The sequence below is a fragment of the Longivirga aurantiaca genome (genome assembly GCF_042660085.1).
GTDB classification, from domain to species: domain Bacteria; phylum Actinomycetota; class Actinomycetes; order S36-B12; family CAIYMF01; genus Longivirga; species Longivirga aurantiaca.
On record NZ_JBHSTI010000008.1, the window covers coordinates 1,262,915 to 1,319,658 of the forward strand.

52 protein-coding genes and 1 pseudogene (2 of these 53 running past the window's edge) are annotated in these 56,744 nt (G+C 71.1%); 27 read left to right on the plus strand and 26 right to left on the minus strand.

Going from position 1 to position 56,744, the window contains the following annotated elements:
• Window positions 1-234, minus strand: the 5' portion of a protein-coding gene (locus ACFQGU_RS09825; RefSeq protein WP_386766158.1) for a helix-turn-helix domain-containing protein. The gene continues 516 nt to the left of window position 1, outside the view; only the first 234 of its 750 coding nucleotides appear in the window; it begins with the start codon at window positions 232-234; its stop codon lies off the left edge, out of view.
• A gap of 280 nt (window positions 235-514) precedes the next feature.
• Between ACFQGU_RS09825 and ACFQGU_RS09830 the strand changes: the two genes are divergently transcribed.
• Both ACFQGU_RS09830 and ACFQGU_RS09835 read left to right on the plus strand, forming a co-directional pair.
• Window positions 515-1,219, plus strand: coding sequence for an SDR family oxidoreductase (locus ACFQGU_RS09830; RefSeq protein WP_386766160.1), 705 nt, complete (start codon window positions 515-517; stop codon window positions 1,217-1,219).
• A complete protein-coding gene (locus tag ACFQGU_RS09835; protein ID WP_386766162.1) occupies window positions 1,219-2,124 on the plus strand; it encodes a cupin domain-containing protein in 906 nt (301 codons plus the stop codon). Before ACFQGU_RS09830 ends, ACFQGU_RS09835 begins: the two co-directional genes overlap by 1 nt.
• A gap of 69 nt (window positions 2,125-2,193) precedes the next feature.
• On the opposite strand, the gene ACFQGU_RS09840 is transcribed toward ACFQGU_RS09835, so the two are convergent.
• Complete coding sequence (locus tag ACFQGU_RS09840) at window positions 2,194-3,666, minus strand: amidohydrolase family protein (RefSeq protein ID WP_386766165.1); 1,473 nt, start codon at window positions 3,664-3,666, stop codon at window positions 2,194-2,196.
• 288 nt (window positions 3,667-3,954) lie between these two features.
• On the opposite strand from ACFQGU_RS09840, the gene ACFQGU_RS09845 reads away from it, so the two are divergent.
• The 5 genes from ACFQGU_RS09845 to ACFQGU_RS09865 all read left to right on the plus strand — a co-directional run bounded on the left by ACFQGU_RS09845 (window position 3,955) and on the right by ACFQGU_RS09865 (window position 8,593).
• Window positions 3,955-4,149, plus strand: coding sequence for a hypothetical protein (locus ACFQGU_RS09845; protein ID WP_386766167.1), 195 nt, complete (start codon window positions 3,955-3,957; stop codon window positions 4,147-4,149).
• A 72-nt stretch (window positions 4,150-4,221) separates the two neighbouring features.
• Entirely contained in the window at window positions 4,222-4,890 is a 669-nt protein-coding gene (locus tag ACFQGU_RS09850; RefSeq protein WP_386768221.1) for a lysophospholipid acyltransferase family protein, read from the plus strand.
• 184 nt (window positions 4,891-5,074) lie between these two features.
• Window positions 5,075-6,631, plus strand: coding sequence for a TolB family protein (locus ACFQGU_RS09855; protein ID WP_386766169.1), 1,557 nt, complete (start codon window positions 5,075-5,077; stop codon window positions 6,629-6,631).
• A 13-nt stretch (window positions 6,632-6,644) separates the two neighbouring features.
• Entirely contained in the window at window positions 6,645-8,048 is a 1,404-nt protein-coding gene (locus ACFQGU_RS09860) for a tetratricopeptide repeat protein (RefSeq protein WP_386766171.1), read from the plus strand.
• Window positions 8,049-8,461: 413 nt separating this feature from the next.
• Window positions 8,462-8,593, plus strand: a complete 132-nt coding sequence (locus ACFQGU_RS09865) for a hypothetical protein (RefSeq protein ID WP_386766173.1) — start codon at window positions 8,462-8,464, stop codon at window positions 8,591-8,593.
• A gap of 10 nt (window positions 8,594-8,603) precedes the next feature.
• Here ACFQGU_RS09865 and ACFQGU_RS09870 read toward each other — a convergent pair whose 3' ends face one another.
• Genes ACFQGU_RS09870 through ACFQGU_RS09880 form a run of 3 tightly spaced genes read right to left on the minus strand, consistent with a single transcriptional unit; the run spans window position 8,604 to window position 12,051 of the window.
• Window positions 8,604-9,461 (minus strand): alpha/beta fold hydrolase, encoded by an 858-nt coding sequence (locus ACFQGU_RS09870; RefSeq protein WP_386766175.1) that lies wholly within the window; start codon window positions 9,459-9,461, stop codon window positions 8,604-8,606.
• Window positions 9,458-10,408, minus strand: a complete 951-nt coding sequence (locus ACFQGU_RS09875) for a Gfo/Idh/MocA family protein (protein WP_386766177.1) — start codon at window positions 10,406-10,408, stop codon at window positions 9,458-9,460. Before ACFQGU_RS09875 ends, ACFQGU_RS09870 begins: the two co-directional genes overlap by 4 nt.
• Window positions 10,405-12,051, minus strand: coding sequence for a Gfo/Idh/MocA family protein (locus tag ACFQGU_RS09880; RefSeq protein ID WP_386766179.1), 1,647 nt, complete (start codon window positions 12,049-12,051; stop codon window positions 10,405-10,407). Before ACFQGU_RS09880 ends, ACFQGU_RS09875 begins: the two co-directional genes overlap by 4 nt.
• Window positions 12,052-12,146: 95 nt before the next feature.
• On the opposite strand from ACFQGU_RS09880, the gene ACFQGU_RS09885 reads away from it, so the two are divergent.
• The 3 genes from ACFQGU_RS09885 (at window position 12,147) to ACFQGU_RS09895 (ending at window position 15,079) form a co-directional block, all read left to right on the plus strand.
• On the plus strand, window positions 12,147-13,292 hold the full coding sequence (locus tag ACFQGU_RS09885) for a glutamate--cysteine ligase (RefSeq protein ID WP_386766181.1): 1,146 nt from the start codon (window positions 12,147-12,149) through the stop codon (window positions 13,290-13,292).
• Window positions 13,293-13,553: 261 nt separating this feature from the next.
• Window positions 13,554-14,276 (plus strand): demethylmenaquinone methyltransferase, encoded by a 723-nt coding sequence (locus ACFQGU_RS09890; RefSeq protein WP_386768223.1) that lies wholly within the window; start codon window positions 13,554-13,556, stop codon window positions 14,274-14,276.
• Window positions 14,277-14,452: 176 nt separating this feature from the next.
• Complete coding sequence (locus tag ACFQGU_RS09895) at window positions 14,453-15,079, plus strand: GNAT family N-acetyltransferase (protein WP_386766183.1); 627 nt, start codon at window positions 14,453-14,455, stop codon at window positions 15,077-15,079.
• A gap of 279 nt (window positions 15,080-15,358) precedes the next feature.
• Here ACFQGU_RS09895 and ACFQGU_RS09900 read toward each other — a convergent pair whose 3' ends face one another.
• Window positions 15,359-16,921, minus strand: coding sequence for a DUF222 domain-containing protein (locus tag ACFQGU_RS09900; RefSeq protein ID WP_386766185.1), 1,563 nt, complete (start codon window positions 16,919-16,921; stop codon window positions 15,359-15,361).
• Between the two features lie 262 nt (window positions 16,922-17,183).
• Between ACFQGU_RS09900 and ACFQGU_RS09905 the strand changes: the two genes are divergently transcribed.
• Window positions 17,184-18,053, plus strand: a complete 870-nt coding sequence (locus tag ACFQGU_RS09905) for a universal stress protein (protein WP_386766187.1) — start codon at window positions 17,184-17,186, stop codon at window positions 18,051-18,053.
• Between the two features lie 7 nt (window positions 18,054-18,060).
• Here the strand turns inward: ACFQGU_RS09905 and ACFQGU_RS09910 are convergent, their stop codons facing one another.
• Both ACFQGU_RS09910 and ACFQGU_RS09915 read right to left on the minus strand, forming a co-directional pair.
• Window positions 18,061-18,840, minus strand: a complete 780-nt coding sequence (locus ACFQGU_RS09910) for a class I SAM-dependent methyltransferase (protein ID WP_386766189.1) — start codon at window positions 18,838-18,840, stop codon at window positions 18,061-18,063.
• A 9-nt stretch (window positions 18,841-18,849) separates the two neighbouring features.
• Complete coding sequence (locus ACFQGU_RS09915) at window positions 18,850-20,925, minus strand: oxidoreductase (RefSeq protein WP_386766191.1); 2,076 nt, start codon at window positions 20,923-20,925, stop codon at window positions 18,850-18,852.
• A 101-nt stretch (window positions 20,926-21,026) separates the two neighbouring features.
• Between ACFQGU_RS09915 and ACFQGU_RS09920 the strand changes: the two genes are divergently transcribed.
• From ACFQGU_RS09920 to ACFQGU_RS09935, 4 genes are all read left to right on the plus strand, one after another.
• Window positions 21,027-23,783, plus strand: coding sequence for an MGH1-like glycoside hydrolase domain-containing protein (locus tag ACFQGU_RS09920; protein WP_386766193.1), 2,757 nt, complete (start codon window positions 21,027-21,029; stop codon window positions 23,781-23,783).
• A 38-nt stretch (window positions 23,784-23,821) separates the two neighbouring features.
• Window positions 23,822-24,145, plus strand: coding sequence for a hypothetical protein (locus tag ACFQGU_RS09925; protein WP_386766195.1), 324 nt, complete (start codon window positions 23,822-23,824; stop codon window positions 24,143-24,145).
• Window positions 24,146-24,419: 274 nt separating this feature from the next.
• Window positions 24,420-25,004: a hypothetical protein gene (locus tag ACFQGU_RS09930; RefSeq protein WP_386766197.1), complete on the plus strand. Its 585-nt coding sequence runs from the start codon at window positions 24,420-24,422 to the stop codon at window positions 25,002-25,004.
• Window positions 25,005-25,348: 344 nt separating this feature from the next.
• Window positions 25,349-26,050: a hypothetical protein gene (locus tag ACFQGU_RS09935; RefSeq protein ID WP_386766199.1), complete on the plus strand. Its 702-nt coding sequence runs from the start codon at window positions 25,349-25,351 to the stop codon at window positions 26,048-26,050.
• A gap of 369 nt (window positions 26,051-26,419) precedes the next feature.
• Here ACFQGU_RS09935 and ACFQGU_RS09940 read toward each other — a convergent pair whose 3' ends face one another.
• The 5 genes from ACFQGU_RS09940 to ACFQGU_RS09960 all read right to left on the minus strand — a co-directional run bounded on the left by ACFQGU_RS09940 (window position 26,420) and on the right by ACFQGU_RS09960 (window position 29,261).
• On the minus strand, window positions 26,420-26,764 hold the full coding sequence (locus ACFQGU_RS09940) for a hypothetical protein (protein WP_386766201.1): 345 nt from the start codon (window positions 26,762-26,764) through the stop codon (window positions 26,420-26,422).
• Between the two features lie 407 nt (window positions 26,765-27,171).
• A complete protein-coding gene (locus tag ACFQGU_RS09945) occupies window positions 27,172-27,813 on the minus strand; it encodes a transcriptional regulator (protein WP_386766203.1) in 642 nt (213 codons plus the stop codon).
• A 107-nt stretch (window positions 27,814-27,920) separates the two neighbouring features.
• Window positions 27,921-28,313, minus strand: coding sequence for a hypothetical protein (locus ACFQGU_RS09950; protein WP_386766205.1), 393 nt, complete (start codon window positions 28,311-28,313; stop codon window positions 27,921-27,923).
• Between the two features lie 59 nt (window positions 28,314-28,372).
• Complete coding sequence (locus tag ACFQGU_RS09955; RefSeq protein WP_386766207.1) at window positions 28,373-28,609, minus strand: hypothetical protein; 237 nt, start codon at window positions 28,607-28,609, stop codon at window positions 28,373-28,375.
• Window positions 28,610-28,778: 169 nt separating this feature from the next.
• Window positions 28,779-29,261 carry a DUF456 domain-containing protein gene (locus ACFQGU_RS09960; RefSeq protein WP_386766209.1) on the minus strand — a complete coding sequence of 161 codons (483 nt, stop codon included), beginning with the start codon at window positions 29,259-29,261 and terminating at the stop codon, window positions 28,779-28,781.
• Between the two features lie 338 nt (window positions 29,262-29,599).
• Here ACFQGU_RS09960 and ACFQGU_RS09965 point away from each other — a divergent pair, with 338 nt between their 5' ends.
• Entirely contained in the window at window positions 29,600-35,137 is a 5,538-nt protein-coding gene (locus ACFQGU_RS09965; protein WP_386766211.1) for a SpaA isopeptide-forming pilin-related protein, read from the plus strand.
• A 90-nt stretch (window positions 35,138-35,227) separates the two neighbouring features.
• Window positions 35,228-36,205, plus strand: a pseudogene (locus ACFQGU_RS09970) (aldo/keto reductase).
• A 58-nt stretch (window positions 36,206-36,263) separates the two neighbouring features.
• Here ACFQGU_RS09970 and ACFQGU_RS09975 read toward each other — a convergent pair.
• On the minus strand, window positions 36,264-36,491 hold the full coding sequence (locus ACFQGU_RS09975; RefSeq protein WP_386766213.1) for a DUF7455 domain-containing protein: 228 nt from the start codon (window positions 36,489-36,491) through the stop codon (window positions 36,264-36,266).
• 363 nt (window positions 36,492-36,854) lie between these two features.
• On the opposite strand from ACFQGU_RS09975, the gene ACFQGU_RS09980 reads away from it, so the two are divergent.
• Window positions 36,855-38,951 carry a DNA gyrase/topoisomerase IV subunit B gene (locus tag ACFQGU_RS09980; RefSeq protein WP_386766215.1) on the plus strand — a complete coding sequence of 699 codons (2,097 nt, stop codon included), beginning with the start codon at window positions 36,855-36,857 and terminating at the stop codon, window positions 38,949-38,951.
• Between the two features lie 40 nt (window positions 38,952-38,991).
• Here ACFQGU_RS09980 and ACFQGU_RS09985 read toward each other — a convergent pair whose 3' ends face one another.
• From ACFQGU_RS09985 to ACFQGU_RS10040, 12 genes are all read right to left on the minus strand, one after another.
• Window positions 38,992-39,861 (minus strand): ABC transporter permease subunit, encoded by an 870-nt coding sequence (locus ACFQGU_RS09985; protein ID WP_386766217.1) that lies wholly within the window; start codon window positions 39,859-39,861, stop codon window positions 38,992-38,994.
• On the minus strand, window positions 39,848-40,756 hold the full coding sequence (locus ACFQGU_RS09990) for an ABC transporter ATP-binding protein (RefSeq protein WP_386766219.1): 909 nt from the start codon (window positions 40,754-40,756) through the stop codon (window positions 39,848-39,850). Before ACFQGU_RS09990 ends, ACFQGU_RS09985 begins: the two co-directional genes overlap by 14 nt.
• A gap of 45 nt (window positions 40,757-40,801) precedes the next feature.
• Entirely contained in the window at window positions 40,802-41,833 is a 1,032-nt protein-coding gene (locus ACFQGU_RS09995) for an LLM class flavin-dependent oxidoreductase (RefSeq protein WP_386766221.1), read from the minus strand.
• Window positions 41,834-41,920: 87 nt separating this feature from the next.
• A complete protein-coding gene (locus ACFQGU_RS10000) occupies window positions 41,921-42,550 on the minus strand; it encodes an HAD-IA family hydrolase (RefSeq protein ID WP_386766223.1) in 630 nt (209 codons plus the stop codon).
• A 64-nt stretch (window positions 42,551-42,614) separates the two neighbouring features.
• On the minus strand, window positions 42,615-42,983 hold the full coding sequence (locus ACFQGU_RS10005) for a Rieske (2Fe-2S) protein (protein WP_386766225.1): 369 nt from the start codon (window positions 42,981-42,983) through the stop codon (window positions 42,615-42,617).
• A 69-nt stretch (window positions 42,984-43,052) separates the two neighbouring features.
• Window positions 43,053-43,277, minus strand: coding sequence for a 2-hydroxymuconate tautomerase (locus tag ACFQGU_RS10010; RefSeq protein WP_386766227.1), 225 nt, complete (start codon window positions 43,275-43,277; stop codon window positions 43,053-43,055).
• A gap of 10 nt (window positions 43,278-43,287) precedes the next feature.
• Window positions 43,288-44,064, minus strand: coding sequence for a 2-keto-4-pentenoate hydratase (locus ACFQGU_RS10015; protein WP_386766229.1), 777 nt, complete (start codon window positions 44,062-44,064; stop codon window positions 43,288-43,290).
• The gene (gene dmpG / locus ACFQGU_RS10020) at window positions 44,061-45,131 is read right to left on the minus strand and encodes a 4-hydroxy-2-oxovalerate aldolase (protein ID WP_386766231.1); all 1,071 of its coding nucleotides are present in this window, start codon (window positions 45,129-45,131) and stop codon (window positions 44,061-44,063) included. The genes ACFQGU_RS10015 and dmpG overlap by 4 nt, the downstream gene beginning before the upstream one ends.
• Window positions 45,128-46,036, minus strand: coding sequence for an acetaldehyde dehydrogenase (acetylating) (locus ACFQGU_RS10025; RefSeq protein ID WP_386768225.1), 909 nt, complete (start codon window positions 46,034-46,036; stop codon window positions 45,128-45,130). The genes dmpG and ACFQGU_RS10025 overlap by 4 nt, the downstream gene beginning before the upstream one ends.
• Window positions 46,037-46,043: 7 nt before the next feature.
• A complete protein-coding gene (locus ACFQGU_RS10030) occupies window positions 46,044-46,832 on the minus strand; it encodes a 2-keto-4-pentenoate hydratase (protein WP_386766233.1) in 789 nt (262 codons plus the stop codon).
• Entirely contained in the window at window positions 46,829-47,647 is an 819-nt protein-coding gene (locus tag ACFQGU_RS10035) for an IclR family transcriptional regulator (RefSeq protein ID WP_386766235.1), read from the minus strand. The genes ACFQGU_RS10030 and ACFQGU_RS10035 overlap by 4 nt, the downstream gene beginning before the upstream one ends.
• A 1-nt stretch (window position 47,648) precedes the next feature.
• Entirely contained in the window at window positions 47,649-48,332 is a 684-nt protein-coding gene (locus ACFQGU_RS10040) for a hypothetical protein (protein WP_386766237.1), read from the minus strand.
• Between the two features lie 82 nt (window positions 48,333-48,414).
• Here ACFQGU_RS10040 and ACFQGU_RS10045 point away from each other — a divergent pair, with 82 nt between their 5' ends.
• The 9 genes from ACFQGU_RS10045 to ACFQGU_RS10085 all read left to right on the plus strand — a co-directional run.
• Entirely contained in the window at window positions 48,415-49,323 is a 909-nt protein-coding gene (locus ACFQGU_RS10045) for a catechol 2,3-dioxygenase (RefSeq protein WP_386766239.1), read from the plus strand.
• Window positions 49,323-50,234, plus strand: coding sequence for a catechol 2,3-dioxygenase (locus ACFQGU_RS10050; RefSeq protein ID WP_386766241.1), 912 nt, complete (start codon window positions 49,323-49,325; stop codon window positions 50,232-50,234). Before ACFQGU_RS10045 ends, ACFQGU_RS10050 begins: the two co-directional genes overlap by 1 nt.
• Window positions 50,231-51,316 carry a histidine phosphatase family protein gene (locus ACFQGU_RS10055; RefSeq protein WP_386766243.1) on the plus strand — a complete coding sequence of 362 codons (1,086 nt, stop codon included), beginning with the start codon at window positions 50,231-50,233 and terminating at the stop codon, window positions 51,314-51,316. Before ACFQGU_RS10050 ends, ACFQGU_RS10055 begins: the two co-directional genes overlap by 4 nt.
• A complete protein-coding gene (locus ACFQGU_RS10060; protein WP_386766245.1) occupies window positions 51,316-52,407 on the plus strand; it encodes a PEP/pyruvate-binding domain-containing protein in 1,092 nt (363 codons plus the stop codon). Before ACFQGU_RS10055 ends, ACFQGU_RS10060 begins: the two co-directional genes overlap by 1 nt.
• 96 nt (window positions 52,408-52,503) lie before the next feature.
• Window positions 52,504-54,315, plus strand: a complete 1,812-nt coding sequence (locus ACFQGU_RS10065; protein WP_386766247.1) for a PEP-utilizing enzyme — start codon at window positions 52,504-52,506, stop codon at window positions 54,313-54,315.
• 109 nt (window positions 54,316-54,424) lie between these two features.
• Window positions 54,425-55,678 (plus strand): Rieske 2Fe-2S domain-containing protein, encoded by a 1,254-nt coding sequence (locus ACFQGU_RS10070; RefSeq protein WP_386766249.1) that lies wholly within the window; start codon window positions 54,425-54,427, stop codon window positions 55,676-55,678.
• Window positions 55,671-55,967, plus strand: coding sequence for a hypothetical protein (locus ACFQGU_RS10075; protein WP_386766251.1), 297 nt, complete (start codon window positions 55,671-55,673; stop codon window positions 55,965-55,967). Before ACFQGU_RS10070 ends, ACFQGU_RS10075 begins: the two co-directional genes overlap by 8 nt.
• Before the next feature lie 14 nt (window positions 55,968-55,981).
• A complete protein-coding gene (locus tag ACFQGU_RS10080) occupies window positions 55,982-56,734 on the plus strand; it encodes a 2-keto-4-pentenoate hydratase (RefSeq protein ID WP_386766253.1) in 753 nt (250 codons plus the stop codon).
• Window positions 56,731-56,744, plus strand: the start of a protein-coding gene (locus tag ACFQGU_RS10085) for an HAD family hydrolase (RefSeq protein WP_386766255.1). Its footprint extends 631 nt past the window's final position; the window shows 14 of its 645 coding nt (coding positions 1-14); it begins with the start codon at window positions 56,731-56,733; the stop codon falls past the right edge of the window. The genes ACFQGU_RS10080 and ACFQGU_RS10085 overlap by 4 nt, the downstream gene beginning before the upstream one ends.

Here is a 56,744-nt window from a genome sequence, read left to right on the forward strand (position 1 = left end):
CGACGTGACCGACGCGGCGGGGGGATCGCCGGCCGGGTTCTCGAACAGGTCGTCGAGGGTGAGGCCGAGCTCGTTGACGAGCTTGTACAGGGTGGCCACCGAGGCTCGGCAGCGGTCGTTCTCGACCTGGGAGAGCATGCTCGCCGACACCCCGACGCGGCTGCCGAGCTCGCGCAGCGAGAGCCCGAGCTCGCGTCGGCGCGCCCGAAGACGCGGCCCTGCGGCTGCCTGCATGGCTCCTGCCCCCTCGCGGGTCGTCCCGGGGGCGCGCCGCGCCCCGACGTTCATCGGCACTGTACTGCACGGGCGCTGGCGACGGCGGGGTCCGACCCGCGTGATCACGCTCAACGGCACGCCCGAGGCCCCGGCGGTGAGCCTCGGGGAGCCCGTCGCGCAGGCTCCTCCCAGAACATTGCTGAACACTTGTAAAGAAATACTTGACGCTCTCGGACCGCCTCCTTAGTCTCGCGGGGACGCCGCCCTCTGTCGGAGGGCGCTGCAGCAGGAGGATCCCGTGGGAGAGCACACCAGGCAGGGCACCGCCGTCATCCTCGGCGGGACGTCGGGCATCGGGCGCGAGCTCGCCGCACGGCTCGCGGCGGACGGGATGTCGGTCGTCATCTCGGGGCGCGACGCCGACCGCGCGCAGTCGGTCGCCGCGGAGATCGGACCCACCGTCCGCGGCATCGCCCTCGACCTCGCGGAGCCGGCCTCCATCGCCGCCGCCCTGTCGGACGTCGAGAGCGTCGACCACCTCGTGGTGGCCGCCATCGAGCGCGACGCCAACGGCATCAAGGAGTACGACGTCGCCCGCGCGACGCGCCTCGTCACGCTCAAGCTGGTCGGGTACGCCGAGGCCGTCCACGTCCTGCACGACCGCTTCACCCCGAGCGCCTCGATCGTGCTGTTCGGCGGCCTCGCGATGCTGCGCCCCTACCCGGGCTCGACCACGGTCACCACCGTCAACGGCGGCATCAGCTCGATGGTGCGCACGCTCGCCAGCGAGCTCGCACCCGTACGCGTCAACGCGCTCCACCCGGGCATCGTCGGAGACAGCCCGGAGTGGAAGGAGAAGAGCCTCGACCTCGTGGTCTCGCGCACGCCCATCGGCCGGACCGTGACGATGGACGAGATCGTCGGTGCCACGCTCTTCCTTCTCGACAACGGAGGCGTCAACGCGGTCAACCTCATGGTCGACGGCGGGACCATGGTTCGCTGATGTACCACGTCACGCGGATCGACGAGACGCAGAACGTGCTGCCGGCGGCGTACGCCGACCGCTCGAAGGGCTTCTCGCGCCAGCAGCTCGTCGGCAAGTCCGAGGGCTCGCCGCACATGGGCCTGTACGTCTGCGCCCTCGAGCCGGCGGGGCACGTCGAGGCGGTGGTGCACTCGTTCGAGGTCAGCATGTACGTGCTGTCCGGCGAGCTCGTCGTCACGATGCTCGGCGCGTCGACCACGCTCGGCGCCGACGACTGCATCGCGGTGCCCGTCGGCGTCACGTACTCCGTGCGCGCAGGCCGTGGCCCGGTGTCGTGGCTGCTCATGAGTGCGCCGGCGCCGTTCGAGGACACGCGTCGTACCGACACGTTCTTCACCGGCGAGCAGCTCGAGGCCGCGGCCTCGCCCGCCACCGATGTGCGGGACCCGCGCAACCAGAGCGCGTTCCGCTTCGACCCCGCGTCGATGGACCTCGACAACCTCGCCGTCGGCTCCCAGGTGGACGCGCCCCAGGTGTCGGCCAGCATGGCGACGGCGCTGCTCGCCTACAGCGGCATCGGCGTGCGGATGCTCGTCGACCAGCGGCTGCGCGCGCAGCTGCACACGATGTTCATGGTGCAGTACCAGCCCACCGCCATCGCCCACCCGCACGACCACCCCTTCGAGGAGGCGTACGTGATGGTCCAGGGCGAGGTGCACGCGCTCGTCGAGGGCGACGAGCTCGTCCTGCGGCCCGGCGACGTGCTCTGGGCCGGCGTGGGTGCCGACCACGGGTTCCACAACCGCGGGAGCGGCCTGGTGCGCTGGATCGAGACGCAGGCGCCGCAGCCTCCGGCCCAGCACTCCTACCGGTTCAACAGGGACTGGGAGTACCTCGCGCAGGTGATCGAGAGCGGCGGCTGAATCCTCAGGAGCAGCACGACGGAGGCCGGCGAGCAGGTGCTCGCCGGCCTCCGTGATCGCTCGGGCGATCTACTCGTCGTGCGCCTCGGCGGCGCCGATCTCGTGGTCGCTGTACTGGTAGGGGTTGTCGAAGAGCTCGTCGGGCGCGAGCTCGGGGTTCATGCCGTTGACCCACTTCTCGTCGCCGAGGGCCTGCATCAGGTGGTCGACGGTCTGCCCGACGACCTCGCGGGCCTTGGCGACCTTGTCGGCCGCACCGACGAGCCGGCCGTCGTGCTTGAGGACCTTGCCCTTGACGAGGACGGAGTGCACGTCGCCGCGGGTGGCCTGGTAGACCACGTGGCCGTACGGGTTGAGCACCGGGAACATCGCCGGCGACGCGTCGTTCTTGATCAGCACCACGTCGGCCTGCTTGCCGACCTCGAGGCTGCCGACCTTGTCACCGAGCCCGAGCGCGCGGGCACCGCCGATGGTCGCCCACTCCACGACCGTCTCCGCACGCAGCGGGTGGTTGACGACCGTCTCGCCCTTCTCGTGGGCGGCCATGTGCACGCGCACCCGATCGGCGTTGAGGGTGCCGCGCATGGCCGAGAACAGGTCGGCGCTCCACCACACGCTCGTGTCCATCGACAGCGACACGGGGACGCCGTACTTGCGGAGCTGCCAGGTGGGCGGGTAGCCCTGCCCCGCGCTGCACTCGCTCTCGGTCGACACCGACGCGTGGCCGCCGGACGCCGCGATGCGGTGGTAGGAGTCCGCCGACAGCGTGGTCGAGTGGACGTAGATCTGGCCCGGCGTCATGAAGCCGTTGTCGTGCATGAGCTGGATGCTCTCGTCCTTGGTGATCGCCCAGACGCCGGCGTGCGTCGTGACCGGGACGCCGAGCTCGCGGGCGGCCTCGAAGGCCGCCTTCTCCGGGAACGTCGGGTCGCCCGTGACGTCGAAGGCGAGCTGGAAGCCGAGCATGTCGTTCGACGGGTCGATGCGACGTCGTACGAAGTCGCGGAACTCGGGGGAGTTCGACCACTCCCAGGGGCCCTGCTGGATGTTGCCGTAGGCGAGCACGAACCGGCCCGGCACCTCCTCGAGGGCGTCGAGCGCGGCGTCGGCGTGCTCGGTGCTCTGCAGACCGTGCGACCAGTCGACCGACGTCGTGACGCCGGCGTCGACGGCCTCGACGGCGCTGAGCAGGTTGCCGGCGTACACGTCCTCGGGGCGGAAGGACTTGCCCCACTCGAGGTAGTACCAGACGAAGTACTGCGTGAGGGTCCAGTCGGCGCCGTAGCCGCGCATGGCGGTCTGCCACATGTGGCGGTGCGTATCGATCATGCCCGGCATGACGATGCCGCCGGAGGCGTCGATCTCGACGGTGCCCTCGGGCACGGCGAGGTTCGGCCCGATCGCCGCGATGGTCTCGCCGACGACGAGCACATCGGCACCTGCGAGAACCGTCTTGCTGTCGTTCATCGTGAGCACGGTGCCGCCGCGCAGGACCACCGCAGGGGCGGCCGCGAACGTACCGGGGTCGGGGGTCGAGGTCATCGCTCTCCTTCGAGAGGGCGCCGCGTCGCGGCGTGCTGGGGGTGGCCCGGCGAGGTGCGGACCCTCGACGGCTTGGAGCAAACATGAGGGGGGCTGAACGCACTGTCAAGGGATTCTGTGCAGTATTTCTGAACTTCCTGGGGGTATGGCGCGGGCCGTCACCGCGGCCGGCAGGGCGTGCGTCCAGTACGGATTCACAGCGGCGGTACGACCCAGGACGCGATTCGGGCGCGGCACCCGCCGTTCCTCACGTTCCCCCCGACCTCGGCCGGGCAGTAGCGTCTCGGCATGGCCAAGACCAAGAACGACGCACGCGAGGAGTGGGCCGCGGCCGAGGAGGAGTACCGCAAGGTCATCGAGCCCTACGCCACCGGCTTCGGTGCCGAGCCGATCGACCGCGCCACCCTCGTCGTCATCGCCAAGGCGCGCAGCAAGGCCGAGCGCTGCCTGGACGCCTACGTGCGGCGCGTCCTCGGCACCTGATCGGCACCCGGTGCCGGTGCTGGGAGACCACCTGGGAGGCTTGTGCCCTCGGGGATCGGCCGGAAGGTGAGCATGCTGTACGAGGTCGCGCACGCGATCGTGCCGCCGGTGGCCAAGGTGGTGTGGCGTCCGCACGTCGAGGGCCTCGCCAGCATCCCGGAGTCCGGGCCCGTCATCGTCGCGAGCAACCACCTGTCGTTCGCCGACAGCATGGTGATCCCGATTGTCTCGCCGCGGAAGGTCGTGTTCCTCGCCAAGGAGTCCTACTTCACCGGCACGGGCGTCAAGGGCGCGCTGATGCGCGGCTGGTTCGAGGGCATCGGCATGATCCCCGTCGACCGCGACGACACCAAGGCGGCGCTGGCCTCGCTCGACATCGCCCTCGAGGTGCTCGGCCGGGGCGAGGCCTTCGGCATCTACCCCGAGGGCACCCGTTCGCTCGACGGCCGGCTCTACCGGGGGCGGACGGGCGTGGCGCACCTGGCGCTCACCTCGGGCGCCCCGATCGTGCCCGTCGGGCTCATCGGTACCGAGAAGCTGCAGCCGGTGGGTGCCAAGGCACCCCGGCTCGCGCGCGTCACCGTGCGGTTCGGGACCCCGATCCGGGTGGGGAAGCGGTTCGAGGGCATGCCCAGCGGCGCCGCACGGCGCGCCCTCACCGACGAGGTGATGGCCGCGATCCAGGCGCTGTCGGGGCAGCCGCGCGCCGACGGCTACAACGAGCGGCCTCCGACCGTCTGACCAGAGCTGGCGGCGGAGAGTGACCACTGCGTCACTATTCGACAGCACTGCGTGACAATCCCCTGCGGCAGAGGCGATCCCGGCAGTTTCCGTCGCTGCTAGCGCACCCATCCGGGGCCGTGCGTCGCTACCGTCGTGCCGGGCGGTCCGCCCGTCCGTCCGTCGACCCTGGGTGGGGGATCTCATGCGTCGTGCCGCGCTCGTCCTGGTGCCGCTGCTCGTCGTGACCGGGCTCGTGGCCGCCGCACCGGCGGCCGTGGCCCAGCACCCCGGTGCGAACGGCGTGATCACGAACATCGAGGGCTTCGTCTGGTCGGGCACGTTCGCGCCCGACGGCACCGAGCGTGCGTGCTGCGGCGTCCAGGGGGATCCCGAGTCCGCCCTGCCCTCGATCGCCCCTGAGGAGGCGATCTGGGGCCCCGACGGCCGCACCGTCGCGGTCGTCGGCGAATGGGTGAACGACCCGACCAACGCCGGTCTCGAGATCCTCGTCTACGACGTGGTGGACGACGAGATCAGGTCGATCGGCACGGCCGACGACAGCCGGCCCGATTTCAGCCCCGACGGCTCCCAGCTCGTGATCAGCCGCGGTGGGGACCTCATGATCGTGGACGTCGCGAGCGGCGCTCCGGTGCGCCAGCTGACCTCGACACCAGGTGTCGACGAGGTGGACCCCTCCTGGAGCCCCGACGGCGGCAGCATCGCCTTCGCCACGGCAGCGGGCGTCTCGGTTCTGCCCGCCGCTGGCGGGCCGAGCGCTCCGCTGGTGGATGCGGCAGCCGAACCTCAGTACTCCGGCGACGGCGCCCATCTGGCGTACCTCGTGGGTACCCAGCTCTGGGTCTCGGACGCGGACGGGACGAGTGCGGTCGACACCGGGATCCGGGCCACGGAGTACACCTGGTCGCCCGACTCGACGCGATTCGCGGTCGTCATCGACAGCGCCGAGATGGGCGAGGAATGGCAGAGCGCCGAGACGTGGGTGACGTCGATCGACGGACAGCCCTTGTCTGCCAGCCCGGCCAACGGAAGCGCGAGCGCGAGCAGCTGGTCGTGGCAGCCGGTGCAGGCGCCGGAGCCCGGTGTCGTCGCGCCGACCTCGGGCGTGTCGGGCGCCGCCTCGGCGTTCTCCCGCTCGTCGACCCTCACGGTGCGCTGGACGGCGTCCGACCTCGTGTCGCCCGTGACGAGCACCGATGTCAGGTACCGCCGCGCGAGCGCGCTCGGTGGCCCGTACACGAGCTACCGCTGGTGGATCAACCGGACCACGACGCGCCTCGCGACGCTCGACGCCGTGCCGGGCTACCGGTACTGCTTCTCGAGCCGGGCCCGCAACGAGGCCGGGGCGGTGAGCGCGTGGTCGGAGGAGAAGTGCACGACGGTGCCCTTCGACGACCGCCAGCTCACCGCGCGCGGCGACTGGGTCCGCGTGTCGCGCGAGGGCTTCCTGCGCGGGACCGCGTCGCGCACCACGGACCAGTGGGCCTCGCTCTCGACCGCACCGGGCTACGTGCGCGAGGTGGGCGTGATCGCCTCGACCGGCCCGAACGGCGGCCGGGTCGCGGTGCTGGTCGGGTCGCACCGGATCGGCACGATCTCGCTCTACTCCGCCACGGCGAAGGACCGCACGGTCCTCATGCTTCCGCGTCTGGCGAAGGGCAGGTACGGCTCGGTGCGTCTCGTCGTCCTCACCTCGGGCAGGACCGTGCGCATCGACGGCCTCGCCACCTCGGCCCGGTAGGGCGAGGGCGAGCATGAGCATCGACCAGCACGGCAACGTCCTCACCGACGCCGATCCTGCGGCCGTAGCGGCGTACGACGATGCGGTGGACCACCTGCTGCACTTCCGGTCAGAGGTCGGCGACTCGCTCTCGACCGCGCTCACCATCGAGCCCGGTCTGGCGATGGGCCGGGTGATGGAGGCCTACCTCGGCGTCCTCGGCACCGAGCCCGATGACGTGGCCGCGGCGAAGGAGTCGCTCACGTCGTACATCGCGACCACCGACGCCTCGGGGCTGCAGCCGCGCGAGCGCCAGCACCTCGCGGCGGCCGACGCGCTCGTGCGCGGCGACCTCGTGAGCGGAGGAAGGCTGCTGCGCGCGCTCGTCGTCGAGCACCCGCGCGACGCGCTCGCCCTTGCGGTGGGCCACCAGGTCGACTTCTTCACGGCGGATGCGCCGGCCCTCCGCGACCGCGTGGGCGGCGCGCTCTCCGCCTGGACCGAGGACGACCCGCACCTCGGGCAGCTGCTCGGCATGCACGCGTTCGGCCTCGAGGAGTGCGGGCTCTACGGACGCTCGGAGGACGTCGGGCTCCGGGCGCTCGAGCTCGACCGGTCGGACGTGTGGGCGCTGCACGCCGTCGCGCACACCTTCGAGATGCAGGGCCGGTTCGCCGAGGGCCGCGCCTTCCTCGACGAGCGCGCGGGCGACTGGCAGCAGGGCAACTTCCTCAACGTCCACAACTGGTGGCACTACTGCCTCTACCTGCTCGAGGCCGGCGACACCCGGCGTCCGCTGGAGATCTACGACGCCGTCCTGCACCACGCGGAGTCCGCCGGTCTCGCGATGGAGATGCTGGATGCGTCTGCGCTGCTGTGGCGGCTGCTGCTCGAGGGCGAGGACACGGGGTCGCGGTGGACGGCTCTCGCCGAGGCGTGGGACGCGAAGGTCGCGGTGCCTCTCTACTCGTTCAACGACATGCACGCCGTGATGGCGTACATCGGTGCCGGCCGCCTGCGCGACGCCGAGCGGCTGGTCGAGAGCCGGACCCAGTGGCTCGCGGGCGACGTCGACCCGGCGGTCACCAACGTGACGATGACGCGCGAGGTCGGTCTGCCCGTCGCACGGGCGCTCGTGGCCTTCGCGCGCGAGGACTACGCCACCGCGGTCGAACTGCTGGCGCCCATCAGGAGCCGCGTGCAGCTGTTCGGCGGCAGCCACGCGCAGCGGGACGCCGTGCAGCGCACGCTGCTCGAGGCGGCCATCCGTGCGGGCCGGCTCGATCTCGCGCGGACGCTGGTCTCGGAGAGGCTCGGGATCAACCCGTGCAGCCCCTACTCCTGGCTCAAGCGCGCGACCGTGGTGCAGGCGCTCGGCGACGAGGTCGGCGCCGACCTCGCGCGCGCGGAGGCCGAGGCGCTCCGCACCGCTCGCTGAGCTGTCGGCCGGTGGAGGACCCCGTTCCGCGACCGGCCGACGCCCCGGCGTCGACCCGCTCGATGCACCTCGGCCGAGCACTCGGTGCACGTCGGAGGAACCGGATGCGCGTCGGGGGAGGCGTGGCGACACTCGACCTCCGCGGCCGTCGCCGGGCGGCCGGACAGCGCGAGGGAGCGGACATGGCTCTCGAGGACATCGTCGGTCAGGCGAAGGAGATGCTCAGCAGCAGCGAGGTGGAGCAGGGCGCCCAGGCGCTCAAGGACCGGGTCTAGGCACCGAACGGCTCTGCACGGGTGGGTGGCGCGGTCGACGCGCCGCCCACCCGTGGCCGTTCCGGCAGCGTGCGCGACGAAGGGGCGTACTGTCCGGAGTCACGGAGCCGTTCAGGCTTCCCGGCTCGAGGAGCCACCATGGCCGACAAGTCCCCGCGACAGCACCTGCAGAAGAAGACGGCCGGGAAGTCCCTCAAGGAGAAGCGCCTCGACAAGAAGGCCAAGGCGGGCACCTCGCACGAGATCATCCCGTCGACCAAGAAGCACTGACCGCGGGTCGTCAGGGGCGGGCTCGCACCTCGAGTGCGAGCAGGTCGGCCGTGCACCGGTCCGGCTGCTGAGCGTGCAGGTCGTGGTGCGCACCGACGTACCACTGCACCTCGGCGTCGGGGATGCGGTCAAGAGCCTCGGTGACGGGCGTCGACCCGAGGGGGACGGCGTCGACCGCAGCCATGAGGAGCGTCGGCACCTGCACCCGCGGGTAGAGCGGGCGCGGATCGTCCTGCCACAGCGAGTGCACGATGCTGCGGTGATGCTCGCGTGCGAGGTGCGGCCGCACGGTGCCGTCGGGCAGGTCGCCGAAGTTCGCCAGCGCTCCGAGCCGACCCTCCTCCGGCCAGTCGCTGTTCCAGCTGCGGGCGCGCTCCTCGAGCGACGCGCGCGTCCAGCCGTCGAAGACCGGCGGGGCCAGCTGCTCCCAGCACTCGTCGAAGGTCGGGAACCGGTCCGACAGGTGGATCCACCCGCCGTCGACCAGAGCGATCGCGCCGACGCCGCGGTGCTCGGCCGCGAGCGTGAGCACGACGTTGCCGCCCCACGACTGGCCTGCGACGACCGGCGCGCGATCGCCGGTCCATCCGAGGGCCGCGATCAGATCGCTCAGATCGCATGCGGCCGTGGAGGTGTCGTAGCCGTCCACGGTCTCCTCCGACCGGCCGTGGCCGCGCTGGTCGACGGCGACCACCTCGTGACCGGCCGCGGCGAGCCTGCGCGCAACCCCGTCCCACAGCCGTGCGTTCGAGGCGAGGCCGTGCACGAGCAGGAAGGGACGCCGCTCGCCCGGGGCACGACGCAGCGCCATCCGGAAGCCGGGCAGGGCGATGTCGTCGTCGACGAGGCCGGGGAGCACGTCGCTCATGATGCCCCAGCCACCCGGGCGATCTCGTCGACGGTGCGCGCGACGGCGAGCGACTCCGAGAGCGGGAGCACCCACGCGTCCTCGCCGAGGACCAGCGAGGAGGCGGCCTCGACCATGAGCCGGTAGGCGTCGCACTCGGCGAACTCCTCGACCTGCTCGACTCCGTCGCGCACGATCCGCAGGGTCGACGGCTCGCGCCAGGACGTGAACGCCGGGTGCGGCAGCTCGAGGGCGAATCCGGGTGCGGTCACCGTCCACCCCTGCGACTCGGGCCGGACGAACGAGCCCAGCACCGAGGCCCGGCCGCGGTCCGATGCCAGCGTCGCGGTGGTCGTGAGGTCGACACCGGTCGGGCCGAGGTCGTGCGCCGCGTCCACGACCGTCGGCTCGTGCCCGAGGGCGACCATCGCCGCGGCGGTCGCGTACACGCCGACGTCGAGGAGGGCGCCGCCGCCGCGCGACGGGTCGAGCCGGTAGTTGTCGTCGGGCACGCCGGCGAAGGTGAACCAGGTGCGGATGTCGAGCTCGCCGGGCACCTCGGCCAGGAGCTCCTCCACGCGACGGGTCCGCGGGTGCCAGCGGTTCCAGGCGGCCTCGACGAGGTGCACGCCGTTGCGCTGCGCCGCCGCCGTCATCTCGGCCACCTCGTCGGCGTGCAGCGCGAGCGGCTTCTCGCACAGCACGTGCTTGCCGGCCGCCAGAGCCGCAGTGACCCACGGGAGGTGGGCGTCGTTGGGGAGCGAGATGTAGACGGCGTCGACGTCGTCGGCCGCCAGCACCTCGTCGTACGACGAGACCGCGCGCACCGGCTCGAGCGACCGCGCCCGGTCGAGGTCCCGTGCACCCACCACCTGGAGCACGGCGTTCTCCGCCTGGTGCACCACAGGGCCGACACCGCGGGTGGCGATGAAGCCTGCGCCGAGGAAGCCCCAGCGCACCTGCGTCATCGCGGGACCACCGGCCGGCCCGAGTCCTCCGCCGAGGCACGCGCCGCCTCCATGACGGCGAGCACCCGGCGCGACTGCGCACCCGTCACCGACATCGGCAGCCCGAGGTGCAGGCGCTCGGCCAGCTCGCGGTGGAACGAGTACGGCGCGGCCGCAGGGGTGGCGAGGCGGGTGACGCTGCCGTCGCCCGCGTGCAGGTCGAGGAGCGGGGGGGAGTCGGCGGGGGCGAGCACGTCCTCGGCGAGGGTGCCGATGTCGTTGCGCGACACGATCCTCTCGGTGCGCCACGTGCCGACGATCGCCCCCTCGGTGCCGAGCACGTACCACCGCGGCTTGAGCACCGCGGCGAGGTCCGAGTGGATGAACTCCGCCTCGACGCCGTCGGTGAAGCGCACCGTGACGCGCGAGTGGTCGGCGTTCGTGACGTCGTGCCAGCGGCGCTTGTGGGCGGCGGCCGTCACGTACTCGACGTCCGTGGGGACGAGGTCGAGGATCTGGTCGAGCACGTGCGAGCCCCAGTCGTAGAACGCGCCGCCCGACACGCCCTCGTCGGAGTGCCAGAGGTTGCAGGGGTGCCCGTAGCCGCCGACGAACGTCTCCAGGTGGAAGACGTCGCCGAGCGCGCCGGAGCGCACAGCTCGGCGTACGGCCAGATGGTCGGGGTCGAAGCGCCGGTTCTGGTAGACGACGGCGAGCAGCCCTGCCGCGTCGGCCTCGGCCAGGACGGCGTCCGCCTCCTCGGTGCGGATCGCGAACGGCTTCTCGACCACCACGTGCTTGCCCGCGCGGATCGCACGCAGCGCCCAGTCGGCGTGGGTGCTCGGAGGCGTGGAGACCACGACGAGATCGACGTCGTCGCGGGCGATCAGGGCGTCGGCGTCGGACAGCGTCGCGATGCCGGGGGCGGCCTGGGCTGCGGCGTCGCGGCGGGCGGGCGAGGTGTCGCACACGGCCGAGAGCGCGAGGCCGTCGACGGCGCGCACCGCGCGGCTGTGCTCGTGCCCGATCGCGCCGTAGCCGAGCAGCCCGACCCGGACGTCCGCGGGGGTGCTGCGGCCGGTGACGTGCCCGAGGAGACCGACCAGAGCGCGCACGGTGGCCCGCTCGGCTGCCGCGGCGCCGGTGGTGCCGAGGGTCCAGGTGGCCACGCCGGTGCTCGGGCGCCAGGTCATGACGGGGTGCTCGACGAGGCCGACGGCCGCCACGCGCAGCACCTCGACGTCGTCGGTCACCTTGTCGGCAAGCATCACGCGGTCGGTGACGTGGTCGTGCGGGCCGTTGTGGTCGCCCTCGGCGTGCGTGTGACCCGACGTCGGCAGCAGGGCGCCGTCGCGCCCGACGCGCACGCGGACGTCGTGGACCGGCGTCGCCCGGCTCACGCGGAAGCCGGCGGCCTCGGCGAGGCGCGACTCGGTGTCGCCGCGTCCGAGGGTGGGCCCGGCGAGGATCACGGGGCGGGGGTCGGCGACGACGGACGCGAGCTCCCCGGCCGGCAAGGGGCGGTCGGCCCACACGAGGACGACGTCGGCGGAGTCGTGCGTCGACTCGGCGTGCCCGGCTGCGGAGAGCGTGTGCCGCAGGGCGTCGACCGCCGCGCGCAGCGGGTCGTCGTCGAGCTGCACGATCCAGGCGATACGGGTCATCCGACGACACTAGGCCCGACGGCAGCGCAGGGCGACCGGGATGGGTGACCGTTCGGTGACGTCCTGCCGCCGCCGCCGGTGCCAGACTTGCGGACGTGCAGCTGGACTTCCACGGGTCACCCGAGCCGACCCTCGGTGTGGAGTGGGAGCTGGCCTTCGTCGACCGGGCCACTGGCGACCTGGTGCCGATCGCCGACGAGGTGCTCGCCGCCCTGCCGCCGCCGGAGGAGGGGCATCCCGCGCGGGTGCACAAGGAGCTGCTGCTCAACACCGTCGAGCTCGTGACCGGCATCTGCCGCACGGTGCCGGAGGCCGTCGCCGACCTGAAGCAGAGCCTCGACCTGGTGCGCGCGGTGACCGACGCGCGCGGGGTCGACCTGTTCTCGGCCGGCTCGCACCCCTTCGCCGACGCGACCGAGCAGCTCGTCACCGAGGGGGAGCTCTACTCCACGCTGATCGACCGCACCCAGTGGTGGGGCCGGCAGATGCTCATCTACGGGGTCCACGTGCACGTGGGGGTGCCGAGCGGTGATCGTGCGATCGCGGTGCTCAACGGGCTGCTGCCGTACTACCCGCACCTGCAGGTGCTGTCGGCGTCGTCGCCGTACTGGGGAGGGGTCGACACGGCCTACGCGAGCAACCGCGCGCTGATGTTCCAGCAGCTGCCGACCGCCGGGCTGCCGTTCCAGTTCGGGTCGTGGGCGGAGTTCGAGTCGTACGTCGGGGACATGTTCGAGACCGGTGTCGTCGACGAGTACCGGGAGATCCGCTGGGACCTGCGACCGTCGCCGTCGCTCGGCACGCTCGAGGTGCGCGTGTGCGACGGGCTGCCCACCCTGCTGGAGGTCGGTGCGGTCGCGGCGCTGACGCACTGCCTCGTCGTCGACCTGGGGCGCCGTCTCGACGACGGCGAGACGCTGCCCGTCCTGCCCCCATGGCACGTGCAGGAGAACAAGTGGCGCGTCGCGCGCTACGGCACCGAGGCGATCGTGATCCTCGACTCCGCGAACCACGAGCGGCTCGTGACCGACGACGTGCGCGACCTCGTCGAGCGGCTCCTGCCGCTCGCGCGCGAGCTGGGCTGCGAGAAGCAGCTGCTCGACGTCCTCGTGATCCTCGCGGCGGGCAGCAGCGCCGACCGGCAGCGCGCCGTCGCCGCCCGCCACGGTGGCGACCTCGCAGCCGTCGTCGCCTCGCTCGTCGCCGAGCTCGACGCCGGTCGGCCGCTGCCCGCGATCTGAGGCTGCCGTTTCGCCGGCGGCGCGCGGGGCGGGGAAGGACTCGACCCGCGGGGCTGCGAAGGCTGGGAGCGATGGCAGGCACGGGCGAGCTCCACAAGCGCGCTGCCTACCCCCGGGGGGTGTGTGTCCTACGAGACAGGTGTCGCGGGCCAGAAGCGCTGCGCCGAGGTCGATGAACTTTCTACGATCGAGACACGAGAACGACGGACGGCTCTTGAGGAGCAGAAGATGTCCAACCTGGCCGAGACACTGGTCCCGCTCATGCACGCCGAGCCCCGCAAGGACGCGACCTGGCGGCGGGCGACCCTCAGCCGTGATCCCGACGAGGTCGCCGGCATGTTCGACGGCGTCGCCTCGCGGTACGACGTCTGCAACGAGGTGCTCGCGCTCGGTCAGACCCGCGTGTGGCGCAAGGCGCTCGTGAACTCCGTCGATCCGCGTCCGGGCGAGGTCATCCTCGATCTGGCCGCAGGCACCGGCACCTCCAGCCTCCCGATCGCCGAGCGCGGCGCGACCGTGATCCCGTGCGACTTCAGCCAGGGCATGCTCATGGTCGGCCACGACCGTTGCCCGACCCTGCCCTTCACCGCCGGCGACGCCCTGCACCTGCCCTTCGGCGACGGCGCGTTCGACGGCGCAACCATCAGCTTTGGCCTGCGCAACGTGCAGGACGCCCGCGCAGCCCTGCGCGAGCTCTACCGCGTGGTGCGTCCCGGCGGACGCCTCGTGGTCTGCGAGTTCAGCCACCCGAAGCACAAGGTGCTCAACACCATCTACTCCGAGTACCTCATGGGCGCGATCCCGTCGCTGGCGCGCGCCGTCGCGAGCAACCCGGAGGCCTACGTCTACCTCGCCGAGTCGATCCAGGCCTGGCCCGACCAGCGCACCCTCGCCGGTCACCTGTCCGAGGCCGGCTGGCGCGACGTCGAGTGGATGAACATCCACGGCGGCATCGTGGCGCTGCACCGCGGCTTCCGCGCCTGACCGCTCGCTCCTCCTCGGGCGGGGTCCGCTGCTGGGATCCGTCGGGGAAGTCGCCGGCGTCCATGCCTGACCCCGTGACGCGAGGCTGGAGCTTCGGCGGTTCACCGCGACCGCGCGTGAAGTATCCGGCAACAGGCGGGGCTGCGTCGGGCATGATCGCCGCATGGACTGCCCCTATGGATGACAACTCGACGGTCGCGCCGTTGGACCGATCGATGCTGGACACGGCCAACGACACGCTCGTGACGGCCTTCATGGACGATTCGATGGTCGGGTGGGTGTTCCCCGATCCAGCTACCCGGGCACGCCGCCTGCGCCGACTCAACCGGGTCCCCCTCGAATACGGGATTCGCTACGGCTATGTCCAGCAGTCCGGGGAGGGCCGGTGCGTCGCGATCTGGATCCCTCCCGGGCAGGCGATGTCCCCGTGGCGGATGCTCCGATCGGGGATGCTCGCCGTGCCGTTGCAGACGGGGCTGGGGCCCTTGGCCCGGTTCGGGGGCGCGGGTGGAGTCATGGACAAGATCCACAAACGGCACATGGACGGGCCCCATTGGGAGTTGCTGATCGTCGGCGTGGACCCCGCCCTGCAGGGTCAGGGGCGCGGCAGCGCCCTCGTGCGCGATGGGCTGGCTCAGGCCGACGCGGCGGGACTGCCCTGCTACCTCAACACGAACACGCCCGCCAACCTGCCGTTCTACGAGCGGCTCGGGTTCGCCGTGCTCGAGGAAGCAGTTCTCGGCAAGGGCGGGCCACCGGCGTGGGCGATGCGGCGGGACCCGATCCCTCAGACCCCGGCCTGACAGCCTGTTGCGGGTGCAGGTAGGGCGCGCATCGCGGAGTCAGAGGAAGTCTCCGCGAGCAGTGGACGACGGACGTCGCGGTGCCCCAACGCCGACGCTCTCACGCGAACTCGGCTGAGGCCCATCTCCCTGTCTCTCGCCGGGACTCCACGAACAGAATCCACGGCAGCGATCGAGCCGATGTGCTGATCGAATCCGGGTCGTCGGCCGGTCTGGGGGCAGGCCGAAGGGCGGTCACCCGGTGGGGGTAAGGCTTCTCGGCGTTCTCGGTGTTCAGGGCTAGAACGGCGGGATGTCGTCGGCTGGGTCGGGTGGTGGTTGCCAGCCGGTGTAGGGGCGTGGGGGTATGTGGATGCGTTGGCCGAGGAGGGTGATGAGGGTGACCGATCCGTCGGCGTGGCCTTCGTCGAGGGTGACGTAGCCGGCGGTCTTGAGCTGGTGGCAGCGGGTGGACAGGGCGCCGGTGTTGGCGGGGTCCGACGGGCCGTCGGGGTAGCGCAGGGCGTGGTCCATCTGCAGGGCGGTGATGCGTCGGCATCCGCAGCCGGGGATGCGGCAGCCGCCGTCGCGGTGCAGGACGTGGTCGCGCAGCGGTGCGGGGAGGTACTGCTCGCGGCCGTAGTCGAGCAGGTGCCCGGTGACGGGGTCGGTGACGATGCGGCGGAACGCCGTCGCGTAGCCGGCGATATCGCGGGCCATGGAGGCTGGGATGGGGCAGCCGTGCAGCAGGGCGGGGTTGTCGCGCTCGCCGCGCAGGGTCTCCAGATCGATGACCAGCTGGACGTGCACGACGGTCTGGGCGGCGGGGTCGAACACGACCGACCCGTCCTGGGCCGTGGTGCCCAGGATGATCGCGGCCGCGGCGTCCGCGGCGCAGGCGTGCATCGAGGCGTCGGTGTCCCCGGCCCGCACCGCAGCGGCGCCGCCGCGGGCGGCGTGCAGGTCCTTCGCGGCGGCGCGGATGCGGTCGTGCATGGCGGCGACGGTGGCGGCGTCGGTCTTGATGCCGAGCATGGCCATGCCGTCGGGCAGCCGGCACGTCCACACGTCGCGGTTCTCGATGGCCTTCGTGCGGCGGGCGGGGGCGTCGGGGTCGAACCGCAGGATCACCTGCTCCAACGCGTCGGTGAACCGGGGCGGGGTCAGGGTGAGCGCGAGGGGCAGGGCCTGCTCCCCGATCAAGACCAGGGTGGCGGCATCGGCGATGACGCGGGTGCGCTCGAGCAGGACCCGCACGTGCTTGTCCGACACCCGCCCTGCGGCCAGCGCCTCCTGCATGCCGGGGAACACCATCCGGTTGGCGCGGGCGGCGTCGATCATCTGCCGCGCTGCCCGGAACGAGGACCGGCACGCCTGGGCGAGCTCCACCTCCCAGTGCGCCTCGACGAGGTAGTCGTGGTCGTGGGGGAGCACCGGCACCAGCGACAGCACCGCGTCGTAGCGGCGGGCTGCGACGGCGGCCTCGACCCGGTTCAGCACCTTCACGTACGCGATCCGGGCCAACGGGTCGTCCAACGACGCCGGATCGGTGGCCTCCAGCAACGCCAGATCCTCAGCACCGCACCCCTGCGGCCGGTCGGCGGCAGCCAGGATCGCCTCAGGCGCCCACGCGGGAGGGGCGAGCGGCGCGTCACCTTCCGGACCGTGGTCGGACACCTCGACGCGGTCGAAGCCGTCGAGGTCGTCGCCGTGCTCACCGAGGTCGTCGGCGTAGATCACCCGGTCGTCGTCGCTGGGGTAGAGCCGGGCGAGCTCGGCGGCGAACGCGACCTCCTCCGGCGACAGGACCGACACCAGAGACGGGTCGTCGAGCGCGAGGAGCGCGGTGTGCGTGCCCGTCATGGTGCCTCCTTCCCCGGCCGATGAACGATGGAGCCATTATCGAACATACGTCTGACAGCGGGCAAGACCCTGCGCGGACGTATCCCGGGGAACCGTTGCGCTGCACGCGAACACGCGCTTCGGGGAAAGCAGCGGTCAGGCCTGGCGTGCGTCGCCGGAACCAGCAGCAGCCGGACGGTTCGCCGCGCATCCGCGTCGGCGAAGGAGTGGGATGGAGCAAGCACCACCACGTGCTCCACGAGGGGTGCTGCGGGAGGGCGTCATGGACATCCGGACCATCGTCGTCGGGGTCGACGGATCCCCTGCGTCGGACACCGCCGTCGACTGGGGCGCTGCGGAAGCCGAGCGCCGAGGGGTGCCGCTCGAGGTGCTCCACACCCTGGCAGCGCACTCGCTCGCGGCCGCGCCGGCGGGAGGCGCGCCCCCGCTGATCGACGACGACGAGCACGAGGACGTGCTCGACGCCGCAGCGGCTCGCGCGCGCAGGTCGTTCCCGGGGATCTCGGTCATCGCCCGCAGCGAGACGCGTGACCCGGCATCCGCCCTCATCGACCGCAGCACCGGTGCCGAGCTGGTCGTGGTGGGCTCGCACGGCAAGGGGCTGCTCGCGCGGTTCCTGCTCGGCTCGGTGAGCCACCGCGTCTCGTCCCACGCCCTGTGCCCGGCCGTCGTCGTGCACCGCAACGTCGGCGCAGCAGGGCTGCCGGTCGCCGTCGGCGTCGACGGCTCTCCCGGGTCCCGGGCCGCCGTGCTGCTGGCGGTCGAGGAGGCGCAGATGCGGAAGGTGCCGCTCGTCGTGGTGCACGGTTGGCAGCCGGCCCCGGTCAGCGGGTTCGACGCCCTCCCGGTGCCGCAGGAGGTCATCGACGCGCAGCACGATGTCGCCCTCAGCGTCGTCGACGATGCCATCGCCGTTGCACGCGCGGCGGCTCCAGGGCTCGAGGTCACGTCCGTCGTGGCACCGATGGGACCCGTCCTCGCGCTCGACTCCGAGTCCGAGAACGTCCAGCTCCTCGTGGTCGGAGCGCACGGTCACCGGGGCCTGTCCGGTGCCGCCTTCGGCTCGGTGACGAGCGCTGTCGTCGACGGCGCGCAGTGCCCCGTGATGGTCGCGCCGGCACCTGCCGGGTGACGGACGGTCAGACGTCCCACCAGAGGGTGGCCGTCCGTCGCGGGGCGGGCGGACCGGCTGCCTGCAGCGCCGCGACCACCTCGGGCTCCCGGTCGGCGGGAAGGCAGAGCCGCACGCGCAGGTAGTGCGCGCGCTGCGCTGGCGTGAGGGTCGTGCGCTGCTCGAACGGCTCGTCGTCCCAGACGTCGAGGGTGGCGTCGATGCCGGCCTCCCGCGCCACGGCGAGGCAGTCCTCCGCCGTGGGCCTCGTCGGCCGCTCCAGGCCCCAGAACTGCCGCCAGAGCGGGCTCATGTGGGTGAGCGGGTGCGTGACGGGCAGCTCGAGCACGACGCGCCGCACCGCACGGTCGGCCAGCGCCAGCAGGAAGGGCGGAAGGTCGGGCACGTTGTAGACGACGTGGTGGCACACCACGACGTCCGCCGCCGGTACGCCGTCCACCGACTCGGGCCAGGTGCCGAGCATCTCCGCGTGCGCCACGCCGCGTTCGTCGGCGGCCGCGGCGTACTGCGCGAGCATGCGCGCGCTCGAGTCGACGCCGGTGACCACGCCGGCGCGGGGGAGGAGCGCCAGGGACGCCCGGCCGCCGCCGCACCCCACGTCGAGGACGCTCCCGCCCTCGGGCAGGGCCTCGCGGGCGCGCGCGTGCGAGGGCGAGTCCGGCACCTCGCCCGAGACCGTGAACATCTCGACCGGGTGGATCCACGGGTCCTCGGGCGCAGCGTCGAGGATCTCGGGCGGGATGGCCCACGTGGCCAGGTCGGCGCGCCATTGCTCGGCTGCGGTCATGCGTCGAACCTAGCGCGGCACCGAGAACCGCTCGCGTCGGAAGGGGACGGCGTCGCGGTCGACGGCCTCCCCGTGCTCGCGGGCCGCGAGGTGGCCGGCGAACACGGCCTGGGCGATCAGGTTCGGCGCGTCGGCGTCGCCGATGAGCCGCAGCGAGTCGAGGCGCCCGTCCTCGAGCGCGGGCAGCAGCGCGTCGTGCAGGTCGTGCACCGGTGCCCTGTCCGCGACCATCACGACGACGTCGCGCGGCAGCACCGTCTCCGCGCCGTCCACGACGGACGCGAGCACCACCGAGGACCCGTCCACGCGCGGCATCGTCCGGCGTACGACGACATCGACCCCGAGCGCCCGCAGCCGCAACTCGATCCGCTCCTGCTCGAGGGTGAACTGCGTCCAGTACGAGAGCAGCGGCGCCGGCGTGACCAGCGTGACGTTGTTGCCGCGCACGGCCAGGAGCTCGGCGAGCAGCCCGCCCATGACGTAGTGGTCGTCGTCGTAGACGACGACGCGGCCGTCCGGCACCGACCAGGTGCCGGCGACGAGGTCGTCGAGGATGTCGTCCGGTGTCAGGATCGAGCCGGAGTCCCAGCCGTCGACGGCGTGGCCGAGCGAGCGGCCGCGGCCGTCGCGCCGCCACGTGGCACCGGTGGCCACGATCACGTGGCGCGCATCCGAGGCGAGCACGTCGTCGGCCGTCATCGGGCTCTCGGGGTAGACCGACACCTCGGGCATCGCCTCGATGCGCCCGAGCCGCCAGTCGACGACGCGCCGCCAGGCGGCGAGGCCGGGAAGCAGGGCCTCGCGGTCGACGCGCCCTCCGAGTCGGCGGCGGGCGTCGAGCAGGTCGACCCGGTGCCCGCGCTGCCCCAGTGCGCGCGCGGCCTCCAGCCCGGCGGGGCCTGCCCCGACCACCATGACCGCGGAGTCGTTGCGCCGCCAAGGGATCCGCTCGGGGTGCCACGACCGGCGCCACTCCTCGCCCATCGTCGGGTTCTGGGTGCAGCGGATCGGCAGCGACTTCGGGTCGGTGGCGACGCAGATGTTGCAGCCGATGCACTCGCGGATCTCCTCGAGCCGGCCCTCCCGGATCTTGCGCGGCAGGTGCGGATCGGCGATCGACGGGCGCGCGGCGCCGATGAGGTCGAGGACGCCGCGCCTCACTGCCGACACCATCGAGTCCGGCGACGTGTAGCGCCCGACCCCGACCACAGGCTTGGTGGTCAGGCCCTTCACGAACGCGATGTACGGCTCCTGGTGCCCCTCCGCGGCGAACCGGGAGGTGGCCGAGTCGTTGCTCCAGTCGGAGATGTTGACGTCCCAGAGGTCGGGCAGCTCGGCGAGCATCGCGACGATCTCCGCGGCCTCGCCGTCGTGGGTGATGCCCTGCTCGCCGACGAGCTCGTCCACTGCGAGCCGCACGGCGACGGCGCAGTCGTGACCGACGGCGTCCTTGGTGTCCTCGATGATCTCGCGCAGGAAGCGCACGCGGTTCTCGAGCGAGCCGCCGTACTCGTCCGTGCGGTCGTTGTGGCGTCGTGACAGCAGCTGCATCGGCAGCGTGAGCCCGTGCGCCGCATAGCAGTAGACGATGTCGAAGCCGGCGTCCCGCGCCCGGACGGCGGCGGCGCGGTGCCAGCGGCGTACGTCGGCGAAGTCCCTGCGCGTCATGGCGCGGGTCTGCGCGGGCTCGAAGCCGCCGCCGCCCAGCACGCCTTCCGACCTCGGGCCGATGGGCGTCATCCGCGAGTAGTGGTTCGCGGCGTCGAGCCCTGCATGGGTGAGCTCGATGCCGGCCAGGGACCCGTGCTCGTGCACCGCCTCGGTCATGAGCCGCAGGCCGGCGATGTCGTCGTCGTCCCAGAGCCGGCCCTCGACGTACGGCGCGAGGTCGCTCGTCGGGTGGATCTCGACCTCCTCGGTGCACACCACGCCCCAGCCGCCCTCGGCCTTGATGCCGCGCATCGCTGCGAGCGACGTCGGGCGCGCGTGCCCGAGCCCGTTGCAGTGCGGCACCTGGTAGAAGCGGTTCGGCGCCACCTTCGGCCCGATGCGGACCGGCTCGAACAGCACGTCGTAGTCACCCATGCGGCGATCCTGGCAGGGCGGCGGCTGTCCGCACGTGAACTCCTCGTGACGCGGCGGCGGCGCCCGGCATGCGCGCCTAAGGTGACGGCGGGGAGGCCGACATGGAGCTCACGGTCGAGGAGCAGCGTCTGCGGGAGGCCCGTGAGGGCGTGCCCTGGCGGCAGTGGGGTCCGTACCTCGCCGAGCGCCAGTGGGGCACGGTCCGCGAGGACTACAGCGACGACGGCAACGCGTGGGACTACTTCACCCACGACCAGTCCCGCTCCCGTGCCTACCGCTGGGGCGAGGACGGCATCGCCGCGGTCTGCGACGACCACAGCCAGCTCTGCCTCGCGCTCGCCCTGTGGAACGGCGCCGACCCGATCCTGAAGGAGAGGCTGTTCGGCCTCACCAACAGCGAGGGCAACCACGGCGAGGACGTGAAGGAGCTCTACTTCTACGTCGACTCGACCCCGACCCACTCGTGGATGCGCTACCGCTACCGCTACCCGCAGCGCACGTTCCCGTACGAGGACCTCGTGCGCACCAACGCGGAGCGTGGGTACGACGACGACGAGTACGAGCTGCTCGACACCGGGGTCTTCGACGACGGCCGGTACTTCGACGTCGACGTCGACTACGCCAAGGACGGCCCGCAGGCGATGGTCATGCGCGTCACCGTCCACAACCGCGGGCCCGAGGCCGCCCCGGTCGACGTCCTCCCGACCCTGTGGTTCCGCAACACGTGGCAGTGGGACGCCGAGCACGCGAAGCCCGGCCTCGAACGCGTCGAGGCAGCCGGCGGCGTGCACGTGCGCGCCACGCACCACCGGCTCGGCGAGCGCTGGCTGCACGTGCCGGCCGGTGCCCAGCTGCTCTTCTGCGAGAACGAGACCAACAGCGAGCGGCTCTGGGGGACGCCGAACGCCGCCGCCTACGTGAAGGACGGCATCGATCGCGCCGTCGTCCACGGCGAGGCTGACGCGGTCGGCGGCGAGCGCGGAACGAAGGTCGCCGTCCGATTCACCGCGGTGGTGCCGGCCGGGGGAGAGGTCTCGTTCGTCGTCCGGCTCGACGACGTCGCACCGTCGGAGTCGGCCCTCGTCGGCGCCGACGTCGTGCTCGCCGCGCGGCAGGCCGAGGCCGACGAGTTCTACGCGTCCATCACCCCGCCATCGCTGGACGCCGACCGCGCGCATGTGCTGCGCACGGCCCTCGCCGGGATGCTCTGGAGCAAGCAGCACTACTTCTTCGACCTCGACCGCTGGCTGCAGGAGCACGGCGGTCACCCGCTGCGCGCACCGCGTCGGCAGGGTGTGCGCAACGCCGGCTGGGCGCACATGTACAACGACGACGTCATCTCGATGCCCGACACCTGGGAGTACCCCTGGTACGCCGCGTGGGACCTCGCGTTCCACACGATGGCGCTCGCGATGGTCGACCCCGACTTCGCCAAGGGGCAGCTCGAGCTCATGCTGTCGTCGGCCTACCTCCACCCCACCGGCCAGATCCCGGCGTACGAGTGGAACTTCAGCGACGTCAACCCTCCGGTGCATGCGTGGGCGGTCGCGCTGACGTACGGCCTCGGGCGAATGCTCGCCGACGAGCCGGGCGAGCTCGCCGCCGGGGCCGACGACGTGGGCTTCCTCGAGGACGCCTTCAGCCGGCTGCTGGTCAACTTCACCTGGTGGGTGAACCGCAAGGACCCGAGCGGCAACAACGTCTTCGAGGGCGGCTTCCTCGGGATGGACAACGTCGGCGTGTTCGACCGATCCAAGCCGCTGCCGACGGGCGGCCACCTCGAGCAGGCGGACGGCACCGCGTGGATGGCGTTCTACAGCCAGAGCATGATCGAGCTGGCCGTGCTGCTGTCGGACCACGAGCCGGCGTACGAGGGCTTCATCGTGAAGTTCGTCCAGCACTGGATGCAGATCGCCATGGCGATGGACCCGATGGGCGACCACCCGGACGAGATGTGGGACGAGGAGGACGGCTTCTTCTACGACGTGCTGCGGCTGCCGGACGGCACGGGCCGTCGGCTGGAGGTGCGGTCGATGGTGGGGCTCCTGCCCCTCTGCGCGACCGCCGTGGTGCCGGGCCACGTCGTGGAGCGGTTCCCGAGGGTCGCCGCCGAGCTGCGCTACTACGTCGAGCGCAACGCCGACCTGCTCACGGGCATCCCCGATCCGCGGGTGCCCGGCGTGGACGGGCGCCGACTGCTGGCGCTGGTCGACGAGACCAAGCTGCGCCGGATCCTGGCGCGCATGCTCGACGAGGAGAGGTTCCTGTCGCCGCACGGCATCCGCTCGGTGTCCAAGTGGCACGAGGAGCACCCGTACGTCTTCGAGGCCGACGGGCAGCGCTACGAGGTGCGGTACGACCCCGCCGACTCGCGTAGCGGCGCGTTCGGCGGCAACTCGAACTGGCGGGGGCCGGTGTGGATGCCCGTGAACGTGCTGCTCATCCGAGCGCTGCTTCAGTTCTACCTGTACTACGGCGACGACTTCACCGTGGAGTGCCCGACCGGGTCGGGAGTGCACAAGACGCTGTACGAGGTCGCGCACGACCTCAGCGACCGGCTCATCACGACGTTCACGCCCGGTCCTGACGGGCGCCGCCCGGTGTTCGGCGACGACACGCGGTTCGCGGACGACCCGCTCTGGCAGGACGACCTGCTCTTCTTCGAGTACTTCGACGGAGACACCGGCGCCGGCCTGGGGGCGTCGCACCAGACCGGGTGGACCGGGGTCGTGGCCCGGCTGGCGCAGATGTTCGCGAGCACCGATGCGGCGACCGTGCTGCACGGCCCGAGCCGTCCGTTCACGGTGCCCTACCGCCGCATCGCCGACCAGTCCCTCGCGCACCGGGACGACCTGTGACCCTCGCGGCCGCGCCGATCGTTCCCTAGCCTTCGACCGTGGGGGAGAACCAGGACCGCGGCGTGCGCGATCTCGAGGAGGTCCGCGGCGCCGACTGGTCGCGCGCGACCTGGGCCGTCCCGAGCGACGACGAGTCGCTCGTGCTCGCTCGGCAGACCCTCACGCCGCGCGGCGGCCGCGAGGTCGTCTGGCGGGTGCCCGCCCCTCGCCTGCCCGAGCTCTGCGAGCTGGTGTCCGCACCCGAGTCCGACGCCGAGGGCCTGCTCACCTGGGCCGAGGAGGACCCCGAGCGCCTGGAGGTCCTGGTGGACGGGCTCGAGCGCATGGATCCGCCCGTCGTGGACGACCTCTCGCTCAGTTAGCGACGTACCGACGGGCCGAGCCCGTGGTTGCCGTGTCAACGACTGTGACCTGGGAGACAACGGACGACGCCCGTGCGCTCCCCGCAGCCACGGTGAGGCGCACGGATCCCGTGGGCTGCACCGGATCTCGGGCTGTGGCCAATGTGACCCAATGCTCAAGAGAGGCTACCCTGCGTGGTGGTTACCACACCGCGTCATCTATTCAATATTGAACGACCGGGCATAGGTTCCTGGTTGTCGGACCACGACAACCACACCGCAAGGGGGCTCCACCATGAAGCGCAGGACTCTCGACCTGACACTCGCCACCATCGGTCTCGTCATGGCAGCTGTTCTGGCCATCGCCAGCGCGCTGCTGCTGTTCGCGGCGTCGTTCACCAACACGACGATCACCGACCAGCTCTCGGCGCAGCGCATCAGCTTCGGCCCGGCCGAGTCGATGCCGGCAGCCGAGTACGGCGACCTCGTCCAGTACGCGGGCCAGCAGGTGACGACCGGTACGCAGGCGAAGGCCTACAGCGACTACATCGCCGTCCACCTCGACAAGATGGCTGATGGTCAGACCTACTCCGAGGTCTCCGGCCAGTGGATCGCCTCGGCGGAGAACCCCGCTGACCGCGACCCGGCCCTCGGCCAGCTGCGCCAGACCCTGTTCATGGGTGAGACGCTCCGCGGCCTGCTGCTCAACGTGTACGCGTTCAGCATCTTCGGCACGGTCGCCCTCATCGCCGGCTGGGTCGCGGCCGTCGCCGCCCTGGTGATGCTCGGTCTCGCGATCTACGGCTTCAGCCACGCGCACAAGCTTCACAAGCAGGAGCTGCTGGAGGCACCGTCCGTCGAGAGCATCCCGGTCGCCTGATACCCCCTGCGGTCAGCACGATCGACCGACAGAAACACCGCACCCCCCGGCCTTCGGCCGGGGGGTGCGGTGCGTCGGAGCGGGTGGCGGGTCGTTCGGCGCCAGCCAGCGGTCCTGCACCGGGCCGAAGACGTCCCGTGGTCGTGCACTCAGTTCGCCAGCGCGCCACACGTGGAACGCGCGCGTAGCGTGAGGTCGTCAGAGGACTGTGCGATGACGATACCGACCGGGCGCGACTGGGGTCCCGATGAAGTGCCTCGACACCCCGTCGGCGAAGGCACCGCTACGCGGAGACGTCTGACGACATTCTCCGCGCACCTCCCACAACTACCGAGGAGGTCGTCATGAGGGGAATGAGGGGCGTGGTGGCTTTGGCTGCTGCTGCACTGATCGCGGCGGTCGCTGCTCCGGCAGGTGCCACGCCATCCGGGGGCGTGATGAACGGGTCGTATCGGTTCACAGGGCAGATGGCCGAGGCGAGCTGGGCCTCGGAGAGTGAGGACCCAGGGATCGGGATGCCCCGCAACCTAGCGCTCGTGGGTTTCCACGCCGTAGCGACGAGCCGCGAGAAGGGGAGCAGGCCGACGACCGAGACGCTGTACCCGATGGTTGCCTACTCGACCACCTTGATCGACTCGGTAACCGGTGAGCCCTACAACGCTGAGGTGTGGGCGGTTGGGACGTGGGCGGACTTCGTCATGGCGGCCGATCTCAGCGAAGCGACGGTCGCGTTCCACACAGAAGAGGCATACATCGTGGGATGGGACCCGGTGGCCGAGAAGGAAGTTGTCATCGGAACCATGCCACTGACCGTCTCGGTCACCTGGACCGGTGACGGCCCACTCGTGTCGACCAAGTCGCACGACAAGTTCGTTGAGGACGGGATGTTCCGCATCAGCAACGCCACCACGACGACTCGCCACGCGACGGTCGAGTTCACTCTGACCTGGTCCGACGGCAGTCACCTCGACGGCGCATGCAAGGACGGGCAGATGAGTGACATCAGGTCCGGCGATTTCCAGCACTACTGGCCGCAGCTGCCGTAGATCACCACCGCACGCTGGTGCGGGGTCCGGTCACACCTCAGGAGGGCTGTCCGACGGGCGGCCCTCCTCGCTGGTCGCCCGCGAACGAAGGACTCCATGGCTCACGCGCCGTGCCGCACGCCCTTATGGCCCACCGCGCATAGGCGCCGTTCTGGCTCGCGTCACTCGATCGATTCGGGGGTCATGTGATCGTCACCGCCGCCATCACGGGGAGAGCGACCGGGTTGGGGTCGTAGGGCGGGACTCCGTGGATGGCCGACGCGACTGCGCGCGCGAGCACGATCACCAGTGCCGACGTCACCAAGGCCGGCGCTCGCCAGCCTCGACGAGTGCCGTCCTCGCGCCGCCAGAGCAGCGCCACACTCGGGATCAGGATGAGGGCCGCCGCGAGCAACTCGAGGCTGATGATGTGCCAGGTCGCGGGAACCCACCCGTCGACCACCACTCGGTGCCGAACCCGAACAGGAACACGACCAGCGCCTGGCAGCCGGTGATCACTCGAAGCCGTGCCGTGCGCGCCATGCCCTGGTCGCGCGGGCGGACCCAGGCCGGGGAGGCGAGGACGGCCAGCACGAGCAGCGCCGGACCGAGGAACAGCAGCATCAGTGGTGCCCAGGTGACGTCGCTGTCCCAGTTGGGCACGCCGGGCAGGGTGGTTGCGGCCTGCCAGGCCCCCATCCATCCGACTGCCGCCAGCGTAGGCATCCCGAGCACGGCCCAGACGATCATCTAGAAGCGGTGGCTGATCTCGACAGCCGCAGGTGAACCCGGTAAAGCATCGGGAGTCACCGCGGAGACCGTGTCGGGACTCTTCATGACGCACCCCCGCTTCCGAGCACACCCACGGCCAGCCCAGAATCTGCGGCCAGGCCCGCTGCCTCCAGTCCCCCACTCGCCGGTGGCTCGAGGCACACCCGCGGCTCGTTCCACGAACGCGGGACGACCGTCGCCGCCGTACACCAGGAACGACCTGCCGACTTTGTGATCACGCGCCACGCTCATGCGAGTCCAAAGCGATATCGCTCGGGCATCTGACGGGTCGTTCACACGCTTCCGGACGCTTCTGACTTACGACCGGACGACACATACCCGAGAGATATCCGGCAATAGGGCGCGGCGCCTCAGGACGATTCGGGCTGTCCCCGCGTGATCGCCAGGGTCGCCAGCAGGTCCTCGTGCAGTTCGAACCAGGTGCCGTGGAAGGAGTCCCCGCGAGGTCGGTCGATCCAGGCGCGCTCTCCCTTGTCGACCATGTCAAGAGCGTGCGCCAGCCGCTCGGGATACCCCCGGAACCGTGCCAACTCGGCATCCAGTTCCGAGCACAGCGGATGGACCCGTCGCAGCAACGAGCGCAGGTCGGCGAGGACGCGGTCGTCCCAGCGCCAGTCGCCGTGGTCGTTGGCCGCGAGCGGGTCACCCGGCAACGGTCGGATCTGCCAGTTCGTGACGGCGGTCAGGAACCGGCCATTCAACTCAACGAACCGGTCGTGTACGGACGCAATCTGCGTTCGAAGTCCGGTCCGCGTGAGTTCGTCGGCCAGGAGGCGCTCATGCTCGGCGTGGCCCAGAGCCGTCAGGGTCCAGCCGCAGAGGTCAGCGAACCCGACTCGCTCGACCTGACCGACGGCCTGGTGGTCGAGCAAGGACTCGCTGACCAGGTCCTGCTCCAGTCCGAATCGTCGCGCGACGGCTTTGTCCTCGGCCATCCCCATCAGCCGGAGCGCGTGCAGGATCAGGAGGTCCGGCGAGGAGTCATAGGGCACGGGGCGATCGTAGGCAGCCAGACTCGGCACGATCGAGGCACGACGTTCCCCTGGCAGCGAACGCCGCCCCGAGCAGATGTGCCGATATCGCTCGGGCATCTGACGGGTCAGTCGTCCCCGCTGTCGTTGCTGTTCGAGCTGCCGTTGGTCCCGTTCTTGCCGTTGCCGTTCTTGCCGTTGTTCCCGTTGTCGCCGTTCCCGCTCTTGCCGCTCGAGGAGGAGGGTGACGCTGCCGGGACGGGGGCCGAGGACGGCGCGGTCGTGGCGGCGCTCGTCGCTGCGGGGGTGGGCGGCGAGGTGGGTGCGGTCGTGGGCGACGCCGTCGGTGCCGCGACGGAGCAGACGCCGTCGAAGCAGTTGTTCATCGAGCCCACACTGGCGAGGGCACGCTTGCCGAGAGCACCGATCCCGAGCACGACACCGGCCACGAGCATGACGACGAGCGCGTACTCCACGACCGAGGCACCGCGGTCCGAGCGGAGGCGGGAGAAGAGGCTCACGAGGGTCCTTCCCTACGGGCGGTCCCGGCGGGACCTCGTCCGAGGGTGGAGGATCCGGCTCACGGGACAGCCACCCTCAGCCTCTCCGCACGGTCAAGGTCTGCCGAGCCGGGAGAGAGGGCGTGGGCGGGGGACGCTCGACGGCCGTGGGCCTGCGCGGCAGCCGAGCAGCTTCCGTGCTCGATGCACTCCGCGAGGGGGGCGGCTCTGGTGCCGGCGGCGATCCGGTTGACCGCGAGGAGTGCGAGGGCCACGAGCAGGAAGGCCATGAGGAACTGGGGCGTCAGCTCGTCCATGGCGGCACCGCGGTCCGAGCGTGCAGCGGTGCGGAAGGACGTGAGGATGCGGTGCGCAGGCGTGGACTCCGGGGTCGGCTACCCAGGGTGCCCGGCGTACCTCTCGGGTCCCGCTTCAGCGACGCCCGGACAGCTCAGGATGTAGCGCTACGCACGTGCTCGGTCGCTCTCAGGTCATCACGGCGACGGAGGCCCAGATGCCGGTCGCGGCGACGGCGGCGACGAGCCCGATGAGCACCGACAGCCCGGTTCCCTTCATGGCGGTGACCGTGGAGGGCCAGGCCGCGGCATGGTCGGGCAGCCTCACCCGCTCGGCGAGGTAGACGCCGAGCACGAATCCGAGCGGCAGGCCCACTACCGGCACGACGAAGAAGCCCGCGATCCCGAGGAGCCCTCCGACCACCAGGGTGCGCGTCGGGATCCCCGCCGCGGTCATCTGCCTGCCCGGGATCAGGATCGTCAGCGCATAGCCCACGACGAGCACGGCGCAGGCCAGCAGCGCGGTGACCCAGGCGGTGGCCCCGCCCTCGACCACGGCCCAGACGACGATCGCCCCGCCCACGAGCACGCTGCCGGGCAGCACGGGGAGGATCGTTCCTACGACGCCCACGAGGCACGCGAGCAGGACGAGCCACTCACCCCAGGCCGGCATGCGGGCAGGCTACGTCACCGGAGCAGGGAGCTGCCGGAGCTGATCGTGGCGAGAGGTTGCGTGACGGTCCGTGACTGCCGTTTCGCTACGGGGAGTCACACGGTCACACGGACGGGTCAGCCGGAAAACCTCCGTTGCTCCGTCCGGGCGACTGTTGTTCTCCTCCCGATCTACATGAGGGTGCCCCGAGTCACACTCGTAGTGGATCCAGCGAGCAGAGGGATCCGTCTCGAGGAGGCTTTGACCTGCGACCGTCGCGCACGGTCACCTTCCCCCGTCCCGGGGGCCGGTCGCAGCGAGCCAGTGGTGAGACCGGCCTCGTGGTTGGGGAGACCACCATGGCCATGTCCGCTCGCGTCCTGACCCGGAGCCGCACCGCCCGCCGCTGGCTGGCCGGAGGCACCGCAGCAGCGCTCGCCACCCTCACCATCCCGTTCCTCGCCGTGACGCCGGCCAGCGCCGCGCTCGGCGACACGTTCGGGCCGTTCGAGGTCGACGGCGACCTCGTCGCGCAGTCGGTCGTCGACTGGGGCAACGTAGGCGTCTCGAACGTCGTCACGGTCAACGACAACTTCAGCCTGTCGTCGAACCAGGACGACACCACGTTCAAGTCGAACTCCAAGGAGTACGACGCGACGGCCAGCACCAACGGCTGGCCCAACTGGGACACCGAGGCGGCCAACAACGCTGCCGACAAGACCGATTTCGGCCGCGTCGCCATCTACAACAAGAACATCCCCGGTACGCCGCCCGCGCAGTGGACGTACATCGGGTTCGACCGCGGCTCGGCGACCGGCACGGGCAAGTTCGCCGTCGAGCTCAACCAGATCAAGTCCTCCACCCCGAACGGCAACCCGCGCCGATCGGTGGGCGACGTTCGCTTCATCGTGTGGGACCAGGGCAGCGGCTCGATCACCCTGCAGGGCGACGCGCAGAACACCGACGTCGGTGCGTACGTGTGGTCCGACCCCGACAGCACCACGCCCGGGTTCGAGGACGTCGCGCCGTACGACGGTTCGTGGGTGAAGTTCTCCAACGCCATCGCCGTCGCCAACTTCGCCGGCGCCGTCAACAGCGCGTCGGTCGCGGTCCCGAGCTGGTGGACCGGCAACAACGTCGTGAACAGCACCGTGGGTGCGGACCAGTTCGTCGAGTTCGGCTTCAACCTGACCGGCCTCGGCGCGACGCTCGGCTGCCCGTCGCAGGGCTTCAAGGCCTGGAACATGCGGTCGCTCACCGGCACCGGCCAGACCGGCGCGCTCAAGGACCTCATCAAGGAGCAGCCGATCGACATCCCGTCGACCTGCGGCACCATCGTCCTGACCAAGGAGTCGCTCGGCGGCGTCGGCCTCCCGGGCGCCCAGTTCACCATCACGCCGGACCCGACCCCGGGCAGCGACGAGGACAGCCTCGTCGTCACCAGCGGTCCCGACGGCAGCGTCACCATCAGCCCGGCCGTCCCCGGCACCTACTCGGTCTCCGAGACGACCGCGCCGTTGGGCTACATCCTGGTGCCGTGGACGCACACGTTCACGCTCGGCGACAGCGGCACGTACTCCTACACCTTCCGCAACCCGCTCGGTGACATCACCTGGACCAAGAACTACCAGGGCTACACCACCCAGCAGTCCTTCCCGCAGGGCTTCACCGGTCAGACCTTCACGGTGACCCGCGCGGACGACGCCGTCGACATGACCAACGCGCAGTTCGCGACCATCAGCGGCATCACCGCCACCGGCTGCCCCGCTGCGTGCACCCTCACGGTCACCGACAACGGCGCCCGTGACAGCGACAGCGCCTGGGGCCGGATCCGCGTCAACAACCTCCCGGTCGGCAGCTACACGGTCACCGAGCCCGCGTCCGGCGCACCCGCCGGCTTCGGGGTCGGCGGCGGCTCGGGCACCGCGGTGGTCCCGTCCTTCCTCGCCACCGCACCGATGGACGACGAGGACAACCTCATCAACCACCTCGCCGTGGTCACCCGCAACGGTGGCGCCACGACGGCCGGCACCACCTTCGACAACCCGCGCCTGCCTGCCAGGCTCGCGGTCAAGAAGGTCGGCCAGCCGGGCAACGTCGCCGTCGAGGGCGCGGTCTTCGACCTCTACCGGGTCGTCGGCACCAAGGACGCGAACCCCGGTACGGGCGACGACGTCGCGGTCGGCCAGGTGACGACCGGCGCCACCGGCGTCGGCACCTCCGGAAACCTCGCCTGGGGCTCGAGCTACTACTTCGTCGAGATCTCCGTCCCGGCCCCGTGGAACCTCCCGGACAACCGGGTCACGGACGCCGTGGCGCTGACCGCGGCCGACGCCACGGCCCAGGCCGGCGGCACCGCCGTCCAGATCCTCACGGTCAACGACCCGAGGACGACCATCACGACCGACGCTCAGGATGCGACCAACCTCCCGGGCGGCACGCTGAACGACGTCGCCACCGTCTCCGGCATCCGCAACGACGCCGGCGGCACGATCACCTTCACCGCCTACGGCCCGTTCGAGACGACGGACGCCGTGGGTGTCTGCACCGCCGACAACCTGGTCTTCACGACCCAGAGCACGAGCATCAAGGGCTCGGTCGTCGGGAACACGGTGACGGTCACCTCGGCCGACTTCGCCCCTGAGGTCGCCGGCTACTACTACTGGATCGCCAGCTACAGCGGCGACGCGACCACGGGCACCCTCGGTGCCACGGGCGAGTGCGGAGACCCCGCCGAGATCAGCTCGGTCGAGCCCGCCACCCCCGGCATCTCGACCGCAGCCGACGGCGAGCGCACCCTCCCGAGCGCGACCCTGTACGACGTCGCCACGGTCGTCGGACTCACCCCCGACGCCACGGGCACCGTCACCTTCCGCCTCTACGGCCCCGGCGACGCCACCTGCTCCGCGGCCCCGGTGTTCGCGCCCGCGCCGATCGCCCTCGGCCCGGTGTCCGAGGACAACGGCGTGTACTTCGCCCGCGTCACCTCGACCACCTACACGGCGAACGCGCCGGGGGTCTACCGCTGGATCGCCAGCTACTCCGGCGACGCCAACAACGTCCCGGTGAGCGGCGCCTGCAACGACGCGAACGAGAACTGGCGCGTCGACAAGGCCCCGACCGACATCACGACGACGGCCACGGCCACCGCCACCCTCCCGAACGCGCAGATCGGTGACAGCGCGACCATCACCGGTCTCACCACCGATGCGTCCGGCACCGTCACCTTCCGCCTCTACGGCCCGGTGACAGGCATCAACCCGGTGCCGACCTGCACCGCGCAGGTGGGCAACGACCTCACCGTCTCCTTCGCCAAGGAGCAGGTCGCCGGCAACGGCACGATCACGGTCTCCAGCCCGTTGGTGACGGTGAACGTGGCCGGCGCCTACTACTGGATCGCCAGCTACTCCGGCGACGCCAACAACGACCCGGCCGCCGGAGCCTGCGGCGACACGGGCGAGACCACCATCGTCAGCCCCGGCCAGCCCACCATCGTCACGACGGCCACGCCGACCGTGACGCTCGGCTCCGGCTCGACCGGCGCGACCATCTTCGACACCGCGACCCTCGGCAACCTCACGCCGACCGCGAGCGGCACCGTGACGTTCACCGTCTACGGCCCGTTCGCCGCCGACGAGAGCATCGTCTGCTCGCCAGACAGCCTGCACGCGACGCGCACCGTCACGTTCCCGGCGCCGACGCCGGTCAACGGCTCCGTCGCGGTGTTCACCTCGGTGCCCGTCACCGAGGCCGGCACGTACGCCTGGCTTGCCTCGTACGGCGGCGACGCCAACAACAAGTCCGTGAGCCACGCCTGCGGCGACATCACGCCTCCGAACCAGGAGCGCTCGGTCGTCGAGCCGGCCACGCCGAGCATCGAGACGCTGGCGACCCAGTCGGCGATCCTCGGGCTCGCCGACGAGGCCACCGTGAACATCTCCGACACGGCCACCCTCACCGGGCTGACCGACGGCGCCACGGGCACGGTCTCGTTCAGCCTCTACGGGCCGGACGACGCCACCTGTGCGACCGAGCCGCTCGACACCGTGACCGGCGTGAGCATCGCCGGCCTCGTCGAGGACGGCTTCGCCGAGGTGTCCAGCGGACCGGTCACGGTCTCCGCGCCCGGCACCTACCGGTGGATCGCCACGTACTCCGGCGATTCCGACAACGTCGGCGTCGCCGGCGCCTGCAACGACCCGGGCGAGAGCACGGTCGTGACGCAGGGCGACCCCGGCATCGCCAAGATCGTGGAGAGCCCCGAGGGGACGCCGGTCACCGGCTCCGTCGCGGTCGGCACGGTCCTGCACTACACCGTGACCGTCTCCAACTCCGGCACGGCATCGGTCACGGCCGACGTCATCGACGTGCTCCCGGCGGGCCTCGGCGCTCCGACGGGCATCAGCAACGGCGGCACCTACGCCGCGGGCACGCGCACCATCACGTGGCCCCAGGTCACCCTCGCGGGCGGTGCCACCCTCGGCCTGGAGTACGACGCCGAGGTGCTCGCCTCCGCCGCGGCGCCGGGCAAGGACACGCTCATCAACGACGCGTCCTGGTTCGACCTGCACGCGACGACGACGACCAAGGTCAAGTGGCTCGAGCTCGGGGTCACCCCGATCTGCGCGGTCGAGGGCTCGCACGCCGTCGAGGTGGGCTACAGCCTCCGGTCGCACAACTTCGAGTACTTCGGGGCGAGCGGACCGTTCGGCGTCACCCTCGCGTGGAACGGCGGCGCGGTGGCACCTGCCACGGTCGACGGTGCCCCGCAGGGCATGGGAACGATGATCCTGTCCGACAGCAGCGCGGTGAAGGGGATCCTGTACTACCCGGGCACCACCGTCACCGATGGCGTCGCCACCGACTGGCCGGGCTGGGCCTACGACGCCACGACGAACACGTGGACGCCGGCTGACGACGGGCTCCTCCCGTCGGTCGACCTCACGGCCGCATCCAACGGCGTCGACGCCACGGTCGCCGTCACGTACGACGACGACGCGGCGTGCAACCCGCCGGGGATCCCGACCCTCGTGAAGAGCTCGCCGAACGAGGTGGGCTCCCAGGCCAACCTCAGCGGCAACGTCGCCAGCGGTTCGACGATCCACTACGTCATCACGCTCACCAACACGGGCGGCACGACGGTCGTCAGCGACCTCGTGGACACCCTGCCGGCGGGCGTGACACCGGTGGCGGGCACGTACACCCCGGCGGATCCGGACTCCGAGGCGGGTCAGACCCTGACCTGGGCGGACGTCGCCGTCGCTGCGGGCCAGACCGTCACCTACGAGTTCGACGTGACGGTGGATGCCCAGGCGGCGCCGGGTGACATCGTCGACCTGGTCAATGTCGCCACCTGGGCCGGGCTCGAGGACACGGCGAGGCACGTGGTCGTGGGCGAGGGCGCTCAGCAGGACCCGACTCTCGACAAGAGCTCGGACCCGGCCTCGGGGTCGACCGTCTCGGTCGGTGACGTGATCACCTACACCGTCAAGGTCGGCAACACGGGGAACGTGCCGATCACCGGCGACCTCGTCGACACGCTGCCCGACGGCGTCGAGGTCGTGGGCGGGTACACCCGTGACGACGGCGGCAAGGCCGAGCCCGACACCGCGACGAGCGACGCGCTCATCTGGAAGGCCGTGACGGTCCTGCCGGGTCAGGTCGTGACGTTCACCTACGAGGTCAAGGTGCTCGACTCGGCGGAGGGCGCACTCGTCAACACCGCGGAGTGGGTCGGCCTGAAGGACGACACCACCCACCGGGTCGGACAGCCGCAGCTGCCGCAGACCGGGCTCGGGATGGACCCGCTCGCCTCCCTGCTGTGGGCCCTGGTCCTCGGTGGGCTGGGCGTGGTGCTCCTGGTGATCGGCCGGCGGCGCGAGCCGCAGCAGGGCTGACCGAGCGCACGACCAGCGCGGGGAACGAGCGCACGAGGGCCCGGCTCACCACGAGCCGGGCCCTCGTGCGCTCCCGCTAGGTTGGGCTCCATGGACACGCGCACCCTCGCCGGCCGTCCCGTCTCGGTCGTCGGCCTCGGCACCTGGCAGCTCGGCGCCGACTGGGGCCCGGTGGACGACGCCCAGGCGTTCGACGTCCTCGACGCCGCCTACGACGCGGGCGTGACCTTCTTCGACACCGCCGACGTCTACGGCGACGGCCGCAGCGAGCAGCTCATCGCGGCCTGGCGCGCGAGCCGCCCGGACGCCGAGGTGATGGTGGCGACCAAGATGGGCCGCCGCGTGGAGCAGCGGCCGGAGAACTACAGTGCGGAGGCCATGCGCGCGTGGAACGACCGGTCGCGCGCCAACCTCCGCGTCGACACCCTCGACCTGGTGCAGCTCCACTGCCCGCCCACCGCGCTCTACGGCCTCGACGCCGTGTTCGACGACCTCGACGCGATGGTGGCCGAGGGCCGGATGGCGGCGTACGGGGTCAGCGTGGAGACCTGCGCGGAGGCGCTCGCGGCCATCGTGCGCCCGGGAGTGGCGAGCGTCCAGATCATCCTCAACCCGCTGCGCCACAAGCCCCTGGACGCCGTGCTGCCGGCCGCTGCGGCGTCCGGCACGGGGATCATCGCCCGCGTGCCGCTTGCCTCCGGGCTGCTCTCGGGCCGGTACGACGCGAGCACGACCTTTCCGGCCGACGACCACCGCACCTACAACCGGCACGGCGAGGCGTTCGACGTGGGGGAGACGTTCTCCGGCGTCCCGTACGACGTCGGGCTCGAGGCGGTGGCTGCACTGCGCGGGGTCGTGCCCGCCGGCGTGGCGACCGCCGCCTTCGCGCTGCGCTAGGTGCTGGACCAGCCGGGAGTCACCACCGTCATCCCCGGCGCCCGCAACCGGGCCCAGGCCGAGGGCAACGCCGCAGCCGCAGGCCTCCCGCCGCTCACCTCCGAGCAGCAGGCCGCGGTCGCCGAGATCTACGACCGGCTCGTCCGACCCCTGGTGCACGACCGCTGGTGACCGGGACGCACGAAGGCCCGCCCCCTCGCGGGGGCGGGCCTTCGGTGACGGTCGGGGCTCAGGCCTCGTGCTCGACGATCGGCGTCGGCTCGGTGAGCTTGGCGGTCTCGTCCAGGACGTCGCTGGCGAGCGGGCGCAGACGCGCCTCGTGCTCGCGGAAGTGGTGGCCGCAGAAGAGCAGCTCGCCGCCGGCGGTGAGGCTCACGCGGACGTAGGCCTGGGCGCCACAGCGGTCACAGCGGTCGAGCGCGGTGAGCGGCGTGGTCGGGCTCAGGGTCGCAGTCATCCTCTACCTCCGGTTCGGTACCTCAAGTCTTGCACGTACCAACGACATGCACCGCCGGGGTAGTCCCGCGTTCGCCTGCGGCTGAACCGCATCGTGACCCGTTTCACCCCGCCACCACCACCACCTGGGCCCGGCGTGTCGCAGTCGGCACCGAACCTTTGCGCGCCTGTAACACCCCCGCAACGCGGGACGGGCGCCGCGGCAGGCCCCGACCTCCCCCGTATCGTCAGGTCCGGGGCCCATCCGAGCATGTCCGGGCCGTGGCGCTCGCCACCCCGGCGTGGCCCGGAGGGGCCCGTGGGAGGCGGCGACTACCCTCAGGGACGTCCGCCTCACCCGCCGTCGCCAGGAGATCCGCGCACCATGACCGCCGAGCCCGTCGCCCGTCGCGCCCCACGGACGTCCGCAGGCTCCGGGTACTCCGCCAAGCACCTGTCCGTGCTCGAGGGGCTCGACGCCGTCCGCAAGCGACCGGGCATGTACATCGGGTCCACGGACGGCCGCGGCCTCATGCACTGCCTCTGGGAGATCATCGACAACGCGGTCGACGAGGCTCTGGCCGGCCACTGCCACCTCATCGACGTCGTGCTGCACTCCGACGGCTCGGTCGAGGTCCGCGACGACGGTCGCGGCATCCCCGTCGACGTCGAGCCGAAGACCCGGCTCACCGGTGTCGAGGTCGTCATGACCAAGCTGCACGCCGGCGGCAAGTTCGGCGGCGGGTCGTACACCGCGTCGGGCGGCCTGCACGGCGTCGGCGCGTCGGTGGTCAACGCGCTGTCCGAGCGCCTCGACATCGAGGTCGACCGCGACTCCAAGATCCACACCATGTCGTTCAAGCGCGGCGTGCCGGGCCTGTTCGAGGGCGACGGCCCCGACGCCGAGTTCACGAAGAAGTCCGGCCTCGTGATCGCCGGGAAGGCAAAGAAGGGTGTCACTGGCACCCGGGTGCGCTACTGGGCCGACCGGCAGATCTTCACCAAGGACGCCGAGTTCGACGTCGAGGCCCTGCGGGCCCGGGCGCGCCAGACCGCGTTCCTCGTGCCCGGGCTCACCCTGGTCATCCGTGACGAGCGCACCGACGAGGTGTCCGAGGAGACCTACGTCTTCAAGGGCGGCATCACGGAGTACGTCGAGTTCCTGTCGCAGGACGAGGCGGTCACCGGTGTGCTGCGCCTCAAGGGCGCCGGGCACTTCAAGGAGACCGTGCCGGTGCTCGACGGCAAGGGGCACATGTCGTCGCAGGAGGTCGAGCGCGAGCTCGGCGTCGACGTCGCCATGCGCTGGGGCACCGGGTACGACACCGACGTCCGCAGCTACGTCAACATCATCGCGACGCCCAAGGGCGGCACGCACGTGAGCGGCTTCGACCGCGCGCTCACCAAGACGGTCAACGACGTCCTGCGCGGCCAGAAGGTGCTCAAGGCGTCCGAGGACAACGTGACCAAGGAGGACATCGCCGAGGGCCTCACCGCCATCGTGACGGTGCGCCTCGCCGAGCCGCAGTTCGAGGGCCAGACCAAGGAGGTCCTCGGCACACCGGCGGCCACCCGCATCGTGTCCCACGTCGTGGCCAAGGAGCTCACCGCCTGGTTCACCTCGCCGCCGCGCGGCGACAAGGCCGCCACCAAGGCGGTGCTCGACAAGATCGCCAACGCCTCCCGTGCCCGGATCGCCGCTCGCACCCACCGCGACGTGCAGCGCCGCAAGAACGCGCTCGAGTCCTCCGCGCTGCCCGCGAAGCTGGCCGACTGCCGCAGCGACGACGTCGAGCGCAGCGAGCTGTTCATCGTCGAGGGCGACTCCGCGCTCGGCACCGCCAAGCTCGCGCGCAGCGCCGAGTACCAGGCGCTGCTTCCGATCCGCGGCAAGATCCTGAACACCCAGAAGGCGTCCGTCGCCGACATGCTGAAGAACACCGAGTGCGCCGCGATCATCCAGGTGATCGGCGCGGGCTCCGGCCGCACGTTCGACCTCGCCCAGGCGCGCTACGGCAAGGTGATCGTGATGTCCGACGCCGACGTCGACGGCGCCCACATCCGCTGCCTGCTGCTCACGCTCGTGCACCGCTACATGCGGCCGCTGCTCGAGGATGGCCGCGTCTACGCCGCAGTCCCGCCGCTGCACCGGTTCGAGATCACCAACCCGGGCACGAAGAAGAACGACGTCGTCTACACGTACTCCGAGGAGGAGTACCGCGCGATGCTCGCCGACCTCACGTCCAAGGGCCGGTCGTTCAAGACGCCGCAGCGCTACAAGGGCCTCGGCGAGATGGACGCCTCGCAGCTGCGTGAGACCACCATGGACCCCGCGTCGCGCACCCTGCGCCGCATCACCATCTCGGAGACCGACGCCGCGCTCGAGGTCTTCGACCTCCTCATGGGCACGGACGTCGCCCCGCGCAAGGAGTTCATCGTCGAGGGCGCGCAGAGCCTCGACCGGGCACGCATCGACGCCTGAGCCTGGACAGGCGCGGGCGGCTCGGTGCCCACGGTCCGCCTCAGCGTGAGTCGATGTCGCGACGCCGGTAGACCGCGACGGCGGCACCGGTGAGCACGAGCGCCACCGAAGCCAGGAGCAGGGCGTCCAGCACGGCGAACCCCGACGTCAGCGGATCCGAGCGCAGGGCCCAGGCGAAGGGCGAGGCGTCCTGCCAGGGCTCCAGCCAGTCGGCCATGGGGGCGAGCGCATCGACGAGGAAAGCCGTGAGGGCGAGACCGATCCCGCCGCCGAGCACCGCTGCCCGATGGCCTGTGAGCGCGCCGAGCACCAGACCGGCCGCCCCGACGAGCAGGGCCAGCAGCGTCACCATGGCGCACCCGGCAAGGATGCCGGCGGTGGACACGTCGAGGTCGACGAGTGGAGCGCCCACGGCCACCGTGACTGCGGCGACAGCGGCGACGGCCACGACGGAGACGACCATCGCCAGGGCCTTGGCGAGCAGCACCGTGGTGCGGGCGACGGGGAGCGCAAGGAGCAGGTCCGCCGTGCCGCGCTCCTCCTCGGCGGCGGTCGCCGCGGCGGCGCTGCCGAGGGCGACGGCGACGAGCACGAGGGGCACGATCATGCTGAACAGCTCGGCGTTGAGGAACCCCGGACCGGTCGTGTAGGCGTCGAGGTCGAAGGCGGCACGGAAGGCCTCGGGCCACGCATCGAGCATCTGCTGCCAGCCGGCGGCGGTCGTGGCGATCGAGGGATAGACGGCGAGCTGCACGGCCGTGATGGCCGCAACTCCGACGGACCAGACGACAAGGGAGCGCGAGCGCTCGGCGAGGGCGCGCTGGGCGATCAGCAGCGCCTGGCGGCCCGGCCCGGGCGCGGGGGCGACCAGCTGCTCGGCCGTCGACGTGAGCGCCTCACGCGTCGACATGATCGGCACCTCCCAGGTATCCGAAGAAGGCGTCCTCGAGATCGGGGTCGTGGGTGTGCACGTCCACGAGGCCGTACGCCGAGGCCGCGCTGACGAGGCCGCCGACGGGCCCGACCACGGTGCACACGGCCGTACGGCCGTGCACCCGGACCTCGCGCACACCCGGTGCCGAGGACAGGGCGGGCGGGGGGTCGCAGGCGAAGTCGAGCTCCACCTGCTTGGTGGCCTTCTCCCGCAGCCCGTCGACCGTGTCGACCACGACGAGGCGGCCCCGATCCATGATCGCTACCCGGTCGGCGAGGTGCTGCACCTCGGCGAGGACGTGGGACGAGAGCAGGACCGTCGCACCCTGGTCCTGCGACTCGCGCACCAGGGCCTGGAACTCCTGCTGCACGAGCGGGTCGAGGCCCGAGGTCGGCTCGTCCAGGACGAGCAGCCGGGGGCGGTGCAGGAAGGCCTGCACGACGCCGACCTTCTGCCTGTTCCCGCGTGAGAGCTCGCGGACCCGGCGGTCGAGGTCGAGGTCGAGACGCTCGGCGAGCGCGCGCATGCGGCCGCGGTCGAGGCCGCCGCGCAGCCGCGCGAGGTGTTCGAGGAGGGCGGCGGCCGTCATCCGGTCGTACAGGGCCAGGTCGCCGGGCAGGTAGCCGGTGCTGCGGCGGATCTCCACGCCGCGGGAGAGAGGCAGCCCGAGGACCTCGGCCGAGCCTGACGTGGGGCGGATGAGACCGAGCAGGGTGCGGATCGTGGTGGTCTTTCCGGCGCCGTTGGGTCCGAGCAGGCCGTACACCTCGCCCTCGTCGACCTCGAGGTCGAGGTGGACGACGCCGACGTGCCGTCCGTAGAACTTGGACAGCGCCGACGTGCGGACCGCGGGTCCGCGGCCGGTACCCATACGGCAATTCTCCGCCCCCGCGATCACTGATGCGCGGCGGCTCGATCAGCTCAGCATGTCGCGCACGAGCGGCATGACCTTCGTGCCGTACAGCTCGATGCTGCGCATGAGGTGCTGGTGCGGCAGCGGGCCGGACGAGTACTTCATGTCGAACCGGCTCAGGCCCAGCAGGCGCACGGTGGCCGCGATCTTCGTGGCGACCGTCTCGGGCGCTCCGACGTACAGCGCGCCCTGGGGCCCGGCCTGCGCCTCGAACTGGGCGCGGTTGGTCGGGCCCCAGCCCCGCTCGGCGCCGATGCGGTCGTGCATGGCCTTGTAGTGCGGCCAGATCTGCTCGCGCGCCTGCTCGTCGGAGTCGGCCACGTGGCCGGGGGAGTGCACGGCGATCGGCAGCTCGGGACGGCCGAGCTCGGCGAGCGCCCGGCGGTAGAGGTCGGCGAAGGGCACGAACCGCTCGGCCGGGCCGCCGATGATCGCGAGCACCAGCGGGAGGTCGTACCGCGCCGCGCGGACGACCGACTCGGGGCTGCCGCCCACGCCGATCCACGCGCGCAGGCCGTTCTCGGTGGTGGGGTAGACGCGCTGATCGGTCAACGGCGGGCGGGTGCTGCCGGACCAGGTCACCGGCTGCTCGGCGAGCAGCCGGGCGAAGAGGTCGAGCTTGTCGCTGAACAGCTCCTCGTACTCCCCGAGGTCGAAGCCGAAGAGGGGGAACGACTCGATGAACGAGCCACGGCCCAGGATCACCTCGGCGCGGCCGTGAGAGATGGCGTCGAGGGTGGCGAACCGCTGGAAGACGCGGATCGGGTCGTCGCTCGAGAGCACCGTGACCGCCGAGCCGAGCCGGATGCGCTGCGTCCGGGCGGCGATGGCCGTGAGCACGACGTCGGGCGCGCTGACCGCGAAGTCGGGGCGGTGGTGCTCGCCGACGCCGATGAAGTCGATGCCCACCTCGTCGGCGAGAACCCCCTCCTCGACGACGTCGCGGATCACCTGCGGCAGGGGCACGTACGTGCCGTCCTCGCGCACGGTGGTGTCACCGAAGGTGTCGATGCCGAGCTCGACCACGTCGCTCATCGTCGTCCTGTCCGATCGTGTGCACGGAACGTCCCGCGCGCTCTCGGAGGCAACGTCCGGCACCCCGGTTTCATGCCCGTCGCGGGCTCAGAGCCCGAGCAGGGCCCGCAGTCCCGCGACCGAGGCGGCTGGGTCGGTGGTGTCGAACCGGAACGCCTGCAGGCCGGCGGCACGGGCGCCCTCGACGTTCGCGGTGAGGTCGTCCACGAACAGCACCCGCGAGGCCTCGGCGCCGAGCAGGTCGACCGCAGCCGCGTACGACGCGGGATCGGGCTTGCGGACGCCGATGTCGAGGGAGTCGACGATGCGCTCGAAGTAGTGGGCGTACTCCCAGGACGCCTTCCAGCCCTCGCCGAGGAACTTGGTGGCGTCGTTGGTGAGCACGGCCTGCCGGTACCGGCTCGGGATGTCGGCGAGCAGCCCGACCACGACCGGTCGGCCCTTTCCCTCCCAGCCGAGCTCGCGGAGCGCGTCGTACAGGTGCAGCCCGGGGACGGTCTCGCGGGCGAGCGCCTCGATGTCGCGCCAGTACTCGGGCTCGTCCCGCTCGCCGCTGTCGACGCGGTCGTACTCGGCGTCGCCCTCGGGCACGAACGGCCCTCGGGGAAGGGTGCCCTCGGGCATGCCGGTGCGCTCCTCGAGCTCGCCGAACCGCTCGAACGGGCTCTGGTACAGCACCTGCCCGATGTCCCACAGCACCACGTCGATCTCGCTCACGGCCACTCCCTCTCGATGTCACCCGCACAGGACGAAAGACGCCCTCCAGGGGCGTGTTCCTTCCTCAACCACGCCCCGCGCGCGCAGACGCGAGCAGGATCTCGCGCAGGCTCGGCTGCGCGACCGGCTCCGGCAGGTCGACCTCGACGACGTCGCCGACCAGGCGGGCGGGGTACGCCGGCAGCCCTTCGCCCTCGCGGTCGTGCCGCGCGCCGGTGCGCAGGTCGTACTGGAACAGGTGCGACGGGCATGTGACCACGCCGTCGCGGATCACGCCGGTCGCCAGCGATGCCTGGCGGTGGCGGCACGCGTCCTCCACGGCGTACGGCGTCCCCTCGACGAGCGCCACGAGCACCGGGCACGCCTCGGTCTCGACGCGCAGGCGGCCGTGCCGCTCGACGTCGGCCAGCGGCACGGTGAGGGTGCGGGTCACGGCGGCTCCTCGGGGAGGAAAGGGCAGAACCTGCCCGTCACGGGCGCTGTCCGTCCTGGGCGGGTGAGATCAGGCAGGGGGAGGGGAGGCGGCGTTGGGGTCGGTGCCGCGGACGGTGGCGAAGGGCTCGCCGCCGATGCCCCACTCGTCGGCGGTGATCTCGTAGATCGCGACGCGGATGCGGTCCTTCGGCGTGCCGACCGCCTCGTGCATGGCGTCGGTGAGCTTCGCGATGAGGGCGTGCTTCTGCTCGACGGTGCGGCCCTGCACCATCGTCACCTGGATCAGCGGCATGACTGTCTCCTCACCGGAACGCGATCTCCACCGACCCGAGGCGGTCGAACGAGGCGACGACGCTGTCGCCGGGGGCGACCGGGATCGCCTCGGTCATCCCGCCGGCCATCACGACCTGCCCGGCCTGCAGGCCCATGCCGCGGGCGGCGAGCGCCCGCACCAGCCAGGCCACGGCGGCGGCAGGGTGCCCCATCACCGACGCGCCTGCAGCGGTCGAGACGAGCTCGCCGTTCTTCTGCAGGACGCACCCGGTCAGGCGCAGGTCGATGCCGTACGGGTCCAGCGGCGTTCCGCCGAGCACGAACCCGGCCGACGACGCGTTGTCGGCGACGACGTCGTTGAAGGTGAACGCGTACCCGGCGTACCGGGAGTCGAGGATGTCGATCGCCCCGAACACCGCCTCGGTGGCCGCCAGCACGTGCGTGGCCGCGACGTGCGGGCCCTCGAGGTCGCGTCCGAGCAGGAACGCGATCTCGGGCTCCACCCGTGGCTGGATGTAGTCCGCGCAGCGCACCGTCTGACCGGCGTCGACCTGCATGTCGCTGGTCAGCCACCCGTACAGCGGCCGGTCCACCTTCATCTGCGTCATCTTCGCCTTGCTCGTCAGCCCGAGCTTGGCGCCCATGAGCGGGTTGCCCGCCTCGATCCGCGCCCGGACCACCGCGTCCTGCACCTGCAGCGCCGTGGCCTCGTCGAGGTCGCGCGTGTCGGTGAACGGGGTCGTCGCCGTGCGAGTCCGCACGGCCTCCAGCAGCGTCCCGACGAAGGACTCGATCTCGTCGCTCATGCGGTCCTCCCCTCGGCCTCGGCGTGCTTGCGGGCGAGCTCGACGGCGACGTCGATGATCATGTCCTCCTGGCCGCCGACCACCTTGCGCCTGCCCAGCTCGAGCAGGATCTCGGCCTGAGGGACGCCGTACCGCTCGGCGGCGCGCTCGGCGTGCAGCAGGAACGAGCCGTACACGCCGGCGTAGCCGAGCAGCAGGCCCGCGCGGTCGACCACCTGCTGGCGCGGCATGAGCGGCCGGGTGACCTCCTCGGCCAGGTCCATGAGCATGAGCGGGTTCACGCCGCTCACGATCCCGTTCTTCTCGCAGACCGCGGCCAGGATCTCGGTGGGGCAGTTGCCGGCGCCCGCGCCGAGCCCGGCGCTCGTTCCGTCGAGGTTGCGCGCGCCCTCCTCGTACGCCGCGATCGAGTTCGCGACCGCGAGGGAGAGGTTCTGGTGCGCGTGCACGCCGAGCGGGACGTCGATGCCGCCCACGATCTCGGCCACGCGTGCGCGCACCTCGTTGGTGGTCATCGCGCCGGCCGAGTCGGCGATGTAGACCGTGTCGGCGCCGTAGCCCTCGAGCAGCTTCGCCTGCTGCAGGAGGCCCTGCGGCGTGTTCATGTGGCTCATCATCAGGAAGCCGATGGCCTCCATCCCGAGCTCCTTGGCGATCTTGATGTGCTGCTCGGTGATGTCGGCCTCGGTGCAGTGCACCGCGATGCGGACGACGTTGACGCCGAGGTCGCGCACCCGCCGCAGCTCGTCCACCGTGCCGATGCCGGGCACGAGCAGCACGGCGATGTCGGCGTTGGTCGTGGCGTTGACGGCCGCCTCGACAAGCTTCATCTCGTCGACCTTGCTGAAGCCGTAGTTGAACGACGAGCCGCCGAGGCCGTCGCCGTGCGTCACCTCGATCACCTGCACGCCGGCGGCGTCGAGGCCCTTGACGACCGCGACAACCTGGTCCTCGGTGTACTGGTGCGAGATGGCGTGCGAGCCGTCGCGCAGGGTCGAGTCGATGAGGCGGAAGTCGCGCTTCACCTCGGTGCCCGTGGGCGAGTCCGTGTCGATTACGGCGGTCACGCCGAGACCTCCTGGTGCGTGGCGATTGCCTCGCCGACCCGGACCGCGGCAGCGGTCATGATGTCGAGGTTGCCGGCGTACGTCGGCAGGTAGTCGCCGGCGCCCTCCACCTCGAGGAGGACGACCGACCGGAACGGCACGACGCCGCCCGGGGTGTTGAAGGGGCCCTCCTCGATGAGGGGCGGGGACTTGAGGCGGTAGCCCGGCACGTACTTCGCGACGTCGGCCACCATCTGCACGATCGACTCGACCACGGCGTCGTGGTCGGTGCCGTCCGGCAGGGCGCAGAACACGGTGTTGCGCATCAGGATCGGCGGCTCGGCCGGGTTGAGCACGATGATGGCCTTGCCGATCTCGGCGCCGCCCACCTCGACCAGGGCCTGGCGCGTGGTGCGGGTGAACTCGTCGATGTTGGCCCGGGTGCCCGGACCGGCCGACTTCGAGGACACGGCCGACACCATCTCGGCGTACGGCACGCGCGTGACGCGGCTGACGGCGGCGACCATCGGGGTCGTCGCCTGGCCCCCGCAGGTGACCATGTTGACGTTGATCGCGTCGAGGTGCTCCTCGAGGTTGACCGCGGCGATGACCTTCGGCCCGCGGGCGGCCGGCGTGAGGTCGACCGCCCGGATGCCGAGCTCCTCGAGCACCTTGGCGTGCCGCACGTGGGCGTAGGCGCTGGTCGCGTCGAAGACCATGCGCACGGCGTCCGGGTTCTCGCGCACCCAGTCGATGCCGTTGCTCGGCGCCTCGTAGCCGCGCTCGCGTGCCCGCGAGAGGCCGTCGCTCTCGGGGTCGATGCCGATGAGCGCCACGAGGTCGAGCGAGGGTGACCGCTCGAGCTTGTACATGAGGTCGGTGCCGATGTTGCCGGACCCGATGATGGCGACGGGGAGTCCCACGATGATCCCTTCAGACGATCCGGACTGAGACCGAGCCGAGCCGGTCGAACTCGGCCCGGTACGTCTCGCGAGCGGCGACCGGGACGGCGGCGTGCAGCGCACCGGTCATGACGATCGAGCCTGCGGGCAGCGAGGCGCCGAACGGGTGGAGCGTGCGGACGAGCCAGGCGACGGCGGCCGCGGGGTTTCCCAGGGCTGCGGCGCCGGCACCGGTGGCGATGACCTCGCCGTCGCGGGTGAAGACCATGCCGAGCGTGCGCAGGTCGACGTCGGCCACGGGGGTCGAGCCCCCGCCGATCACGATCGCGCCGCTGCTCGCCATGTCCGAGACCGTGTCGACGAGCTTGATGCGCCAGTCGGCCACGCGGCTGTCGACGAGCTCGATCGAGGCGACGACGCCCTCGACCGCGCGCTGCACGTCCAGCGGGGTGCAGTCGGGCCCGGAGAGGTCGGCGCCCAGCACGAGGGCGATCTCCGCCTCCAGCTTCGGCGCGATGAAGTCCGTGAGAGGCACCGCGGCACCGTCGTCGAGGACGTGCGAGGCCATCACCGGCGCGAAGTCGGGGGAGTCGACGCCGAGCATCTGCTGCATCGGCTTGCTCGTGAGCCCGAGCTTGTAGCCGACGACGCGGTCGCCGTCGTCGAGGTAGCGCCGCACGACGCCCTGCTGCACGAGGTAGGCGTCCTCGAGCGTCAGCGTCGGGTCGCCGTCGGTGAGCGGCGGCACCGGCACCCGCGTGCGGCGTGCCTCGTAGAGCGCGGCGGCGAGCTCGTCGGCGCGCTCGGACGTGAGGGTCATCGCGATCCTTCCTTGCGGGCGGGTGCCTCGGCGAAACCCATGCGGCGGCTGATGGCGGCAGCCGCCTCGGTGACGGGGCGGACGTAGCGGCGCAGGGTCGCGCCCTCCATGCGGGTGAGCGGCCCGGCGATCGACAGGGCGGCGACGACCGTTCCGCGCGTGTCGCGGATCGGGGCGGCGATCGAGGCGACGCCGACCTCGGACTCGTTCACGTTCTCGGCCCAGCCCTGGGAGCGGACGACGAGGAGCTGGGCGCGCAGCGTGGCCTGGTCCGAGATCGTGTACTGCGTCTTGCGCGGCAGCCGCCAGCCGGCCAGCAGCGCGTCGAGCTCCTCGGCGGGCAGGTGGGCGAGCAGCACCTTGCCGGTCGACGTCGCGTGGGCGTCGTTGCGGTGGCCGACGCGACCGAACAGCCGGATCGTCTGCGGGCTCTCCCGGCGCTCGACGTACACGACGTGCCGGCCGTCGAGCACCGCGATCTGCACGGTCTCCTTGGTGATGTTGCGCAGCTGCTCGATCACGGGGTTGGCCGCTGAGTGCAGGTCGATCGCCGACTGCACGCTGGTGCCGAGCTCGTGCATCGTGAGGGCGAGGCGGTAGGAGCCGGTCTCGGCATCCTGCTCGAGGAGCTTCTCGACGGTCAGCGTGTGCAGGAGCCGGTGGGTCGTGCTCTTGCCGAGGCCCAGCCGGCGCGACAGCTCGCTGACTCCGATCTCGCGGTCGCCCTTGCCGAACTCCTTGAGCAGGCGTGCGGCGTTGCTCACGCTGGCGAGGACCTGGGTGTCGCCCACGGGGCGGAGGTCGCGGTCCGACACGTCAGCGCACCTCGGCGGGCGCGCGCAGGGCCGCTACGAGCGCGCGCCGCACGGCGGAGTCGTCGGCGGCGGGGTCCGCGCACACCGCGGCGAGCGAGGCGTCGTGGGGGGCGAGCTGCTGGGCGAGGAAGCGCACCGTCTGGTGCAGCCCGACGCGGTCCGCCACGGCGTACTCCTCGGCGAGCGTCGCCCGCGACCCGGCATGGGCCCTGATCGTGTCGTGGTCGCGGAACACGGCGGCGTGCTGGTTGGCGAGCCCCGTGCCCGCGTGCTGCGCGTGGTGCGGCGTGAGGCCGCCGCCGGGGGAGACCGACAGGTGGTAGACCACGTCCGGGACGCCGAGCACCTGGCGCACCTCCTCGGGTCGGGGGCCGTCCGACTCGTCGATGCCGCCGAGCCCGGGCGCGACGACCGGGTCGAAGAAGCGCAGGGTCCAGGTGAGGCCGTCGACCTCGTCGGCGATCTCGACCTCGGGGCCGTGCGGGGCCGGCAGCGGGCTCGTCGTGGCGAGCACGTGCAGGTGCCGGACACCCACGGCGAGCACGGTCAGGTGGCTGCCGCGCAGCAGGGGGAGACCGGCCTGCTCGCCCACGGCCAGGTGCCGGGCCTGGTCGAGGTAGGCGCCGTGCAGCGCGGCCACGAACGAGGCCATCGCCTCCCGCATCTGTCCGGGGTCTGCGCTCATGGCGAGGAAGGTACGCCGATCCTGTCCCGCATGGCGGCACATCGGTCCACTGTGCGGGACAGCAACGCCTACCTTCCCGGCCATGGGCATCCTGCGGCTCGGCCACGTCGACGTGACGGTCACCGACCTCGACCTCGCGACGGCCTACTACACCGAAGTGATGGGCATGATCGTCGTCGAGCGTGACGCCGACTCGGTCTACCTGAAGTGCTGGGACGAGGTGGACCACCACTCCCTGCGCCTCGTCTACGCACCCCGGGTCGGCCTCGACCTGATGGCCTTCAAGGTCGAGCGCGAGGACGATCTCGCCGACCTCGAGAAGGCCGTGAACCGCTACGGCTTCCCCGTGCAGCGGATCTCCAAGGGCGAGTCGGTCGGCCAGGGCGAGTCGATCCGGTTCGAGACGCCGTCGGGCCAGACGATGGAGCTGGTCCACGACGTCGAGAAGGTCGGCGGGCTCCTGCCGAAGATCAACCCGGCGCCGTTCGTGACGGGCGTCCCCGGCATCGCCCCGCCGCGCATGGACCACCTGCTGGTCACGGCCGAGGAGGTCGGCGAGGCCACGACGTTCTACACGAGCGTCCTCGGCTTCCGGGTCACCGAGCAGCTGCTCGACGGCAACGGCCACCAGATCGGCACCTGGATGGAGCGGTCGTTCTCGCCGCACGACCTCGCGATCGTGTCCGGCCCCAACGGCGGCCTCCACCACTTCGCGTTCTGGCTCGACGACTGGGAGTCGGTCCGCAAGGCCGCCGACACGCTGGCCTACAACGGCATCCAGATCGACGTGGGCCCGACGCGACACGGCGTGACGCGAGGCAGCACGATCTACTTCTTCGACCCGCTCGGCACCCGCAACGAGGTCTTCACGGGCGGCTACCGCCCCGACCCCGACTTCCCGACGATCACCTGGACCGAGGACAACATCGGCCGAGCCGTCTTCTACTACGAGGGCGAGCTCAACGAGCGCTTCATGAAGGTGCACACCTGATGACCATCCTGCGACTCAGCCACGTCGAGGTCCGCGTGCCCGACCTCGAGCTGGCAACGGCGTACTACTGCGAGGTCGTCGGCCTCATCGAGACCGCGCGCGAGAGCGAGCGGGTCTTCCTCAAGGGGTGGGACGAGCACCAGCACCACTCGGTGGTGCTCACCTGGGAGCCGACGCACGGCCTCAACCACTTCGGGTTCAAGGTCACCGAGCTCGAGGACCTCGACCTGTACGCCGCGCGCCTCAAGGAGGCCGGCGTCGACGTCGTCCGCTACGGCCCCGACGAGTGGGCGCCGGGCCACGGCGAGGCGATCCGCTTCACCCTGCCGAGCGGCCACTCGATGGAGCTCGTGCACGGCATGCAGCAGGTGGGCAACCTCCTGCCCCTCACCAACCCGCCGCCCAAGCCGCTGGGCCTTCCGGGCATCGCACCCCCGCGCATCGACCACATCTTCCTGACGGCCGAGGACGTCGGCGGCATGACCGACTTCTTCGTCGACGTGCTGGGCTTCCGCGTCACCGAGCAGGTCGTCGGCGACGACGGCTTCCGCATCGCCACGTGGCTCGAGGTCTCGCACGCCAGCCACGACATCGCGTTGGTCACCGGCTCCAACGGCGGCCTGCACCACTTCGCGTGGGCGGTGGAGGACTGGACGGCGCTGCGCGACGCGGCGGACGTCTGCGCTTACCACGGCGTCCGGATCGAGACGAACCCGACGCGCCACGGGGCGACGCGCGGCCACTGCCTCTACTTCTTCGACCCCGTCGGCAACCGCAACGAGGTCTTCACGGGCGGCTACTGGGTCGACCCCGACAACGAGCCCACGATCTGGACCGAGGCGGAGATGGGTCGAGCCCTGTTCTGGTACGACGGAGTCGTCAACCAGAAGTTCCTGACGGTGCACACATGACCGCCGTGCAGGAGCCGACCACCGGCTCGGCCTTCCCGCGCACCGAGCGGCCCGACGCGCCGGCGTACCTCAGCCGCTACCTCGAGCGCACCGCTCGCACGGTGACCCGCGAGGAGGCGGAGGACGAGAGCACGCCGCTCTACCTGCGCCGGTTCCGCGAGCGCCGCGAGTCGACCGACCCGTTCGAGACCCCGGTCCCCACGTACGAGGGCCAGGAGCTCAACACCACGCGCGGCTGGGCCGAGGTCACCCGCACGAAGGAGATCGTGCCCGAGCGCCGCGAGCAGGCGGCTCAGGCCACGACCGACATCTACTTCGTGCGCCACGGCGAGACGCAGGGCTACAGCTCGGAGTCGGGCCTCACACCGCTGGGCTCGTGGCAGGCGCACCGTCGCGGGCAGGAGCTCGCCCGTCGCGTGATGAACGGCCACACCGTGCGGCTCGCCTGCGCCGAGACCAACCGGGCCCGCCAGACCGCCGAGCACATCCGGCGCGGGTTGCTCGACGGCATGCAGCTGTTCGGTCGCGAGGCCACGGTCGGCGACATCGTCGGCTACCGCGAGTTCCAGAACTTCGCCGTGTCGACGCCCGAGGGCCTGCGCGACGTGACCTCGGCGTTCCGGCTCTACGCCAAGGAGATAGAGGCGTACGAGCGGGTCTCGATGGGGGAGCGCCCGGGCTGGCTCGTGGAGATCGACCGTTTCTGGAAGATCCAGAACGCCGGCGGAGACCCGATCACCCACTGGCTGACCATGCCGCTCATGCACTTCGAGCCGCCGATCTCCTGCGTTCGCCGGTTCTGGGCCGGCCTGCTGCGGATCCACAACGAGACGCCGGGCAACTCCGTCGTCGTCGCCACCCACTCCGGCCCGATCCGCGCCTTCGCCACCTGGGCGATGGGCTACGACCCGGGCGAGCCGTTCAACACCGAGTTCGTGCGCGTCCGCCTCATCGACGGCGGAGTCACGGCGCTCGTGCTCTACCGCAACCGCGTCCAGGAGGTGCACGTGCCCGATCTCGAGGCACTGCCCAACTGGTGGACCGGCACCGCTACCGCGGCCGACGTCGCCGAGGGGATCTGATGACGACCATCACCTGGTTCGAGAGCTACTGGGCCGGCATGAAGAGCGAGGTCGGCGGCAAGGCGGCCAGCCTCGGCGAGATGACGGGTGCCGGGCTCCCGGTGCCCCCCGGCTTCGCGATCACGACCTCGTCGTACCGACGTGCCCGTGACGAGTCGGACCTCGACGCGCAGATCGCACGTCTCCTGCACGGCCTCGACACGTCGAACACCGACATGGTCTCCGAGCGCTGCGCGAAGATCCGTCAGGCCATCGCCACGATGCCGATCCCGGAGGGCATCGAGCTGCAGATCCGGGGTGCCTACCTCGAGCTCGGCGCCCGGTTCGGCATGAAGGACGTGCCGGTCGCGGTGCGGTCGTCGGCGACGTCGGAGGACTCGCCCGACGCGTCGTTCGCCGGCGAGCACGACACGTACCTGTGGGTGCGCGGCGCCGAGGACGTCATCGACGCCGTACGCCGCTGCTGGGCCAGCCTGTTCACCGACCGCGCCACCTGCTACCGCGTGGAGATGGGCTACGACCACCGCACGGTCGAGATGTGCGTGGTCATCCAGAAGATGGTGACGCCGAAGGCGGCCGGCGTGGCCTTCACGCTCGACCCGACCAACGGCGACCGCTCGCAGGTGGCCATCGACGCCGCGTGGGGGTTCGGCGAGGCGGTCGTGGCCGGCGAGGTCACGCCCGACAACTACCGCGTCGACAAGGTCATGCTCGACATCACCAAGCGCATCGTGAGCGAGAAGTCGCACGAGTACGTGCTCACCGACCACGACACGGTGGAGAAGGTCGAGACGACGCCCGAGCGGGCGTCGGCGCCGTGCCTGACCGACACCGAGATCAAGGCCATCACCAAGCTCGCCAAGACGGCAGAGCGCCACTACGGCTGCCCGCAGGACATCGAGTGGGCAGTCGACCTCGACCTGCCCGAGGGCGACAACATCATCCTGCTCCAGTCCCGGCCCGAGACCTTCTGGAGCAAGAAGGGGCCCACCACGGTGATCGAACCGGGCACCAAGTCGGGCGACTTCATGTCGAGCATCGTCTCGACGCTGATGTCGCCGCTGCACACGAAGGGGGCGGACGGTTCCTGACCGGCTGTCCGTAGCACGTCGCACCACAACCGCGACCGCGCGCTGCGCGGTCGTCCACCCCAGTGAAGACCCGCAAGGGTTCTAGAAGGAGACCGCATGGCTGGGTTCCCGCTCCCGTCGGAGATCACCACTCCGCCCGGCGCCGAAGGCTGGCAGGAGCTGTACGCGTACTCGTCGACGTGCAGCCCCGCGCGCGCCGAGTACGAGGACTCGATGTTCTGGTTCCAGGACGGCGTGCACTGGCCGAAGGCCCTGCTGCCGTGGGACGCCTCCCTCATGGAGGTGGCGATCACGGCGCTGTCGCAGTACAACACGCGTCACCTGCTCGTCCCGCCGGCCAACGGCATCGACTTCCGCATCGTGAACGGCTACACCTACCTGTCGCCGGTGCCAGCCCCGGAGGCCGACATCCCCGCCCGCGCCGAGCAGTTCATGCAGCGCGCAGGCCACTACTTCATGAACTGGAACGACCTCTACGACAACTGGCTCGTCAAGATCCGCGACCTGGTCAAGGAGATGGAGGGCATCACCTTCGAGACCCTCCCGGACGTCGAGCCCATGGAGGTCGTCACCTCCGGAGCGGGCAAGGGCGCGGGCGGCGCGCTGCAGGCCAACTACCTGCACCTGCTCACGTCGGCCAGCACCCTGTGGCAGTACCACTTCGAGTTCCTCAACCTGGGCTACGCCGCCTACCTGGACTTCTTCGGCTTCTGCAAGCAGGCGTTCCCCGGCATCTCCGACCTCGCCATCGCCAAGATGGTGGCCGGCGTCGAGGTCGACCTGTTCCGTCCGGACGAGGAGCTCAAGCGCCTCGCCCGCATGGCCGTCGACACCGGCATCACCGATGCCTTCAAGATCGGCGACGTCGAGGGCACGTGCGAGGCGCTGCGCGCCAAGGGCGACGCCGGTCAGGCCTGGATCTCCTCGTTCCAGCAGTCGGCCGAGCCGTGGTTCAACTTCTCGACCGGATCGGGCTTCTCGAGCCAGGACAAGATCTGGATCGAGAACGTCGAGATCCCGTTCGACTTCATCAAGAACTACATCGACAACCTCCAGAAGGGCGACGACATCAACCGCCCGACGGAGGCGATCTCGGCCGAGCGCGACCGCATCGTGTCGGAGTACGTCGCCCTGCTCGGCTCGGACGAGGACCGCGAGGCCTTCAACGGCAAGCTCGGCCTCGCCCGCGTGGTGTTCCCCTATGTCGAGAACCACAACTTCTACGTCGAGCACTGGAGCCACTCGGTCATCTGGCGCAAGATGAAGGAGCTCGGCGCGATCTTCGCGAAGGAGGGCTTCCTCGCGGACGCCGGCGACATCTTCTTCATGAAGCGCCACGAGATCCCGGACGCGCTGTTCGACCTCTACCACTCGTGGGCGGCGCCCGCGGTGGCGGCAGGCCCGTCGTACTGGCCGGGGATCATCGCCAGGCGCAAGTCGATCCACTCGGCGCTCAGCGACTGGAAGCCGACCCCGGCCCTCGGCTCGCCGCCGGAGGTCGTCACCGAGCCCCTCACGATCATGCTGTGGGGCATCACGTCCGACTCGATCGCCAACTGGCTCGGCGGCGGTGCGAGCGAGGACGGCTCCCTCAACGGCATGGCGGCCTCGCCCGGTGTCGAGGAGGGCCCGGCCCGCGTCATCTTCGGGCCCGACCAGATCAACGAGGTGCAGGACGGCGAGATCCTCGTCGCCCCGCTCACCGCGCCGAGCTGGGCGCCGATCTTCGGCAAGATCAAGGCGACCGTCACGGACACCGGCGGCATGATGAGCCACGCCGCCATCGTGTGCCGCGAGTACGGCCTCCCGGCGGTGACCGGTACGGGCTTCGCCACGTCGCTCATCACGACCGGCATGAGGATCCGCGTCGACGGGTCCAACGGCAAGGTCACGATCCTGGACGACTAAGGGCACACTGTCCCGCCTGGGGGGCCGGATCGGCCCCCCAGGCCGGATGCTCCGTCAGACTTCTTCCCAGCACTTCCCCAGCACCGCCGCAGCACACCGGAGGAACCGCATGCTCACCGTGGAGCAGAACAACGAGCTCACGCAGATCGGCCCGGGCACGCCCATGGGCGAGCTGCTCCGGCGCTACTGGTACCCCATCGCGTTCGAGCAGGACTTCGACACCGTCCCGTCCAAGACGGTGCGGCTGCTCAGCGAGGACTGGACGCTCTACAAGACCCCGAGCGGCAAGTACGGGATCATCGGCGAGAAGTGCGCGCACCGCCGCGCCTCGCTCACCTACGGCGTCGTCCACGAGGACGGCATCCGGTGCGGCTACCACGGCTGGAAGTACGACTTCGACGGCCAGTGCACCGAGCAGCCGGCCGAGGCCGACAACCAGAACTTCCGCGACCGCGTGAAGATGAAGTCGGGCAAGGCGCAGCCGATGGGCGGCCTGGTCTGGGTGTACGTCGGTCCCGACCCCGCGCCCGAGCTTCCGCGCTTCGACGTGTTCGTGAAGGCCGGCGTCCGCGACGTCGGCTACACGGTCATCCCGTGCAACTGGCTCCAGATCATGGAGAACTCCGTCGACCCGCACCACGTCGAGTGGCTGCACGGCTACTACTTCAACTTCCTCGGTGAGACCAACGGCTTCGAGGCTCCCAAGGCCTTCCAGAAGAAGCACATGAAGACCGGCTTCGACGAGATGGAGTGGGGCATCCTCAAGCGCCGCGTGCTCGAGGGCGGCACCGAGGAGAACGACGACTGGAAGATCGGCCACCCGCTCGTCTTCCCGTTCTACATGCGCGTCGGCGGCGCCTACATCGACCAGATGCAGATCCGCGTGCCGATCGACGAGACCCACACCTGGAAGCTCTTCTACTCCACGCACAACCCGGGAGAGAAGCTCACCACCCAGGAGCGCCCGCACGTGTACGAGTACCTCTGGAAGGACGAGGAGGGCCGGTTCATCACCGACTACATCGAGGGCCAGGACGTCATGGCCTGGGTGTCGCAGGGTGAGATCACCGACCGCACCCAGGAGCACCTCGGACGTTCGGACGCCGGTGTGGCGCTGCTGCGCAAGATGTTCAAGGAGAACATGCGCAAGGTGGCCAACGGCGAGGACCCGATCGGCACCGTCCGCTACAAGCACGACATCATCAATCTGCCCTGCGAGAAGGACAAGTTCGGCGCCGAGCGCACCTTCGCGGCAGCCTGGATCAACGGCGGCTCGATGCGGTACAGCCCGATCAAGGACGAGCTCCTGGCACTGCACGAGTCCTACTGGTCCGACCTGGAGAAGGCCGAAGCTGGTGCCTGACGAGCGATCCGAGGTGGTGGCGCGGGCTGCTGACGCCGCGCCGCTGCCGGACGACCCGCACGAGCTGCCCGACCCCGGGCAGTGGTTCGCACCGGACGCCGAGCGGCACTACCTCGACCGGCCGAAGTTCTGCCCGATGTGCGCGGCTTCGATCGGCGAGCACGGCGGGATCACGACCGAGTACTGGACCGGCGACACCCGCAACTTCATGACCTGGTGCGGGGAGTGCGGCTGGTTCGGCGAGGTGGTGCGGTTCGACCGCGTCACGATCATGGAGGAGGAGCACTGAACCCGGTCGCCGGCGTGGATGTCGAGTCCGCTGCCGAGCTGCTGGACGGTGCCCACCTGCGCGGTGTGCTGCTCGAGGCCGTCGACGTGCGCGTAGGCGGCCTCGCTGCGGCGTACGGCGTCCAGGACGCGCTCACGGCGCGCCGGATCGCCCGCGGCGCGACCCGGGTCGGGTGGAAGCTCGGGTACACCTCCGCCGTGATGCGTGCGCAGATGGGGATCTCCGAGCCCAACTTCGGTCCGCTGCTGTCGAGCATGCTGGTCGACGCGGTGGACGACCGGTTCGTGCAGCCGCGGGTCGAGCCGGAGATCGCGCTGGTCCTCGGCAGCGACCCCGGGCCCGGTGCGGGGATCGACGACGTCCTCGGCGCCTGCCGCTCGGCGCGCGTGGCGCTGGAGGTCGTCGACTCGGTCTGGACCGGCTACTCCTTCGACCTCGAGCACAACACCGCCGACGGGTCGTCGGCCGCCGGGGTGGTGCTGGGCGAGGTGATCCCGCTCGACCGGCTCGACGAGGTGGCGGTGACGATGCAGGTCGACGGCGTGGAGGTTGCCCACGGCCGCGGTGCCGACGCGTCGGGGCACCCGGCCCTCGGGATCGCATGGCTCAGCGCGCGCCTCGCCGAGCGAGGGCTGGCGCTGCACGACGGCGACGTCGTCATCACCGGGGGGCTGACGGCGGCGTACCCGCTCGACCGGGGGTCGACGGTGGCGGCCACGTTCGCCCATGACGGGTTCGGCTCACGAACGGTGGAGGTCTCGCGGTGACGGCGCTCGT

Excerpts from the sequence above, each read along its gene's own strand:
- ACFQGU_RS09835 (WP_386766162.1), top strand. The coding sequence starts at position 1,219 with ATGTACCACGTCACGCGGATCGACGAGACGCAGAACGTGCTGCCGGCG.
- ACFQGU_RS09840 (WP_386766165.1), bottom strand. The coding sequence starts at position 3,666 with ATGACCTCGACCCCCGACCCCGGTACGTTCGCGGCCGCCCCTGCGGTG.
- ACFQGU_RS09845 (WP_386766167.1), top strand. The coding sequence starts at position 3,955 with ATGGCCAAGACCAAGAACGACGCACGCGAGGAGTGGGCCGCGGCCGAG.
- ACFQGU_RS09850 (WP_386768221.1), top strand. The coding sequence starts at position 4,222 with ATGCTGTACGAGGTCGCGCACGCGATCGTGCCGCCGGTGGCCAAGGTG.
- ACFQGU_RS09855 (WP_386766169.1), top strand. The coding sequence starts at position 5,075 with ATGCGTCGTGCCGCGCTCGTCCTGGTGCCGCTGCTCGTCGTGACCGGG.
- ACFQGU_RS09860 (WP_386766171.1), top strand. The coding sequence starts at position 6,645 with ATGAGCATCGACCAGCACGGCAACGTCCTCACCGACGCCGATCCTGCG.
- ACFQGU_RS09865 (WP_386766173.1), top strand. The coding sequence starts at position 8,462 with ATGGCCGACAAGTCCCCGCGACAGCACCTGCAGAAGAAGACGGCCGGG.
- ACFQGU_RS09870 (WP_386766175.1), bottom strand. The coding sequence starts at position 9,461 with ATGAGCGACGTGCTCCCCGGCCTCGTCGACGACGACATCGCCCTGCCC.
- ACFQGU_RS09875 (WP_386766177.1), bottom strand. The coding sequence starts at position 10,408 with ATGACGCAGGTGCGCTGGGGCTTCCTCGGCGCAGGCTTCATCGCCACC.
- ACFQGU_RS09880 (WP_386766179.1), bottom strand. The coding sequence starts at position 12,051 with ATGACCCGTATCGCCTGGATCGTGCAGCTCGACGACGACCCGCTGCGC.
- ACFQGU_RS09890 (WP_386768223.1), top strand. The coding sequence starts at position 13,554 with ATGCACGCCGAGCCCCGCAAGGACGCGACCTGGCGGCGGGCGACCCTC.
- ACFQGU_RS09895 (WP_386766183.1), top strand. The coding sequence starts at position 14,453 with ATGGATGACAACTCGACGGTCGCGCCGTTGGACCGATCGATGCTGGAC.
- ACFQGU_RS09900 (WP_386766185.1), bottom strand. The coding sequence starts at position 16,921 with ATGACGGGCACGCACACCGCGCTCCTCGCGCTCGACGACCCGTCTCTG.
- ACFQGU_RS09905 (WP_386766187.1), top strand. The coding sequence starts at position 17,184 with ATGGACATCCGGACCATCGTCGTCGGGGTCGACGGATCCCCTGCGTCG.
- ACFQGU_RS09910 (WP_386766189.1), bottom strand. The coding sequence starts at position 18,840 with ATGACCGCAGCCGAGCAATGGCGCGCCGACCTGGCCACGTGGGCCATC.
- ACFQGU_RS09915 (WP_386766191.1), bottom strand. The coding sequence starts at position 20,925 with ATGGGTGACTACGACGTGCTGTTCGAGCCGGTCCGCATCGGGCCGAAG.
- ACFQGU_RS09920 (WP_386766193.1), top strand. The coding sequence starts at position 21,027 with ATGGAGCTCACGGTCGAGGAGCAGCGTCTGCGGGAGGCCCGTGAGGGC.
- ACFQGU_RS09930 (WP_386766197.1), top strand. The coding sequence starts at position 24,420 with ATGAAGCGCAGGACTCTCGACCTGACACTCGCCACCATCGGTCTCGTC.
- ACFQGU_RS09935 (WP_386766199.1), top strand. The coding sequence starts at position 25,349 with ATGAGGGGAATGAGGGGCGTGGTGGCTTTGGCTGCTGCTGCACTGATC.
- ACFQGU_RS09955 (WP_386766207.1), bottom strand. The coding sequence starts at position 28,609 with ATGGACGAGCTGACGCCCCAGTTCCTCATGGCCTTCCTGCTCGTGGCC.
- ACFQGU_RS09960 (WP_386766209.1), bottom strand. The coding sequence starts at position 29,261 with ATGCCGGCCTGGGGTGAGTGGCTCGTCCTGCTCGCGTGCCTCGTGGGC.
- ACFQGU_RS09965 (WP_386766211.1), top strand. The coding sequence starts at position 29,600 with ATGGCCATGTCCGCTCGCGTCCTGACCCGGAGCCGCACCGCCCGCCGC.
- ACFQGU_RS09975 (WP_386766213.1), bottom strand. The coding sequence starts at position 36,491 with ATGACTGCGACCCTGAGCCCGACCACGCCGCTCACCGCGCTCGACCGC.
- ACFQGU_RS09980 (WP_386766215.1), top strand. The coding sequence starts at position 36,855 with ATGACCGCCGAGCCCGTCGCCCGTCGCGCCCCACGGACGTCCGCAGGC.
- ACFQGU_RS09985 (WP_386766217.1), bottom strand. The coding sequence starts at position 39,861 with ATGTCGACGCGTGAGGCGCTCACGTCGACGGCCGAGCAGCTGGTCGCC.
- ACFQGU_RS09990 (WP_386766219.1), bottom strand. The coding sequence starts at position 40,756 with ATGGGTACCGGCCGCGGACCCGCGGTCCGCACGTCGGCGCTGTCCAAG.
- ACFQGU_RS09995 (WP_386766221.1), bottom strand. The coding sequence starts at position 41,833 with ATGAGCGACGTGGTCGAGCTCGGCATCGACACCTTCGGTGACACCACC.
- ACFQGU_RS10010 (WP_386766227.1), bottom strand. The coding sequence starts at position 43,277 with ATGCCGCTGATCCAGGTGACGATGGTGCAGGGCCGCACCGTCGAGCAG.
- ACFQGU_RS10015 (WP_386766229.1), bottom strand. The coding sequence starts at position 44,064 with ATGAGCGACGAGATCGAGTCCTTCGTCGGGACGCTGCTGGAGGCCGTG.
- ACFQGU_RS10030 (WP_386766233.1), bottom strand. The coding sequence starts at position 46,832 with ATGACCCTCACGTCCGAGCGCGCCGACGAGCTCGCCGCCGCGCTCTAC.
- ACFQGU_RS10040 (WP_386766237.1), bottom strand. The coding sequence starts at position 48,332 with ATGAGCGCAGACCCCGGACAGATGCGGGAGGCGATGGCCTCGTTCGTG.
- ACFQGU_RS10045 (WP_386766239.1), top strand. The coding sequence starts at position 48,415 with ATGGGCATCCTGCGGCTCGGCCACGTCGACGTGACGGTCACCGACCTC.
- ACFQGU_RS10050 (WP_386766241.1), top strand. The coding sequence starts at position 49,323 with ATGACCATCCTGCGACTCAGCCACGTCGAGGTCCGCGTGCCCGACCTC.
- ACFQGU_RS10055 (WP_386766243.1), top strand. The coding sequence starts at position 50,231 with ATGACCGCCGTGCAGGAGCCGACCACCGGCTCGGCCTTCCCGCGCACC.
- ACFQGU_RS10060 (WP_386766245.1), top strand. The coding sequence starts at position 51,316 with ATGACGACCATCACCTGGTTCGAGAGCTACTGGGCCGGCATGAAGAGC.
- ACFQGU_RS10065 (WP_386766247.1), top strand. The coding sequence starts at position 52,504 with ATGGCTGGGTTCCCGCTCCCGTCGGAGATCACCACTCCGCCCGGCGCC.
- ACFQGU_RS10070 (WP_386766249.1), top strand. The coding sequence starts at position 54,425 with ATGCTCACCGTGGAGCAGAACAACGAGCTCACGCAGATCGGCCCGGGC.